The following is a 56,621-nucleotide window of genomic DNA, read 5'->3' as shown; positions in this document are numbered from 1 at the left end:
AATACCGCGGCACGATGCCGTGCCGATCCTCGCCAAGGGGTAAACGCTCGCGTCCTAAAGCCAAGTCTGAAACCGGCCCCTCGGGCCGGTTCCGACCGGCCGTGACTCGATGGCAACACTGTGGCAGCGTGGCCGTAAAGGCGGAACCGGCAGTCGATGGTCCCGGTCGATAGCGCCGACACACCGTCTTTGCGAGCGGAGCGAAGCAACCCAGCAGCGCCACGTACTCCGCATCCGCGCTCCCCTGGGTCGCTTCGCTCCGCTCGCCATGACGGCAAGGGCCGGCTCGATCCAGAGCCCTCGGCCGGGGACTGTGTCAGGCCTCGTCGGCGGCGAGCCAGATGGCGGGCTCCCGTGACGCCGGGCGGATCGGGGCATGATGCGCCCCATGGGGGGCCGGCAGGCCGCGGATCTGGGCCAACTCGGCGAGTTCCGGCGCCTGCGCGGTGTCGTCGGCGTTCAGGAACAGGCCGCGGGCCCGGGCCGAGCGTCCGAGATCGGCCCGGCTGGTCCAGACGCTCTGGGCCGGGCTGGTCAGCAGGGCGAGCGCCAGCGGCGCCAGCCACAGGGCGAGCCACGCGTCGCCGACGAGGACCAGCGCGAAGGCGATCAGCGCGCCGACCACCACGGCGTCGGCCTGAAGCCGGAACGCCTCGCCCCAGGAGACCTGCCGGTCGTCGCGATCCTGCGTCTCCCAGCGCACCACCCGCCCGAAGAAGGTCGCCACCACGGCGCCGGCGGTGAACAGGGTCAGGACCGGCCAGAGCACGACCCAGACGGCCTGTTCCAGGGCGGCGCTGGCGAGCAGCGACCGGGTCCCGCCGAAGGACGCGCGCCGCTCCGGGGAGGCGAGGACGTAGCCGAGGCTGAGAAGCTTCGGCAGGGCCAGCACGGCGACGCTGAGGGCGGCGAGCGCGTGGGCGGCCCGGCCCGGCCCGGTCAGCCCGTAGGCCAGGAGGCCGAGATCCCCGGTCCGGGCCGCCTGCCAGGCGGCGAGCCCGAGAAAGGCGACCCACAGGGGCAGCACCCCGTAGGAGAGGATGCCGACCAGGAAGTGCCAGCGGCTGGCGCCGTGGAGCCCCGCCCAGGGCAGCACCCGCAGGTGCTGGAGGTTGCCCTGGCACCAGCGGCGCTCGCGGCCGAGGAGGTCAACGAGGTTGGTGGGCATCTCCTCCCAGGTGCCGCCCAGCTCGGGCAGCAGCCGCACCGCCCAGCCGGAGCGCACCATCAGGGCGCCCTCGACGATGTCGTGGCACAGGATCTCGCCGCCCAGCGGCTCCCGGCCCGGCAGCCGGGGGAGCTGCGCGTGCTCCGCGAAGGCCTCGACCCGCAGGATCGCGTTGTGGCCCCAGTAGCTGCCCTCCGGCCCCTGCCAGGTTTCCAGGCAGCGCAGCGCGAGGGGCGCGTAGAGCCGAACGGCGAATTGCTGGATGCGGGCGAACAGCGTGTCCCGGCCCGCCGCGAACGAGACGGTCTGGATCAGGCCGGTGCGGGGGCTCTCGTGCATCAGCCGCACGAGGCGGCCCATGGTGGCGCCGGTCATGAGGCTGTCGGCGTCCAGCACGATCATGAAGGCGTACTCGGCGCCATAGGTGCGGCAGAACTCGCCGATGTTGCCGGCCTTGCGGCCGGTATTCTCGGTCCGGCGGCGGTAGCGGATCCGCGGCAGGGCCGGGTCGCCCGAGGCCCAAGCTTGAATGCGGGCGTGTTCATGCTCCTCCACGGCGGCGATGGCGCCGTCGCGGGTGTCGGAGAGGACGAAGATGTCGATATCCCCGGTCGCGGCCTGCGCGAGCGAGCGGGCCATCACCCGCAGGCGGGCGAAGACCGCCACGGCGTCCTCGGCGTGGATCGCCACCACGGCGGCGGTGCGTCCGGCTTGCGCCGAGGCGCCGTCGGCCATCTCGGACCGGCGTTCCAGCACCGACTTCACCCGGTCCCCGAGCAGGGCGGCGGCGAGCCCGTAGGCGTACTGGCAGGCCGTGAAGGCCTGCCAGCCCATCACGAGGCTGAACAGCCCGAGCACCGCCCAGGCGAGCGGGCTGACGCCCGCGGGGTAGGCGAGGGCGGCGAGCCACGCGAGACCGCCCGCCGTGACGAGGCTCGGGACCGCCAGGGCGAGGCGCCGGGCGCGCAGGACCCGGGCCGGCCGCCCGCTCTCCCAGACCTCGCGGTCGATGGCCCGTTCCGACGGATCGGGCTTGGCCGGACACGCGTTCCGATGCGCCGGCTCGGCTGAGGCGGCGACCCCCGGGGATGTGGCGCGAGGAGGGATGGCGCGTGACGACATGGCGCGAGAAACTCGACCGTGGAAGGCTGCCGGCCGCCCCGCCGCCTGAGGCCGGAAGCCGATGACCGTGGACACCGATATGCGGGGCAAGGACACGGAGCCGGCCCGGCCCGATGGGCGGCCGGAAGCCGAACGGATCGATCCCCCCTCCCGGCGCCGCGTTCTTCGAACCGTCCTGACCGCGGCTGCCGGCACGGTTCTACCTAGCGTAGCCGAGCTGAATGGGTCCAGAACGTGGGCCGGGTCGGCGCTTCCGTCGCAGGGTGGACATTCGGCGGGTGGGCCGGAGGGTCGGATGACCTTCGAAGCGCTCGCGGAGGAGGCCGCGCGCCGGGCCGCCGCGCCCTACGCGGCCCCGCCGCAGGACCTGCCGGCCGCCCTCGCCGGGCTCGACTACGACGGCTACCAAGCCATCATGTTCCGGGCCGCCGAGAGCCTGCGTCTGGGTCCGCTGTTCAGCGCGCAATTCTTCCACCGGGGCTTCCTGCAGCGCAAGCGCGTGGCCCTCCACCTCCAGCCGCTCGACGGGCCGGACCGCCCGATCCCCTACGAGAGCCGGCTGTTCGATCTCGGCCCACGGCTCGCCGGCCAGAGCTTCGCGCCGGACCTCGGCTTCGCGGGCTTCCGCCTGCACTACGCCTTCCCCGACACGCCCGCCTGGCGCCCGAAGGGTTTTCAAGCGGAGTTTCTGGTGTTCCTCGGCGCCTCGTATTTCCGGCTGCGCGCGGCCAACCAGGAATATGGGCTCTCGGCGCGGGGCCTCGCCATCGGCACGGGCGCGCCGGAGGGGGAGGAATTTCCCGATTTCGTCGCGCACTGGATCTGCGAGCCCGAACCGGGGGCGCAGACCCTGACGGTGTTCTCGCTCCTCGACAGCCCGAGCGTGGCCGGCGCCTACCGGTTCGCGATCAGTCCCGGGGATCCGGCCCGGATCACGGTCACGGCCGCGCTCCATCCGCGGGTGCCGCTGGCTGAGCTGGGGCTCGCGCCGCTCACCAGCATGTTCCTGTACGGCGAGAACGGGCCCGGCGCCCGCGGCGCCAAGCCGTTCGACGACTTCCGCCCGCAGGTGCACGACTCGGACGGGCTCTGCGTCGCCTCAGGGAGCGATCCGGCGCGGTTCGACCGGCTCTGGTGGCCACTGGTCAACGGCCGCAGGCAGCCGCAGATCTCGGCCTTCGCGGCGACGCCGCTGGCAGGCTTCGGGCTGTTGCAGCGGGAGCGAACGTTCGCCGCCTATCGCGACGTCGAGGCCCGCCAGGAGGCGCGGCCCGGCCTGTGGGTCAGCCCGGATCCCGCCGGGGGCGCCTTCGCGGAGGGTGCGGTCCGGCTCTACGAGATCCCCTCGGGCGAGGAGTACATGGACAACATCGTGGCGGCCTTCGTGCCGGCCGCGGCGGCACAGCCGGGGACGGCCCTGCGCCTCGCCTACGATCTCACCACCGTCGGGGCCGAGCCCGTTCCGGCGATCCCCGAGACGGTTTTGGCCCGGGTGACCGCGACCCGATTCGGCTCGGCGGAGCGCCTGCGCCCCATGACGCCGCCGCGTCCGGAGCGGCGGCTCTGCGTGATCGATTTCGCGGGGCCGGGCCTGCCCGCGGGGCCGGACGATTCGGTGAGCGCGGAGGTCTCGGCCAGCGCCGGCACGATGCACGCGCCGGTCTCCGCCTTCGTGCCGCAGACCGGCGGCTGGCGAATCTACGTGGAGTGGCGTCCGCCGGAGCCGATGCCGGCCGGCGACGTGGTGCTCCGGGCCCGCCTCGTCCGCGGGGGGGTGCCGCTCAGCGAGACCTGGGATGCGGCCGTCTAAGCAGGCTTCGCGAAAGTGGCCTCCGGTTTTGCGACGAAGACCTGCGGCACACCAAGGGCCGAAGCGACCGAAGCGTTGGCCTGCCGACGCAGATCTGCTTGGAGCCGCGCCCGATCGCGCTGCTCCACGGGACACGACACATGACAGGGATGTCGCGCAGCGACCGTCCCCCCCTCCGCCTGAGGCGCCGGAGCGCAGCGGAGGCCTCGAACGAGCCCTCCAGGGACCGCACGGCCCGCGGACGCGGGCACCTCAGGACCAGGGGGAGGGGAGGATCACTCCGCCGCCTCGAGCCGCGGTGCCACGCCGGCGAGCGCCGCGGGCTTCGGGCCGCCGGTCGCCCAGTCCAGAAGCTCCACCGTGTGGACGATCGGGATGCCGGTCCCCTTCCCGATCTGCGTGGCGCAGCCGATGTTGCCGGTGGCGATCACGTCGGGGCGCACGCGCTCGATGTTGGCGACCTTCCGGGCGCGCAGCTTCGCGGCCAGTTCCGGCTGCAGGATGTTGTAGGTCCCCGCCGAGCCGCAGCAGATATGGCCCTCCGGCACGTCCTTCACGGTGAAGCCCGCGCGCTTGAGCAGCGTCTTGGGCTCCAGGCGGATGCCCTGGCCGTGCTGCATCGAGCAGGCCGAGTGATAGGCCACCACGAGGTCGGTCTCGGCGACGGGGGCCAGATCGAGCAGCGCGAGATACTCGGTGACGTCCTTGGCGAGGCCCGAGACCCGCCGCGCCTTCTCGGCATAGGCCGGGTCGTCGCGGAACAGGAAGCCGTAATCCTTGATGGTCGTGCCGCAGCCCGAGGCCGTGACCAGGATCGCGTCGAGCCCCTTGGCGATCTCGGCGTCCCAGGCGTCGATCGCCTGCTTGGCCAGCACATGGGCCGACTCCGCCTTGCCCATGTGGTGGGTGAGCGCGCCGCAGCAGCCCTCCGCGGCGTGGATCACCTCGATCCCGTGCCGGTTGAGCAGGCGGATCGCCGCCGCGTTGAAGTCCGGCCGCAGCACGCTCTGGGCGCAGCCGCGCAGCAGGGCGACGCGCTTGGAGGCTGTCCCGGTCGTCGCCGGGAACCGGCCGGGTCGGTTGGTCGGCTCCCGGGGCGGCATCCCCACGGGTGCGAGGTCGAGCATCGCGGCGAGCCGGTTCCCGATCCCGGGCAGACGGGCGACCAATCCCCGGAACGGGGCGCCGAGCTTGGCGCCGATCAGCGCGAGGCGGAAGCGGTTCGGATAGGGCAGGACCTGCGCCAGCAGCGCCCGCAGGAACCGGTCGCCGGCGGGGCGCGCGTAGGTCTCCTCGATATGCGTCCGGGCGTGGTCGACCAGGTGCATGTAGTGCACGCCCGACGGGCAGGTGGTCATGCAGGACAGGCAGGAGAGGCAGCGGTCGACATGCTTGACCACCTCCGCCGAGGCCGGCTTGCCGCCCTCCAGCATGTCCTTGATCAGGTAGATGCGGCCGCGCGGGGAATCGAGCTCGTCGCCGAGCAGGAGGTAGGTCGGACAGGTCGCCGTGCAGAAGCCGCAATGCACGCAGGTCCGCAGGATTTTTTCGGACGCCGCCATGGCGGGATCGGCGAGCTGGGCGGGGGCGAAGTTGGTCTGCACGGTCTCTTCCTGCCTGCTCTCCTCCCCCTTGCGGAGAGGAGTGAGAGGTGGGGGCGGTGCAGACGGCACCGTAGCGCTCGATCCTGAGCCACCCCCACCCCTGGCCCCGCCCCACAAGGGGGAGGGGATGAAACTCAAACCTGCGCGTACATCCGGCCCGGGTTGAGCACGCCGTTCGGATCATGCGCGGTCTTGATGCCCGCGGTGAGCTTCATCAGCGGCTCGGCGAGCGGTTCGAACACCGGCACGGCGGCGCGCACGGCGTCGGGGGCGCGCACCAGTGTGGCGTGACCGCCCTGGGCCCGCACCGCCTTCCGCACCGTCTCGGCGCCGGCATCGCCCTCTCCGCCGGTGGCGAGCCAGATCAGGCCGCCGCCCCAGTCTAAGAACCAGCGCGCGTCGCGCTCCGCCGCCACCGCGGCCGCCAGGGCCGGCCCGTGGCCCGGCGCCGTGGAGATCCGCCACAGCGCCGCATCCCGGGGTTCGGCGAGCGGCGTCGCGTCGCGCACAGTCCGCCACAGGGCGGCCCCGGCCGCGCCGTCGACGATCCCGGGCTGGCCGTAGCGCTTCAGCAGGCGCGTGAGCTCGCCCGTGCGGTAGTCGATCGACTCCGAAAACCCTTCCAGGCGCATCAGCGTCCGCGCCTCCGGGGCACCGATCCCGGCCGGCAGGTGCGCCGCCCCGGTCAGCTCGAACGGCGAGCCCAGGGCCTCCGACAGGGCCGTGACTGCCCGGGCATCGTCGAGGCCCGGAAACACCAGGGTGGCGACGCGCTCGCTCGCCGGCAGGACCTTGAAGGTCACCTCGGTGAGGAGCCCCAGCGTCCCGTGCGCCCCGGCCATCAGCTTCACGAGGTCGAGCCCGGTGACGTTCTTCATCACCCGCCCGCCCGACTTGATCGCCTCGCCCCGTCCGTTGACGAAGCGCACGCCGATCAGGCTGTCCCGGGCCGCGCCCGCATTGATCCGCCGGGGGCCGGCATTGTTGATCGCCGCGACCGCCCCGAAGGTCGGCTCGCCGCCGGTGCCGTAGAGGCCGCGGAAGTCCATCGGCTCGAAGGGCAGCATCTGGCCCCGGGAGGCGAGCAGCGCCTCGACATCGGCGAGCGGCGTCCCGGCCCGGGCCGCCACCACCATCTCAGCGGGCTCGTAGAGCGTGATGCCGGTGAGCGCTCTTGCCGAGAGCGTCGCGGTGTCCTGCGCGGGGCGCCCGAGCCCCGCCGCGGTGCCGCCGCCTTCGAGCCGCAGGCGCTCGCCGCGCCCGGACGCCGCCCGCACGATCTCGGCGGCCTCAGCCTCGGTGCCGGGCTCGTAGACGCCCATGTTTCCGCCCTGGTGTAACCTGGATCTATTCCAGAACGGGTGTCGCCTTAACCGCCACCGGATTCAAGCGGAGGTGGAGTCGCGGGGTTTCAGCGGGCGAATTTCCTTGCGGAGCCGCCGCCGCGCGCTACTCCGCGGCAACCGCGCGCCCCGGACGCAGCCGCGCGCCGACCTGCCGGCGCAGCCCGGCGATGTCGAAGGTCCAGACCAGCGCCCCGTAGAGGACCATCCCGGCGGGGACCAGCACCGCCAGGGCGGTGGCCGGCGGCAGGTGGCGGAACGGCGCCAGCGCGAGGCCCATCGCGGCGCAGGCCAGCGACGCCGCCCCGATCGAGCCCCAGGGCAGGCGGATGCGATCCGGACCCGTGAGGGCGCGCCAGCCGAGCCACAGCCCGGCCGCGGCGAGGCCGGCGGTCTGCGCCAGCGCGACCCCGATCCCCCCCAGCCGGTCCGGCAGGACCAGCAGGCCCGCCCCGTTGACCGCGAGCCCGACCAGCGCGGCGGCGATCACCGGCAGGGTCCGGCGGCGGATCTGGAACACCGGGTTGAGCGCGTAGAACATCAGGGTCAGGCAGAACAGGCCCGGCATCAGCGCGACGCTGTAGCGTGCGAACGGCCCGCGATAGGCATCGGGCACCACCAGGTCCTGGAGGGCCGGCAGCACGGCCCAGAAGCCGACCGCGCAGGGCGCCAGCAGCGCGAACACCATGCCGGCATTCCCGGCGACCTGCGCCTCGGCGGCGGCGCGGCCATGCTGCTCCTCGGCCTGGACGGCGAGCTGGAACAGCAGCAGGTCGAGGGCGGTGCCGAGCGTCATCAGCGCCCGTGACGTGACGTCGGCGGCGAGCGCGAAATAGCCGGCCTCCGCGAAGCCGGCATGGCCCGCGATCGCGCCCCGGTTGACGAAGGCGAGGCACTGGTAGGCGGTGTTGGCGGCGATCAGCGGCAGGCCGTAGCGGGCGAAGACCCGCCAGGTCGCCGAGAGGCGCGGCTGCTCGAACGGCGCGTGCGGGTCGCGCAGGGGGCGGCGCAGCAGGACGACCGCCAGGAACTGGCTCACGCCCGCCGCCGCCAGCACCCAGGCCGGCTGCGGCAGCCACCACGCGGCCGCGGCCATCAGCGCGAAGGCCAGCACGTTCTTCACCGCCACGAGGCCGAGATAGAGTTTTCCGTCGAACCGGGCGCGCGCCAGCGCCGCGTGGTAGTCGAACACCCCGATCCCGAGGGCCGCGAGCCCCGTGCCGCACAGGACCGCCGCGCGTCCGTCCGGGCCGCCCCCGAACCCGAATGCCCCGCACAGGGCGGCGGCGGCGAGCAGCAGCAGGCCGATGCGCCGATAGGCCCGGTCGAGCCCGTGGCGGATCCAGGGCTCGTCCACGCGCACCCGCCCCGAGTAGAAGCGCGTCGCCGAGAGGCGCAGCCACTCGAACAGCACCGTGTTGAGAACGGTCGCCCCGGTGGTGGCCAGGGCGAACCGCCCGAAATCGGCGGGCCCGAGCAGCTTGGCGATCAGCAGGCCCAGGACGAAGTTGAGCCCCGCATTGATGATGAAGGCGGCGATTACGGCCATGAGAGGCAATTCATGAGCGTCGCGGGGCTCTCGAAGGATGCAATAGCGTAAGGCTCGATTTGTAAAACTCCCCTAACGCGGCGGGATCGGGGCGGACCGCCGGTCCGACACCGCTGGCGGCTCAGGCGGCGCGGACGGGGTCGAGGAAGCGTTCGACCTCGGCCGCGAGAGGCTCCGATTGGCGCTGCAGTGCCCCGGCGGCATCGAGCACCTGGCCCGCCGCCCGGCCGGTTTCCTCCGCGGCCCCGGCCACGCCCACGATGGTGCCGGTCACCGCGCCGGTGCCCTGCGCCGCCTGCCCGACGTTGCGCACGATCTCCTGCGTCGCCGCACCCTGCTGCTCCACTACCGCCGCGATCGTGGTCGCGACCCCGTTGATCAGCCGGATGCGGGCCGCGATCGCACGGATCGTCGAGACGGCGTGGCCGGTGGAGGCCGGATCCCCGCGGCTAATGGTGCGTGGTTGTCGAGATCTACGACGGATCAAGATCCGTACCGGCGGAATGCGTCGAGCCGGCCTCCTCGATCGATGTCCGGTGCGGCCGCGACACCGCGGGCCGATCCCGCCCGGAGGGTCCGTCGATCGCTCCCTCGCAACCGCGGGCGACACGAGTTTCAGGCGCGCGGCCCGTGACGATGCGCGACAGGCTCCCCCCACCCCACGGAAGAAGGGACCCGCGCCCCTTCGAGTCGACGACTGAGCCCGCCGAGGCTGCCAAGGCGTGTCGCCCGCAGCCCGGGCCTGACGGCGTTCCCGGATCGGCGGGGACGGCCGGACCGTTCCGGGGACCTACGGAACCGGTGTCATCCTGTGCGATGTGTAGAGGCAGAGGCGATGTCCGATCCGGCCGCATCGCGCACTGGAGTGAACTATTTTTCCGCCTCGATCGGGCTCGAACGCGTATTGCATTCGATCAGACGGATATCAAACGCCGCACGAACGACGGCTAAATCAGCACACGACCTCGGCCATGGCGGTTTGTCGATTCCCTGTCCTGGGGTTAAGCGTCGGCCGCGCCGTCAGAGGACAGTGGCATGAGGTTGAAACACTGGATGCGATTGACGGAATCCCTGTCGTTCCGGATCGGCATGTTGGTGACCGTTCTGCTGGTCATCGCGATGGGAATCGTCACCGGACTGCTCTACGTCGAGATTCGCGAGGAACTCATGCATCGTGCCGGGCTGGCGCTCGATGCCAACCTGCGCCTGCTTGAGCAGAAGCTCGGCGATGAGGGCGGCCCCGGCGCGTTCTTCTCGGTCCAGGATGGCAAGCTCTTTCTCGGCGCACACGCGATCAAAGCCGACGATCCGGCGGTGGACCGTGTGAAGGATGTGCTGGGCGGCACCGCGACCGTGTTCCTCGGCGACACGCGGGTCGCCACCAACGTGATGACGGCGACGGGCAGCCGGGCCATCGGAACCAAGCTGGGCCAGGGCCCGGCCTACGACGCGGTCATCGGGAACGGGAAGGGCTATCGCGGGGAGGCCGACATCCTCGGGACGACCTACATGACGCGCTACGAGCCGATCCGGGATATCGACGGCCGGGCGATCGGGATCCTGTATGTCGGCGTGAAGAAGGCGGATTTTCTCGCCTCGCTCGACACGCTGTTCCGGCGCGTCCTGCTCAAAGGCGCGCTCGCTACAGTCGTGGGGGTGGTCTTCTGCTGGGTCGTCCTGCGCCGCGCGATGGGACCGGCCGCGACCCTGACCAGCGTGCTGATCGACATTGGTCAGCATCGGCTCGATCGCGCGGTTCCCGCCCTGGAGCGGCGGGACGAGATCGGCGCGATGGCGCGCGCGGTCCAGTCCCTGCGGGACGATGCCTGGGCGCGCAGGCGCCTGGAGGAGGAGGCCGGGATCGCGGCCGCCGAGAAGGCGCGGAACACGGCCCACATCGAGGCTGCGCTGACCGATTTCCAGGATGCGATCCGGGACGTGGTGGCGCTGGTATCGCGCGACACCGCCGAGATGGACCGGATGGCCGAAGCGCTGGCCACCGTCTCCGCCCGGACGGCCGAAGAGTCCAGCGTCGCCTCCGCGGTATCCGCCGAGACGTCGGAGCACGTCACGGCCGTCGCCTCGGCCACCGAGGAGTTGTCGGGCTCGATCCAGGAGATCTCGCGCCAGATCGACGGGATGTCCCGGACGGTCCGCCAGGGCAGCACGACAGCCCTGGAGACCGCCGCGCAGGTGCGCGACCTCGCGGTCACGGGCGAGCGGATCGGGACCGTGGTGGCCGTCGTGCAGGCGATCGCCGAGCAGACCAACCTGCTCGCCCTCAACGCGACGATCGAGGCGGCCCGGGCGGGCGCGGCGGGCAAAGGCTTCGCCGTGGTGGCGGGCGAGGTGAAGGTGCTGGCCGAGCAGACCGCGAAGGCGACGCACGACATCGCGGCGCGCGTCGCGGAGATCCAGGAGGGCACGCGGCGCGCGGTGACCGCCAACGACGCCGTGTCCGGGCTGATGGAGGCGATCCTGGCTGCGGCCACGAACGTGGCGGCGGCGGTGGAACAGCAGGAAGCCGCCACCCGCGAGATCGCCCGCAGCGTCCAGATGGCCGCGGACGGAACCGGCCGGCTCGCCGACAACGTGACCGGCGTCCGCACGGTGGCTGGCCAGACGGAGAGCACGGCCAACAACGTGCTCACGGTGGCGCGCACGCTGCGCTCCCTGTCGGCGGAGATCGAGGTTCAGGTCCGCGGCTTCGTGCTCACGCTGCGGCAAGGCCCGATGGATCGCCGCCAGCGGCAGGACCCGAACCACCACGGGCCGGAGCGGCGGGGCTCCCGGGCTGCTGCGGCCTGACGGAGGCGGCTCGACGGCCGCCGCCCCTACAGCGCGCGCTCGTAGCGCCACGCCTCCATGCCGTCCTCGTAATAGTCGGGCCGCACCGCGAAGCGGGTGTAGCCCCGGCGCTCGTAGAGCCGGATGCCGGCGCCGTTGTCGGCCCGCACCTCGAGCCGCAGGCGGTCGCAGCCATGGGCGCGCGCCCGGTCCTCCGCGGCGTCGAGGAGCTTGCCGCCGAGCCCGAGACCGCCGCGGTTCGGCGCCACCGCGATCGAGGCCAGCCGCGCGATCCGGCTGCCGCGCCGCCGCTCCAGCACCGCCGCGCCGACCAGCACGGGGGTCGGATCCCCGTCCGGCGGATCGATCAGCGCCGCCAGCACGTCCATGGTGGGCGACAGGATCGCGTAGCGGATCGCCCGGCGTTCGGCACGGTCCGAGGCGAAGGCGGCGTGCTCCAGGGCGACGAGGGCGTCGAGGTCGGCGCGCGTGGCGGTGCGGATCGCCGGCTCGGGGAGCCCGGCGCCGACCGGGTTGCGGAGCGGGGCGCTCACGCCCGCGCCGTCGCGATGGATCTGCCCGGCCCACCCATCGATCACTCGCCCGAATACGCCGCCCCGCCGTCAGATGCCCGCTTCCGCCGCGCTTGGGAAGTCCGGAACGGCCGCCGGGGCATCCGGAATGCGCCGTTTTTGCAACGGCCGGCCCCGGGTGTGGATGACAGGTGAAAAACCCAGTCCTCCAGGTTGTATCGGCCTTGCCGAAGCGGGGCATTCCCCATATATGCCGCTTGCCCAATTTCGCACGTGCCTGTGGCCGCGTGTCGGTTGGTGGGCATCCGGTCAACTGCCGGACAGCCGCCAGGGGTCTTAAAGGATCGATGGTCGCAAGGGTGGATCCCTACGGCCGGCATCCAGGTGGCAACACCGGACCCCGACAACAACCGGCAGCCGGAGGCGAAACCGGCGAACCCCGCTCTCCACGGGGGACGCAGCTTAAAGCAACGACGAACGGGCTTTTTTGGTCTCGTCGGCCCTCCACAGGCCGGCACCGAAGAGGCTTGTTTCTCTTTGCCCGGCGTGCGGTGGGGGTCCCCCCTTCCAATCCACGGCAGCTTCCGGGTGCACTGCGCCCGCTCTGACGCACGTGTCTCCAACACGCGTGGGTCCGTGCGACGCATCGCCCCCTGACGCCGGCGGCCTGTCCTGGCCGCCACCTTCGACAGCGCGCCCCGCGAAGGGCGCCCGCGAACCCGTGCCGGGAGACGACCATGACCGATCGCATCCGTGACTACCTGCGCGTGCGCCGCGACCGCGGTCAGGACGAGGGCCCCGTGATGGTCCTCGATCTCGACGTCGTGCGCGACAACTACACCGCCTTCGCGCGCGCCCTGCCGGACACCCGCGTGTTCTACGCCGTGAAGGCGAACCCGGCCCCGGAGATCCTGCGCCTGCTCGCCGAGATGGGCTCGTGCTTCGATACGGCGTCGGTTGCCGAGATGGAGATGGTGCTCGCCGCCGGCGCCACCGCCGACCGGATCTCCTTCGGCAACACCATCAAGAAGGAGCGCTGCATCGGCCGCGCCCTCGCGCTCGGCATCCGCCTGTTCGCGGTGGATTGCCAGGCCGAGGTGGACAAAATCGCCCGGGCCGCCGAGGCGCAGACCATGTCGACCGGCGAGATCCGGGTGTTCTGTCGCATCCTGTGCGACGGGGCCGGGGCCGACTGGCCGCTCTCGCGCAAGTTCGGCTGCGTGCCCGAGATGGCCGCGGACGTGCTGGAGCACGCCCACCGCCACGGGCTGGAGGCCTACGGCATCTCGTTCCACGTCGGCTCGCAGCAGGGCAACACCGAGGCCTGGGACGGGGCGCTCGGCTCCGCGGCTGCGATCTTCCGCGAGTGCGCGGAGCGCGGCATCGGCCTGTCGATGGTCAATCTCGGCGGCGGCTTCCCGACCCAGTACCTCAAGGCGGTGCCGGGCGTGGAGAGCTACGGCGAGGCGATCTTCCGGGGGCTGACCAAGCATTTCGGCAACCGGATCCCCGAGACGATCATCGAGCCGGGCCGCGGCATGGTCGGCAATGCCGGCCTGATCGAGGCGGAGGTGGTGCTGGTCTCGAAGAAGTCCGCGGCCGCGGACGAGGTCCGATGGGTCTACCTCGACATCGGCAAGTTCGGCGGGCTGGCCGAGACCATGGACGAGGCGATCCGCTACCCGATCCGCACCGCGCGGGACGGTGAGCAGACCGAGCCCTGCGTCATCGCCGGCCCGACTTGCGACTCGGTGGACGTGCTCTACGAGCGGCAGCTCTATCCGCTGCCGGTCTCGCTCTCGATCGGCGACAAGGTGCTGATCGAGGGCGCGGGCGCCTACACGACCACCTACGCGGCGGTGGCCTTCAACGGTTTCCCGCCCCTTCAGCAGATCGTCATCTGATTCTTCTTAGGATCGCGGCGGGATCCGATCGCGGTCGTCGGGACGTGCCGTCTTGCGAGCGGCGCGAAGCCATCCAGTGGCGCCACGCCGACCGCGGTCGCGCTGCCCCTGGGTCACTTCGCTTCGCTCGTGATGACGGCGCGGGCGACCCGGCCGGATCCGACACCGAACGCCGCACCGATGGAGGCCTCCGCTCTCCGTCGGACAACTCGCTTCTCCCGCTCGCCGGCCCGGGGAGGGTCGTGTCATGATCGAGATCCGCGCGGAGTATGGCCACGACGTCCCGGCGCGCGAGCGGCTGCTCGACGCGTGCTTTCCCGGTAATCGCCGGGCCAAGACCTCGGAGCGCCTGCGCGAGGGCCGTCTGCCGGCGCGCGGCCTCGCCTTCGCGGCGACCCGCGGCGGGCGGCTCGTCGGCACGCTGCGGCTGTGGCACGTCGAGACCGGCGACGCGCGCAAGGCGCTGCTGCTCGGCCCGCTGGCGGTCGATCCGGCGATCCAGGGCCAGGGGCTCGGCTCGGTGATGATGCAGGCGGCCCTGGGCCGGGCCGAATCGCTCGGCCACGGCGCCGTGCTGCTGGTCGGCGACGCGCCCTACTACACGCGCTTCGGCTTCGACCGGGCGCTGGCGGAGGGCCTGACCCTGCCGGGGCCGTTCGATCGCCCGCGCTTCCTCGGGCTGGAGCTGCGCGCGGGCGCGCTGGCGGGGGCCGAGGGGCTGGTCCGGGCGACCGGGGTTCTGGCGCCGGTGGACGCCGTGGCCAACGCGGCCCAGGTCGCGCGACGACGCGCCGCTTGAGCGGGGGGCGTCACGCGCCGCGGGCGGTGAGAGCCATTCTCCCGGGCCCAGCCGCGTCCGGGCAGCCTGTCTGACCGAGGATCCTGGGTTTCCAGAGGGCTGAAGCCGTTTGGCGGGTGCTCAGGGCGGAGCCCAGAGAGGGCCTTCAGGGCTCCGCCCTGGACCGGCGAAAGGTCTCAACCTGTCGAAACCAGGACCGGGGCTCCCGGCGCGGACGCGTCCCCGGCATGCGCGCAACGACGGCGGCGTCCACCGTCCTGGCCGGCCTCATGCATTGCGCCCAACGGTCGCGATCCCGCATAGACGGTCCGCCGGCCTCCGGAGAAGGTTGCTCGACCGATGCAGATCGCCACGCCCTATCTGATGTTCCTGGGTGACGTGCCCGACACGCTGGCGGCCAAGACCGCCTACGGGATCAAGGACTGGCGCCCCGAATGGTGCGTCGGCCAGATGCGCCTGCCGGGCTGCGCCGCCGATCTCGGCATCCCCGACATGACCCTGCCCGAAGCCCTGGCGAAGGGCTGCCGCACCCTGGTGATCGGTGTCGTCAACGCGGGCGGCGTGCTGCCCGATCACTGGGTGAAGGAGATCGTGGCGGCGATCGAGGCCGGCCTCGACGTGGCGAGCGGCCTGCACGTCAAGCTCGGCGCGGTGCCGGCCATCGCGGAGGCCGCCGCCCGGCGCGGCCGCCAGCTCCACGACGTGCGCCACACCGACGAGCGCTTCCCCACCGGCAAGGGCACCAAGCGGACGGGGCGGCGCCTGCTCACCGTCGGCACCGACTGCTCGGTCGGCAAGAAGTACACCGTGCTGGCCCTGGAGCGCGGCATGCGGGAGCGCGGCCTCGACGCCGATTTCTGCGCCACCGGCCAGACCGGGGTGTTCATCTCCGGCAAGGGCGTCGCCATCGACGCGGTGGTGGCCGACTTCATCTCCGGCGCCGTCGAGACGATCTCCCCGGACGCCGCCCCGAATCACTGGGACCTGATCGAGGGCCAGGGCTCGCTCTTCCACCCGTCCTTCGCAGGGGTGAGCCTCGGCCTGCTGCACGGCGCCCAGGCCGACGCCTTCGTGGTCTGCCACGAGCCGACCCGCACCACGATGCGCGGCGTGCAGCACCCGCTCCCGACCATCCGGCAGGTGATCGACTTGACCGTGCGGCTCGGCCGTCTGACCAACCCGGGCATCAGGCCGGTCGGCATCGCGGTCAACACGCAGGCGCTGCGCGAGTCCGAGGCCCGGAGCTTCCTTGAGGCGATCGGAGACGAGCACAGCCTGCCCGCCACCGACCCGGTGCGCTTCGGCGTCGACGGGCTGGTGGATCGGATCGTCGCCGACTTCCCGGGAGCCTGATATGGCCCGCCGCCTGACCCTCGCCGTCGAACGCTTCCCGATCGCGGGCGCCTTCACGATCTCCCGCGGCAGCCGCACGGAGATCGCCGTGGTGGTGGCCACCATCGCGGACGCGAACGGGGTCGGGCGCGGCGAGTGCGTGCCCTATCCGCGCTACGGCGAGAGCGTCGAGAGCGTCAGCGCCCTGATCGCGGGGCAAACGGAGGCGATCGCGGCCGGGATCGGGCGCGAGGAACTGATGGCGCGCATGGCCGCGGGGGCGGCGCGCAACGCCCTGGATTGCGCGCTGTTCGACCTGGAGGCCAAGCTCCAGGGCCGCCCCGCCTGGGCGATCGCCGGTCTCGCCGAGCCGCGTCCGGCGATCACCGCCTACACGCTGAGCCTCGGCACCCCGGAGAGCATGGCGGAGGCCGCCCGCACGGCGGCGCATCGTCCGCTGCTCAAGGTGAAGCTCGGCGGGGCAGGGGACCCGGAGCGCATCGCCGCCGTGCGGGCGGGGGCGCCCGAGGCCCGGCTGATCGTCGATGCCAACGAGGCGTGGCGGCCGGAGACCGTGGAGGCCAATCTGGAGGCCTGCCTGAGGGCCGGCGTCGCGCTGATCGAGCAGCCGCTCCCGGCCGATGCCGACGCGCTGCTCGCCGAGATCCCGCACCCGGTCCCGGTCTGCGCCGACGAGAGCCTGCACGACCGTGCCGGCCTCGACGCGCTGGCCGGGCGCTACGACGCGATCAACATCAAGCTCGACAAGACCGGCGGCCTGACCGAGGCGGTGCTGCTCGCCCGGGAGGCGCGGGCGCGGAGGCTCTCGATCATGGTCGGCTGCATGCTGGGCACGTCGCTCGGCATGGCGCCGGCGGCCCTGCTGGCGAACGACGCCGACTTCGTCGACCTCGACGGACCGCTGCTGCTCGCCCGCGACCGCGACCAGCCGCTGCGCTACGAAGGGAGCCTGATGTATCCGCCCGCGCCGGAGCTGTGGGGGTAGGGATCGCGCCGCCTGACGCCGCGCGCAATACACGACACGAAGCTGCAAGAGCCTCGATCGGCACTCCAACCCACCGCCTCATCCTGCGGGGCCGGAGCGCAGCGTAGGCCTCGAAGGGGCCCGCCAGGGATCGCGCGGCTGGCTGGAGCTCTCCTTCGAGGCCCGCTGCGCGGTCACCGCAGGATGAGGGGGGTGGAAGGGAGAGCCAGCCTGCGCCGTCGCGTGAACCGTGGTGACCCCATCCCGGCCGCTTTGGGATCAGGTATACCAGAACGCTTGCCTTCCGCCCGGCCGACTGCCATCCATTCTGGAAGCGATTGGGGCCATGGCATCGAAGCACTGGACCTGGCAGCCGAAGACAACAGCAAATCCAATATGCTGGGGAGGACTGATTTGGCTAAGAACATTCTGATCCTGGGGGCCTCCTACGGCTCGCTCCTGGGGACCAAGCTCCTGATGGCCGGTCACAACGTGACCCTGGTCTGCCGCCGGAAGACCGCCGACCTGATCAACCGCGAGGGCACCGAGGTCCGCATCAAGCTCCGCGACGAGAAGGAGCACCGGTCCATCCATTCGCGCGACCTGCCCGGCAAGGTCGACGCGATGCCCCCGGAAGATGTCGACGTGTCGCGCTACGACCTCGTCGGCCTCGCCATGCAGGAGCCGCAGTACAACAACCACACGATCCGCGTGCTGATGATCAAGATCGCGGCGGCGAAGCTGCCGTGCCTGTCGATCATGAACATGCCGCCGCTGCCCTACCTCAAGCGGATCCCGGCGCTCGCCGCCATGGATCTCGAGGACGCCTACACCAATGCCGGCGTGTGGGACCGGTTCGAGCCGGGCCTCGTCTCGCTCTGCTCCCCCGATCCGCAGGCCTTCCGGCCGCCCGAGGAGGAGGCCAACGTCCTCCATGTCGGTCTGCCGACGAACTTCAAGGCCGCGACCTTCACGGACGAGGCGCACAATCGCCTCCTCCGCGAGCTGGAGGCCGATATCGACGCCGTGCGCCTCGATGGGCAGGACGTGCCGGTGAAGCTCAAGGTGTTCGATTCGCTGTTCGTGCCGCTGGCCAAGTGGTCGATGCTGCTCACCGGGAATTACCGCTGCATCACGCCCGGCGAGCCGCAATCGATCCACGACGCGGTCCACGGCGATCTCGCGCGCTCCCGGGCAATCTACGAGCACGTCGACGGCATCGCCCGGAAGCTCGGCGCCGACCCGGCCGATCAGGTGCCGTTCGAGAAATACGCCCGCGCGGCCGAGAGCCTGCTGAAGCCGTCCTCGGCCGCGCGGGCGGTGGCGAACGGGGCGCCCTACATCGAGCGGGTCGATCTGCTGGTGAAGCTGATCTCCCACCAGCTCGGCGAGCCGAACGCCGAGATCGACCGCACGGTCGAGACCGTCGACCGGAAGCTCGACGAGCGCATCATCGAGGGCTGATCGGTCCCGCCGCGTTCGCGCCTCCGCGATCACGCGCGGAGCGAAGTGACCCAGGGCAGCGCGACGTCGGTCGGCGTGGCGCTCCTGGATTGCTTCGCTCCGCTCGCGAGGACAGTGGCGGGCGTCGCTGTCACTCCGCCAGATCCAGAAAATGCCGGCCCTGCCGGTCGTCGATCTCGATGATCCAGAGGTCGGAATCGAACCGGATCTCCTTGGTCAGGCGCGCCTCCACGTCGAGGGGGCTGGCGCCGGCCACGATCGCGGCGAAGCGGCGGTCGCCGCTCTCCTCGGCCTCGAACAGGGCCTGCGGCGCCGGTCCGTAGAGATCGGCGCTGCCGTCGAGCCGGTCGACCTTCACGAAGATCGCGCCCGCCTCCGCGGCCCCGCGCCGACGCAGCACCGCCGGGATGCCCGCGACGTCGAGGCGGCGCAGATGGGCCGAGACCCAGAAATCGGAACGCAGGCGCATGCGGTTCAGCCCCTCGGGAACGCGCCCGGTATAGCCCCCGAGACCCGGGAGGAGGCGCCCGCGTCAGCGGGCCTCGCAGGAGCGCCCCTTCGAGGCTCGCGCTCCGCTCCGGCGCCTCAGGATGCGGTGGAGGGTTGGATAGGCCGAGTCCGGCACGCTCTCAGACCGTGCGTTGGTCCTGCTCCCGGCGCCGGGCGAGTCGGGTGGCGCCGTAGATCGCGCTCAAGCGGCGTCGGGCCTCGGAGACCGGCGGCGCCTGCCGCTCGTCATGGGCGGCCGCGATGACGCGCAGCGCCGCGGCGACCGAACGCTCCATGCGGCGCTCGGCCAGGGCGGCCGCGTCCCGATAGGTGTCGAGCATGCGAAGATCCCTCGTGCGGGGCCGTGTCCGCCCTCTGGCGGGGCGGTGACCGGCTGCACCGGGAGAGTTCATCCCCGGCTTGACGGTATGATGGCAGCTTGGCCGTAAGCTGGGGATAGCGCTCTAGCGCAGCTCCTCGTGCCAGGTCCGGCCGTCGCGCTCGATCAGCGCGATGGCGGCGGTCGGTCCCCAACTGCCGGCCGGGTAGGGGCGGGGCGCCTCGGGCCGGTCGGCCCAGGCCTTGAGCACGCCGTCCGCCCAGGCCCAGGCGGCCTCGACCTCGTCGCGGCGCATGAACAGGGTGGCGTTGCCGCGGACCACATCCATCAGCAGGCGCTCGTACGCATCCGGATAGCGCTGCTTGAAGGTCTCCTCGAAGGAGATGTCGAGGTCGGTCGGGCGCAGGCGCAGGCCGCCGGGACCCGGGTCCTTGGTCATCACCTCGAGCTTCATGCCCTCCTGCGGCTGGAGGCGGATCACGAGGCGGTTCGGCTCGCGCCCGAAGGCCTCCTCGGGGAAGATCGAGAACGGCGAGGCGCGGAACTGCACCACGATCTCCGAGAGCTTCTGGGGCAGGCGCTTGCCGGTGCGCAGGTAGAACGGCACCCCGGCCCAGCGCCCGGACTGGATCTCGACCTTCATGGCCACGAAGGTCTCGGTCCGGCTCTCGTGGCCGAGTTCGGTGAGGTAGCCCTCCACCGGCTTGCCGTCGACGGCGCCCGCCACGTACTGGCCGCGCACGGTCATGCTCTGGATGTCGTGGGCGGTGATCGGCTTCAGGGCCCGCAGCACCTTCAGCTTCTCGTCGCGGACCGAGTTCGCCTCCAGATTGAGCGGGCTCTCCATGGCGGTGAGGCAGAGGAGCTGCAGGATGTGGTTCTGCAGCATGTCGCGCATCGCGCCCGACGTGTCGTAGTAGCCGGCCCGGCCCTCGACCCCGACGGTCTCGGCGACGGTGATCTGGACGTGGTCGATCACGTCCGAGGTCCAGAGCCGCTCGAAGATCGTGTTGGCGAAGCGGAGCGACAGCAGGTTCTGGACCGTCTCCTTGCCGAGGTAGTGGTCGATCCGGAAGATCTGCGATTCGGGGAAGACCTCGCCGACCGCGTCGTTGATGGCGCGGGCCGATTTGAGATCCTTGCCGATCGGCTTCTCCAGCACGACCCGGGACTTCGCGCCGACGAGGCCGTGGGTGGCGAGGTTGCGGCAGATCGAGCCGTAGAGGTCGGGGGAGGTGGCGAGATAGTAGGGCCGCACCTGATCGGGCCGCTCGTCGAGCAGGGCCACAAGGTCGTCCCAGCCGCTCTCCCCCGCGCCGTCGACCGCCACGTAATCGACGTGGTCGAGGAAGCGCTGGAGCATGTCCTCGGGCAGGTCGGAGGCCGGCACGAAGCGCTTGAGGGCGTCGCGGGCGTGCTCGTGAAAGGCGTCGCGGGACAGGTCCGAGCGCGAGGCGCCGATGATCCGGCTGGTCTCCGGGATCTGGCCGTCCCGGAAGCGGTAGAACAGCGCCGGCAGAAGCTTTCGTGCGGTCAGATCGCCGGTCGCGCCGAACACGACGCAGTCGAAGGAAGCGACGGGGATGATCGTGGCCAAGTGCGGCTCCCGGTTGTCGTGCGCTGGTCCCGCGCGGCGTGTGCACCGCACACACCTAACCTGGGAGCAAGGGCTTCGCCAGACGAGGGCCGCCTCGCATTGTTCGGGCCGCGGGCAGGAACCGGAAGCGGCTACCCCCCCGTGACGCTCATGTGCCGCGGTACGGCGGCGGGGCGCTGGCGCTCGATGACGAAGTCGTGCCCCTTGGGCTTGCGGGTGATCGCCTCGACCACGGCCGCCGCCAGCACGGCATCGTCCTGGGAGGCGCGCAGCACCGCCCGGAGATCGGCCGAATCCTCCTGGCCCAGGCACAGGTAGAGCTGGCCGGTGCAGGTCAGGCGGACCCGGTTGCAGCTCTCGCAGAAATTATGGGTCAGCGGCGTGATGAAGCCGAGGCGGCCGCCGGTCTCCTCGACGCGGACGTAGCGGGCCGGGCCGCCGGTCCGGTCGGGCAGGGGGGTCAGCGTGTAGCGGGTCTCCAGGCGCTGCCGAGCCACCGACAGGGGCAGGAACTGGTCGGTCCGGTCCGCCTCGATCTCGCCGAGCGGCATCACCTCGATCAGCGTCATGTCCATGCCGAGGCCGTGGGCCCAGGCGATCATGTCGGGGATCTCGTCGGCGTTGAGGTCGCGGAGCGCCACCGCGTTGATCTTCACCTTCATCCCGGCGGCGCGCGCCGCCGCGATGCCGTCGAGCACCACCTTGAGGTCGCCCCGGCGGGTGATCGCCCGGAATTTTTCAGGGTCGAGCGTGTCCAGCGAGACGTTGATCCGGCGCACGCCGAGGCTCGCCAACTCGGCGGCGTAGCGGGTGAGCTGCGTGCCGTTGGTGGTCAGCGTCAGCTCCTCCAGCGCCCCCGAATCGAGGTGGCGGGCGAGGCGGCGGAACAGGTGCATGATGTCCCGGCGCACCAACGGCTCGCCGCCGGTGATCCGGAGCTTGCGCACGCCGCGGGCGATGAACACGCCGCAGAGCCGGTCCAGCTCCTCGAGGGTGAGCAGGTCGCGCTTGGGTAGGAACTCCATGTGCTCGGACATGCAGTAGGCGCAGCGCAGGTCGCAGCGATCCGTCACCGAGATGCGGAGGTACGAGATCGCCCGCTGGAACGGGTCGATCAGGGGCGCGGGCCCGGCGGGGACGCCATCCGCGACGGTCTGCGGCGTCAGGGAGCTGTCATCGAGCATCGTCCGGCATATGATGCCCCAAACGGTTGCGGGCAAGCGTGCCGCTGGCCGCAGCCCCGGATTGCGTGAGGAGTGTGACCCGTGAGCGAGGATCTGTGGCCGACCGAGATCCGCCTGTCGGCCGACCGGCGGAGTCTCAACGTCGCCTTCGAGGACGGGGCGCGCTACGCGCTGCCGGCCGAGTACCTGCGGGTGTCGAGCCCGTCCGCCGAGGTGCAGGGGCATTCGCCGCTTGAGCGCAAGGTGATCGGCGGCAAGCGATCCGTGGCGATCCTGGCGGTGGAGCCGGTGGGCAACTACGCAGTCAAGCTCGGCTTCGACGACATGCACGACACCGGCATCTTCGGCTGGGGCTACCTGCACACGCTGGGCCGCGAATACGAGACGCGCTGGAACACCTACCTCGCCGAACTCGCCGAGCGTGGCCTCGACCGCGACACGGCGCGCCACGCCGCGGCCAAAAGCGGCGGGGGCTGCGGCTCGGGCTCGTGCGGGTGCCATTGAGCGGGATGTTTTCGCAGGGGCGCCGGACCCGGGTGCCGCAGTCTTCACGAGGGTGGGCGGGGATCCGACGATAGCGCGTCGGACGGATCGTGCGCCGTCCTTCTCCTGGGCGCATGCAGCGCCAGCGGAATGCGGCCCGGGATCCAGCACGAAACTTCGCGAAGCGTCCGCGTCGACTAACCTGTGCCGCTTGCGCGGCGCTTTTTGTACTGGATCCCGGATCGGGCTCCTCTGCCGCTCCACCCGTCCGGGAAAGGGGTGCGCGTGATGGGGCCGGGGGCGGACATTCAGGGCCGGGCCTTCGGCCCGACGCGCCTACACCTCCTCGTCGGCGTAGCGCGACGGCGCCCGTCCGCGGCCGCCGGATCCCCTGCGCGGCGCCCCCGCGCTGATCCCCGCCACCAGATCGGCGATATGGCGCAGCGTCTCGACCGAGAGCGCCTTCTCGCCCTCGCCGCGGCCCTGCGGGATCAGCGCCTTGGCGAAGCCGAGTTTTTGGGCTTCTTTCAGCCGCGATCCCGCCTGCGCAACGGGCCGGATCGCACCGGAAAGCCCGATCTCGCCGAAATACACCGTCTCCGGCGGCAGCACGGCCCCTGAGAGCGACGAGACCAGGGCGGCGGCCACCGCCAGATCCGCCGCCGGCTCGGTGATGCGCAGGCCGCCGGCGACATTCAGATACACGTCGTGCGTGCCGAGCCGGATGCCGCCATGGGCCTCCAGCACCGCCAGCACCATCGACAGCCGGTTCGGGTCCCAGCCGACCACGGCGCGGCGCGGCATGCCGAGCGAGGAGGGCGCCACCAGGGCCTGGATCTCCACCAGAAGCGGCCGCGTGCCCTCCATACCGGCGAAGACGGCGGTGCCCGCGGCCTGATGGTCGCGCCCCGCCAGGAACAGCGCCGAGGGGTTGGGCACCTCGGCGAGGCCCGCATCGGTCATCTCGAACACGCCGATCTCGTCGGTCGGCCCGAACCGGTTCTTCACGGCGCGCAGGATGCGGAAATGGTGGCCCTGGTCGCCCTCGAAGGAGGCGACCGCGTCGACCATGTGCTCCACCACCCGGGGGCCGGCGATCTGCCCGTCCTTGGTGACGTGGCCGACCAGGATCACCGCCGTGCCGGTGGTCTTGGCGAAGCGGATCAGCGCCTGGGCCGAGGAGCGCACCTGCGTGACCGTGCCGGGGGCCGATTCCACCGTCTCGGTCCACATGGTCTGGATCGAGTCGATGATGGCGAGCGCGGGCGGGCGGCCCTGGCTCAGGGTCTCGACGATATCCTCGACGTTGGTCTCGGCGGCGAGCTGCACCGGGCGGTCGCTCAGGCCCAGCCGCTCGGCCCGCAGCCGCACCTGCCCGACCGCCTCCTCGCCCGAGATGTAGGCGACCCGCTCGCCCGTCCCGGCCATGGCCGCGGTGGCCTGCATCAGCAGGGTCGACTTGCCGATGCCGGGATCGCCGCCGAGCAGGATCACCGAGCCGCGCACGAAGCCGCCGCCGGTCACCCGGTCGAGCTCGCCGATCCCCGAGGGCATGCGCGGCGCCTCCTTGGCCTCGCCGGTCAGCCCCTCCAGCGGGAAGACCCGGCCACGGTTGCGCGACGGCCGCGTCGCGGCGGGACCCGACTGGCCGGGGGCGGCGGGCGCCTCCTCGACGATCGTGTTCCAGCCGTTGCAGGCCTCGCAGCGCCCGCGCCAGCGGTTGTAGACCGCCCCGCAGGACTGGCACACGAAGGTCTGGTGGATCTTGGCCATGCGGGTCCGAGCGCCGGCCGGCCGGCGGTCCTGGGAGGAATCGGGTCAGTCTACATAAGTTCGAACATAACGAGAACCCAAGCCCGTGAGGATCTCGTAACCGATCGTGCCGGCGGACCGGCCGACGGTGTCGATGTCGAGGCCGTCGCCGATCAGCACCGCCGTGGCGCCGCGGTGCGCCGCGGGGGCGGCGGTGACGTCGAGGATGATCAGGTCCATCGAGACGAGGCCGAGGATCGGGCAGGGCACGCCGCCGACCAGCGCCTGCCCGCGCCCGCTGATCGCCCGGGGAAGCCCGTCGGCGTAGCCGAGCGAGAGCGTGGCGAGACGGCTCGCCCGGGGGGCGGTCCAGCGGCCATTATAGCCCGCGCTGGCGCTGGCCTCGACGTCGCGCACCTGCGCGATCAGCGCCTCCAGGCGTACCACCGGCCGCATCGGGTTCGCGGCCCCCGGCGTCGGATTGCCGCCGAACAGGGCATAGCCCGGCCGCAGCAGGTCGTGCCGGGCGCCGTCGCGGAAGACACCCGAGGAGTTCGCCAGCGAGGCCCGGATCCCCGGATAGGCCGCCCGGACACGGGCGAAATCGGCGATCTGCCGGTCGTTGACCGGATCCTCCGGCTTCTCGGCGCTGACGAAGTGGCTGAGGAGCAGGTCGATCCCGGCCGCGGCGATCCGTGCATCACCCGCAAGCTCCAACGCCTCCGGCACCGGCAGCCCCAAGCGGTTCATGCCGGTATCGACGTGGAGCGCGGCCGGCAGGTGCCCGGCCGAGAGACTTGCCCATTCCGACAGTTCCTCGACGCTGCCGAGCACGGGGCGCAGCCCGTGCGCCGCGAAGGCTCCGGCGGCGCCCGGCGGCAGACCGTTCAGGATGTAGATCTCCGCCTCCGGCAGGGCGGCGCGGGCCGCGATCCCCTCGGAGAGGTGCGCGACGAAGAAGGTCCGGCAACCCGCTGCCCAGAGGGCCGGCCCGACCCGGCCGATGCCGCAGCCATAGGCATCGGCCTTCACCACCGCGGCGCAGGCGGATCCCGGGCCGCGGGCGGCCAGCAAACGCCAGTTCGCCGCGATCGCCCCGAGGTCGATCGTCAGGCGGGCGCCGTGGGCGCCGATCTCCGTCCCCGGTCCGGCCTCGACCACGCAGACCGCCTCCTTCCGCTCGCCGCCGGAGTTCCGGAAGCACGAGCCGGACCCATAGCACCGGGGCGGCTTCTTCGTGGAGCCGGGCCGCTCGAGGGCAGCCTTGCGCTGACGATTGGGCACGGCCAAGGAAGGCCGCTGATGCACGGCCGAGGAAGGCCGCTGATGCACGGACGGCACAGGCCCGGGATGAGAGGGGTACGCCAGGGTGACGGCCGAGGCCGGGCTTGGTATAAATCCACCGCGGTCCGGGGGAGCCGCACGGCCGACGCGCCATCCCCGCGGGTACCAAAAGCATCACGATGCCGTTTACCGTCCTCGATCTCGTCGTGCTTGGCATCGTCGCGGTGTCCGCGCTGCTGGCGGCCGTGCGCGGCGTCACGCGCGAGGTGCTGGCGATCATCGCCTGGGTGGCGGCGGCCGCGGTCGCCTGGACGCTCTATCCGATGCTGCTCCCCACCGTGAAGCAGCACGTGAACAGCGACACCGTGGCGCTGGTCGCCTCGATCGCGGCCATCTTCCTCGGCACGCTGATCATCGTCTCGATCATCACGGTGAAGATCTCGGACGTCGTGCTCGATTCGCGCATCGGCGCGGTCGATCGCTCGCTGGGCTTCCTGTTCGGGGCGGCCCGCGGCTTCCTGATCTGCGTGATCGGCTGGGTGTTCCTGTCCTGGCTGGTCCAGGGCAAGGTGCCGGACTGGGCCGCGCAGGCCCGCTCGCGCCCGATGCTGGAGAAGTCCGGCGACGCCCTGGTGGCGCAGCTCCCCGAGAACCCGGAGGGCTTCCTGAAGCAGTTCAAGAAGCCGAAGGCCGTCACGCCGCCCAACGAGGCGGCCGATGCCCCGGCCGAGACCGATCCGGCGCCCCAGCGCCGCACCGAGACCGCACCGGCCCCGACGCGACGCTGATCTGCGGTATTCGCCGTAGGTCGCGTCATGCGGAACGCCTAGATAGCGGTTCCGGTGACGAACGGATTGCATCCGCGACGACCGGCGCGCCGGCCCGTCGCCGCCGGGACCCGTGAGGGATCGACCGCAGCATGTCACACGCCGCCAACCCGCAGGCTGATCCCAGCTTCGATTTCGATCTCGACGGCGACACGCTCCGTGAGGAATGCGGCGTCTTCGGCATCTTCGGGCACCCGGAGGCCTCGACCATCGTGGCGCTCGGGCTGCACGCCCTGCAGCACCGGGGCCAGGAGGCGGCCGGCATCGTCTCGTTCGACGGCAACGTGTTCCATTCCGAGCGGCGCCCCGGCCTCGTGGGCGATTCCTTCTCGGACGGCGAGACCATCGCCCGTCTGAAGGGTCGGGCCGCCATCGGCCACGTGCGCTACTCGACCACCGGCGGCACGATCCTGCGCAACGTGCAGCCGCTCTTCGCGGAGCTCGCCAGCGGCGGCCTGGCGGTCGCCCATAACGGCAACCTGACCAACGCCCTCTCGATCCGCCGCGACCTCGTGCGCGACGGCGCGATCACCCAGTCGACCTCCGACACCGAGGTGATCCTGCACCTCGCGGCCCGCTCGCGGAAGCCGCGGATCATCGAGCGGTTCATCGATGCTCTGCAGGCGATCCAGGGCGCCTACGCGATCGTGGCGCTCACCAACAAGAAGCTGATCGGCGCCCGCGACCCGCTGGGCATCCGCCCGCTGGTGCTGGGCGAACTCGACGGCCGCTACATGCTGGCCTCCGAGACCTGCGCGCTCGACATCATCGGCGCCCGGTTCGTGCGCGACATCGAGAATGGCGAGATCGTGGTGATCTCCGAGGAGGGGATCGAGTCGATCCGCTTCGCCGAAGCCGCGCCGATGCGGCCCTGCATCTTCGAGTACATCTACTTCGCCCGGCCGGATTCGGTGGTGAACGGCAAGAGCGTCTACGGGGTGCGCAAGGCGATCGGCCGGGAACTCGCCCGGGAGGCCGCGGTCACCGCCGACGTCGTCGTGCCGGTGCCGGATTCCGGCGTTCCCGCCGCACTGGGCTTCGCGCAGGAGACCGGGCTGCCCTTCGAGATGGGGATCATCCGCAACCACTATGTCGGCCGGACCTTCATCCAGCCGACCCAGTCGGTGCGTGAACTCGGCGTGCGGATGAAGCACTCGGCCAACCGCACGGCGATCGAGGGCAAGAGCATCGTGCTGGTGGACGACAGCCTCGTGCGTGGCACCACCTCGGTGAAGATCGTCCGGATGATGCGCGAGGCTGGCGCCGCCGAGGTCCATTTCCGGATCGCCTCGCCGCCGATCACCTACCCGGACTTCTACGGCATCGACACGCCGGAGCGCGAGAAGCTGCTCGCCGCGACCCATGACCTCGAGGGCATGCGCAAGTATATCGGCGCCGATTCGCTGGCCTTCCTGTCGATCCCCGGCCTCTACCGGGCGATGGGCGAGGAAGTGCGGAATGCGGCATGCCCGCAATACACCGACCACTGCTTCACGGGCGATTACCCGACCGGCCTGACCGATCTCTCCATCGCCGGCCCGAAGCGCTTCGCCATGCTGGCCGAGGCGGACTGACAGGTCCCGGGTTCCCAAAGGGCCGCGCCCTGTGGCGGGGACTTGGGGCGGAGCCCCGATGTCGGGCTTCGCCCGAACCCAGCGGGCTCCGCCCTGCACCCGCAAAAGGTCGAAGACCTTTTGAAACCGGGATTTCTCGACCCTTCGCGCCGAAATGCGCTAGGTCCCCGTCCATGGCTGAGTCTCAGAGACCTCTGGAAGGCCGCGTCGCGGTCGTCACCGGCGCATCCCGCGGCATCGGGCGGGCCGCCGCCCTGGCGCTGGCAGGGGCGGGGGCGCACGTGATCGCGGTCGCCCGCACGGTCGGCGCCCTGGAGGAACTCGACGACGCGATCCGCGCGGCGGGCTCCAGCGCGACCCTGGTGCCCTTCGACCTCGCCGATTACGAGGCGATCGACCGCCTCGGCGCGGCGATTAACGAGCGCTGGAAACGGCTCGACATCCTGATCGCCAATGCCGGCATCCTCGGCGCGCTCATGCCGATCGGCCACATCACCCCCAAGATCTGGGGGCAGGTGATGGATGTGAACGTCACTGCCAACTGGCGCCTGATCCGCTCGCTCGACCCGTTGCTGCGCATGTCGGATGCCGGGCGGGCGATCTTCGTCTCATCCGGGGCGGCCTCGAAGTGCCGGCCCTATTGGGGACCCTACTCGGTCTCGAAGGCGGCGCTGGAAGCCCTGGTGCGCACCTACGCGGCCGAGAACGCGAGCACGGCCATCCGGGCGATGCTCGTCAACCCGGGCCCCCTGCGCACCGGCATGCGCCGCTCGGCCATGCCGGGCGAGGATCCGGAGACGCTGCGGACCCCGGAGGACCTCGCGCCCCACTTCGTGCGGCTCGCGTCCCCGGACTGGACCGAAACCGGCAAGCTCTACGATTTTCCCACCGACCGGGTGCTGCAGTTCCGCGCACCCGAATGACCTGACCTGTTGTTGCGCAACACCTGATCCCACCCAACACCCTCATCCTGAGGTGCCCGCGCCAGCGGGCCTCGAAGGAGTCCTCCAGGTGTCGCGCGATCTCTGGAGTCCTCCTTCGAGGCTGCTGCGCAGCACCTCAGGATGAGGGGATGGGTGGGATCCGCGTGGTGCGCTGGCTTGGCGAACCGGACCAAACATATGATCGACGTCCGCTGCATCTGTGCGATCGGCCTGCGGGGCCAGCTCGGCCTGAACGGGCATCTGCCCTGGGAGGGCAACACCGATCCGCTCTTCGTCGAGGACGTGACGCGCTTCTTCGCGCTGACCATGGGCCACGTGCTGATCGCCGGCCCGAAGACCGTGGCCTCGGTTCCCGAATTCGCCTTCAAGGACCGCACGATCGACGTGATCCGCAGCCACGAGGATCCGGAAGCGGTGCTCAAGCGCTATCCGGGCCGGCGGATCTTCGTGGGCGGCGGCATCGCGGTGTGGAACGTCTACGCGCGGTACATCCAGAACTGGGACATCACGCGCCTGCCCTATGACGGCGAGGCGGACCGGTGGTTCGATCCGGCCTGGCTGGTGGGCGGGACGCTGCGGGCGGGGTGAGGGCACCTTCGTCCGGGCCGGCGCGTTGGCGCACGCGTCGCGTTTGCGGAGACCACGATGAGCGCCCACAGCTACCGCTTCGGCATTGAGGAGGAATACTTCCTCGCCGATGCCGAAACACGCGGGACGCCGCGCGGCGACCTCGCCGCCTTCCACGCGCGGGTGACGGCGGAGCTGCCCGAGACGGGGCGCGAGCTGGTGGCCGCACAGGTCGAGGTCTGCACGCCGCCGCTCACCGACGCGGCCGCCGCCCGAGACAATCTCGGCGGCCAGCGGGGGCAGCTCGCCGGCATCGCGGCGGAGCACGGATTGCGCCTGCTGGCCTGCGGCACCCACCCCCTCGCGCGCTGGGCCCGCCAGACCGCCACCGACGGGGAGCGCTACCTGGGCATCCTGTCGGATGTCGGCATCGCGGCCCGGCGGGCGCTGATCTGCGGCATGCATGTCCATGTCGAAGTGCCGGACCCCGACGCGCGCATCGACCTGATGAATCGGCTGCTGCCGTTCCAGCCGCTGCTGCTCGCCCTTTCGGCCTCCTCGCCGTTCTGGCAGGGCGAGGCGACGGGCCTGCGGGCCTACCGCCTGAGCGTGTTCGGCGAGTTGCCCCGCACCGGCCTCCCGGAGATCTTCTCCGACGCCGCCGCCCATGCGCGGTTCGTCGACATCATGACCCGCTCGGGCGCCATTGCGGATGCGAGCTTCCTGTGGTGGTCGCTGCGCCCGTCGATCAAATTCCCGACGCTGGAACTGCGCATCGCCGATGCCTGCACGCGGCTCGACGATTCCCTCTGCGTCGCCGCCCTGTTCCGCTGCCTCGTACGCCTGTGCGTGCGCCGGCCGGATCTCCATGCCGGGCTCGACGGCGTCTCGCGGGCCCTGGCCTCCGAGAACCTCTGGCGCGCCCAGCACAGCGGCGTGCAGGCCACGCTGATCGACGAGGAACGTGGCGAGGCGGTGCCGTTCGCAGAGGCGCTGGAGACCGTCCTCGCCCTGGTGGACGAGGATGCGGACGCCCTCGGCTGCGCGGCCGATCTGGCCCGCGCCCGGGCCATCGTCGCCGACGGCACCAGCGCCGATGGGCAACTCACGGCCTACGAAGCGGCGCTCGCCGATGGACGGGACGAGCGCGCCGCGCTGGCGGCGGCTGTGGATTGGATCGCCGAAGCGGCGCGATGACGGGCGAGGTTGCCGCGAGGCATGCGCTCGCCGCCCGCCTCAGCCCTTGTCGAACGGGTTCTGCGAGGTCCGCAAGCTCAGGCGGATCGGCGTCCCCGGCAGGTCGAAGGCCTCCCGCAGGGCGTTCACGAGGTAGCGGGTGTAGGATTTCGGCAGGGCGTTGAGCTGGTTGCCGAACAGCGCGAAATGCGGTGGCCGGCTCTTCACCTGCGTGGCGTAGCGGATCTTGATCCGCCGGCCCGACACCGCGGGGGGCGGATTGCGCGAGGTCGCCTCGTTCAGCCAGTCGTTGATGCGGGACGTCGAGATCCGCTTGTCCCAGACCTCCGCCGCCTGGACCACCGCCTGCATCAGCTTGTCGATGCCGTCGCCGGCGAGGCCGGAGAGCGGCACCACCGAGACCCCGCGCACCTGCGGCAGCAGCCGGGTACAGTCCTCGCGCAGCTGCTTGAGCAGGCCCGGCTGGTCGGCCACGAGGTCCCACTTGTTGAGGCCGATCACCAGGGCGCGGCCCTCGCTCTCCACGAGGTCGACGATGGTGAGATCCTGCTTCTCGAAGGGGATCGTGGCGTCGAGGAGCACCACCACCACCTCGGCGAAGCGCACGGCGCGCAGGCCGTCCGAGACCGCGAGCTTTTCGAGCTTGTCGTCGATCCGGGCGCGGCGGCGCATCCCGGCGGTGTCGTGCAGCTTGATGCGGCGCCCGCGCCACTCCCAGTCCAGGGAGATCGAGTCGCGGGTGATGCCGGCCTCGGGGCCGACGAGCAGCCGATCCTCCCCGAGCATGTGGTTGATCAGGGTCGACTTGCCGGCATTCGGCCGGCCCACGATCGCGACCTTGAGGGCGCGGCCGCCGGGGGCATCGTCCGCCGCGTCGTCATCCTCATCGTCGTCGGGACGGGGCAGGGCGGCCGCCAGGGCCTCGTGCAGCTCGCCCAGGCCCTCGCCGTGCTCGGCCGAGAACGGGATCGGGTCGCCGAGCCCGAGGGTGAAGGCCTCGTAGGCCCCGGCGAGCCCGACGCCGCCCTCGGCTTTGTTGGCGATCAGGATCACCGGGCTGCCGGCGCGACGCACCAGCTCGGCGAAGGGCTGGTCGGCCGGCAGCACGCCGGCACGGGCGTCGATCACGAACAGCACCACGTCGGCGGCCAGGATCGCCGCCTCGGTCTGCATCCGCATCCGGCCCGTGAGGGTCTTCTCGTCCGCTTCTTCCAGGCCAGCGGTGTCGATCACCCGGAACTGGAGGCCGCCGAAGGTGACGTCGCCCTCGCGCCGGTCGCGGGTCACGCCCGGGCGGTCGTCGACCAGCGCGAGCTTCTTGCCCACGAGGCGGTTGAACAGGGTCGACTTGCCGACGTTCGGCCTCCCGACGATCGCGACGGTCGGCATATCCATGATGGGTCTCGAAGAAAGTCCGGAGAAATCAACGCGTGATCGGCGGGGGCGGTGCGGCGGGCTCGGGCTTGGCCTCGGTCACCGTGACGGGGCCGCCCGCCACGATCGCCGCGTAGACCTCGATCCGGTCGCGCAGGTTCCGCGGGGTGTCGGGATCGGCCACGATCTGGTCGAACCAGCGCCCGGCCTCCTCGTAATCGCCCTTCTTCAGGGCGGCCAGACCCAGCATCTCGCGGGCGGTGTGGCGGAACGGCGTGCCGGCGGCGAGCCCCTGGAGGTTGGCGAGCGCCGGATCCGGGTTCGGCCCGTCGAGGCGCAGCAAGGCCGCGCGCAGGCGGGCGAGGTCGCGCAGGCCGTCGCCCAGGCCGGTGTCGTCGGCGAGCGTGTCGAACGCCGCGGCGCCCGCCGCCGCATCGTGCTTGCCGGTCTCGGCCGCCGCACGGAAGCGGGCGAGCAGCCGGTAGCCCGCGGGCGCCTGCGCCTCCAGGGCGTCGAACGCCTTGTCGGCCTCCGCGATCTTGCCGTCCCGGGCGAGGCGGTTGGCGTCATCGAACTGGACGGACGCCGTCTCGGCGGCGGCGCGCTGCTGGGCCTGCCAGTAGCGCCAGCCCGCGACCCCCGCCACGAGGAGCACGGCGAGCGCGATGATCACGCCGCTGTAGCGCTTCCAGATCTGGAGGATCCGGTCGCGGCGGTAATCCTCGTCGACTTCGCGAAGGAACTCGTTGTTCTCGGCCATTCTATCCCGGGCCGCCTGAGCCGGCGGCCACCTCGTACCTCGATCGGGCCCCGCGCCTAACACACGGGCGCCGGGTTGGCGACAGCCCCGTCCCGGGCCGGTTCCCGCAGCCCTGGATCGGCGCTTCAGGGCTGCGCCCTGAAAACCTACCCACGGGCTCGCCTTCGGGGAACCCCGGACTCCGGGTCAGGCCGTCGTGCCCGGCCAGACCGGCACGCCGATCACCGGGTAGTGCAGGTAGCGGGCGAAGATGAACCACGCCGCCGTGCCGATCACCACCGCGAGGATGTCGTTGCGCCAGCCAAGGGGCGCCGCCGCGGGGCCGCCATGCTGGGCCACCACCGCGCCCGGCGCGAGGGCCCGGCGCTTGGCGCTGATCCGGGCCGCCACCGCCCAGGCCAGGAAGCCGCCGAACAGCAGCATCGAGCCGAGGTCGCCGTTGGCCAGGAGATGGGCCGTCGCCCAGATCTTCACGGCGAGCAGCATCGGGTGCTTGGCCTTGGCGCGGATATGGCCCGGCAGGTAGGCGGCGGCGAGGCAGATGAAGGCCAGCAGCACCAGCGTCAGCGCGAGGTGGCGCGTCCAGACCGGCGGGTCCCAGACCGGAATGTAGCCGTTCAGGCGATAATCGTGGAAGCCGACCCCGATGAGGATCAGGCCCAGCAGCGACAGCGCGGTGTAGCCGAGCTTGTAGCGGTTCTCGCCGATGCGGACGACGATTTCGGCGCGCCGGGCGCGGGCCATCGAGAAGGCGTGCGTGCCGAGGAACAGCGCGAGCCCGAGAATCAGGAGCAGCATGGAAGACTCTTGGACGGGCCAGTGGAGTGCAAGCACTCTGTAATGGTTCTCAAGCGAATCTCAGCCTGTTTGTCCAGGCGCGGCCGGGACGCAGCCGGATGGCGGCCATGGGCTGGACGATCAGGATTGCTGGGCGGAGCGGCGGATGCGCTGTCGCATCCTCCGTCGGATTTGGAAGAACGGCTCCGCGGGATCTCCCTCCCCCCTCTGCGGGGGAGGGTGGCCCGCGAAGCGGGTCGGGAGAGGGGAGCCCGGCTTCCGAAAAGGCCGGGACCTTCATGGAGGCCACTGCCTTTTTCTGCACCGTCGCGCCCCTCTCCCGACCCCTGCTCACGCAGGGGCCACCCTCCCCCACAGAGGGGGGAGGGAGGGCGTCGCGCGTCGCATGTGCGGCATTGCTGATCCTGACCCTCATCCCCCACCCGGCTCTCGCCGCGTCCGATCCCCCCCTCTCGGCCCTGACCCTGGTCGGCCCGCCGTCGATCGTCTTCAAGGCCGGCCGCGACGCCTGCGACGGGGCCGACGTGCCCGATGCCCCGGCCCGGGCCTTCCGCGACGCGTCGGGCGCCGTGGCCCTCTACGGGATGCATTACCGCAACCGGGCGCTGCGCGGCCCGGATCTCGGCCACCTCAAGCTCGACTGCACGGTCGTGCTCGACTCGGGCGAAAAGTCCGATCCGGCGGCCTACGACGACCGCTCCTGGATCACCGCCACCTGGACCGAGGACGGCACCCGCGTGGCCGCGCTCCTGCACCACGAGTATCAGGCCAACGAGCATCCCGGCCGCTGCCCAGCGGGCGAATACATGGCCTGCTGGTACAACACGATCACGGCCGCCGCTTCGGCAGACGGCGGTCGCAGCTTCACCCGGAAAAGCCCGCCCGTGGTGGTGGCCGGCGCCCCGTTCCGGCAGGAGGTCGACCAGGGCCACCACCGGGGCTTCTTCAATCCGTCGAACATCGTGGCCGATGGGCGCTGGCGGTACTTCCTCGCCTCGACCACCGGCTGGACACGCCCCGGCAGCGATCAGGAGGCCGGCGTCTGCCTGTTCCGCAGCGACGATCCCGCCGACCCGACCCGCTGGCGGGGCTGGACCGGCACCGGATTCACCGCCGCCTTCCCGGACCCCTATCGGGCGCCCGCCCCGAAGCCCGCGACCTGTCAGACGGTCGGGCCGTTCCCGGGGCCGGTCGGCGCCGTGGTCCGCCACCGCGGCTCCAGCGGCTGGATCGCGGTGTTCATGGCCAAGGCCGGCGACGGCTTCCCGCATTCCGGCTTCTACTGGACCAGCTCCCGCGACCTGATCACCTGGGACCAGCCGCGCCTCCTCGTCGCGGGCGCGACCCTCTACGACGATCCCTGCACGGCGAACGGACCGCTGATCGCCTACCCGTCGCTGCTCGATCCGGACGCGAAGGGGCGCAATTTCGACGATGTCGGCGACACGGCGCTCCTGACCTACGCCCGCCTGCAGACCGAGGGCTGCACCATCACCTCCGACCGGGATCTGCTGCGCCGTCCAGTGGCGATCCGGGTCTGGCCCTGATCGCCTTGACGCGCCCGCGCCAGCCGGGTGATTCAGACGTGTGACGAGGTGCCCATGGATGCCGGAACGCCCACGCCCCCCGCGGTCCACGACGAAGCGGCGCTGCGCACGCAGTTCGGGCCGGTCGGGCCGCTCGCCGCCCACAAGGTGCTGGATCACCTGGATGATTACGCCCGGCGGTTCATCGCCCTGTCGCCGTTCGTGGTGGTGGCGAGCGCGGATGCGGCCGGCCAGGTCGATGCCAGCCCCCGCGGCGACGCCCCCGGCTTCGTGGCGGTGCCCGACGCGCGCACCCTGGTGATCCCGGACCGGCGCGGCAACAACCGGATCGACACGTTCGTCAACCTGCTGGAGGCGCCCGGGCTCGGGCTGATCTTCCTGGTGCCGGGGATCAACGAGACCCTGCGGGTGAACGGCACGGCCGCGATGACGCGGGATCCCGCCCTGCTCGAACCCCTGGCGGCCGAAGGCAGGATCCCGGCCGCAGGGCTCGTGGTGCGGGTGCGGGAGGCGTTCTTCCACTGCGGCAAGGCGATGATCCGCTCGCACCTGTGGGATCCGGCACGCCACGTTCCGCGCGACACCTTCCCGAGCCTCGGGCGCATCCTCGCGGAGCAGACCGCGACCGCGACCGTCGCGGAGGCCGAGGCCTCGATCGCCGAGGCCTACCGGACGCGGCTCTACTGACCGATCCGCTGGCAGAGCACGGTACCCAGCGTCACGCCCAGCATCAGGGTGGTGGCCGAGAGCAGCACCGTGGTGGCACGGGCATAGGCGCGGCCCGCGTGGATCAGCAGGCAGCCGCAGGCGAAGATCGCGACGGGCTCGAGCAGGTGCGACACGGGCGGCGTCCTCTGGGGTCAAGCGGATGCGCGGTCGAAGGGCCTCAGCTTCGGCCGGGTCGCGTGAAAACCCGGTTAACGTCGGCTATACGGGTGTCCCGACCGGCCGCGAGAGGGTCCCGCATGAGCAGCTTGAGGATGCCGCAGGCGCGGCGCGGGCACGCGGTCGCGCCGCCCGCCGCGGATACCGCTGTGCTCGGAACGGGCGCCGTCGGAGCCGGGGCGATGGGCGCCTCGGCGCTGGGCGCGCTCGCGCTCGGAGTCGCTGCCTTCGGGGCGGTGGCGATCGGGGCCTTCGCGATCGGCCGCCTCTCGGTCGGCCGCGCCCGCGTGGGGGCGCTGGAGGTCGGGTCGCTGGAGATCGACACGTTGACGGTCCGGGCGCTGCGCCTTCCGGAACGAGATCAGCGGGGAGAACCCTGATGACCGATGCGAAGCCTCCATTCCGTCCCTCGGATTCCATGGACGTGCTCGGCGAGGCGGAGGGCGATTTCGTCCTGCCGCTCTGCCTGCCGCAGCCCAGCCTGCTGATCGGCGAGGATCTCGCCATGGTGGTGCTCGACACGATCCACGGCCAGCGAGTCGGCCTGCCGCTCAGCGCACAGGGCGCGACGGATCTGCACGCGGTTCTGGCCGAGGTCATCCGCCTGCTGCAGGGGCGCGACGGCGGCCCGGTTCAGTAGAAGCGCCGGGCGACCCCTCGTCAGGTCGTCTCCGGGTCGGGCCCGTCCGAGCGCGGGCCGCGGGCCACCTCCCGCATCTCCGAATCCGGCAGCGGGCGCTGCAGGCGCAGAGCCTCCGCGGTCGGGGCTTCGAGCCAGGTGGCCCATTCCTCCGGATCCGTGAGCAGGACCGGCATCGCCTTGGGGTGGACCGGCCCGACGATTCCGTTGGCCTCCGTGGTCAGGAAGGCGAACAGCGTGTGCTCGGCCTCGGCGCGGTCGGGGTTCTCGCGCTTCGTCCCTCGCACGCCGGTCCAGGGCCGCCAGATCCCCGCGAAGGCGAAGAGCGGCCGGTCCTCCGCCAGGGCGAACCAGACCGGTGTCTTGCGCGGCTTCGTGTCGGCGTATTCGCTGAAGGCCGTGGCCGGCACGAGGCAGCGATGGGCCGGCCCGAGCCAGGGCCGCCAATGCGGGCTCGCGACGTTGCGCACGTTGGTGACGGGCTGCTCGCCGAACGCCTTCGGGCCGGGCAGGCCCCAGCGCAGCATCGCGAGTTCCCGGCCGTCCGGGCCGTTGCGCGCCACCGGGGCCATCCGATCGGGGAAGATCGCCGGGAGCGGCGGCAGATTACCGGTGCGGTCGTCCGCGATCCCGAAGGCACGGCGCAGGTCCGCCGGGCCGCCGCGCAGGCTGTAGAGGTTGCACATGGCCCGTCCCGCCGGTCCCGGTCCCGCATCCGGGACCCCGCGCCTTCTCGGTGCGGGATGCGGGGCCGTCAACACCGACGGTTGTGTGACCGGTTACGCGAGGCCCTGGGCGGCGGCGCGCAGCTTCTGGGTGGCCCGATCGGCTTCGCCTGCGGATTGGGCGATCTCGCCGAGGCCGCTGGTGATCAGGCCGACGCCCTTCGCGGCCCCCTGCATGTTCGCCGACATCTCGCGCGTCACCGCGGATTGCTCCTCGACCGCCGTGGAGATCGCGCTCGCAACCTCGTTCAGCCGCACGATCGTGGCCTGGATCGCGCCGATCGCCCCGACGGCCTCGCGGGTGGCCTCCTGGGTCCCGGAGATCTGGGTCCCGATCTGCTCGGTCGCCCGGGCCGTCTGGTTGGCGAGTTCCTTCACCTCGGCGGCGACCACCGCGAAGCCCCGGCCCGCATCGCCGGCCCGGGCCGCCTCGATCGTTGCGTTAAGCGCCAGCAGGTTCGTCTGCGCCGCGATGCTCTGGATCAGCGCTACGACCTCGCCGATCTGCGCGGCCGCCTCGCTGAGCCCGCCGATGATGGTCTGCGTCGTCTTCGCCTGATCGACCGCCCGCCCGGAGATGTCCGAGGCCTGCACCACCTGCGCGCTGATCTCGGCGACCGAGGCGGCAAGCTGCTCGGCCCCGGAGGCCACCGCCTGGATGTCGCCCGAGACCTGCGTCGAGGATCCCGCCGCCTCTGCGGCCTGCTGCGAGACGTGCGACGAGGCGTCGGCAATCGCGTTCAGGTCGCGGGCCATGACGCGCTGAAGCTCGGCCCGGCTCTCGCGGTCCCGCGCCTGGGCGGTGACATCGGTGGCGAACTTGACGATCTTCATGAGGTGCCCGTCGCGGTCGAAGACCGGGTTGTACGACCCCAGGATGTGGACCGTGTGGCCGTCCTTGGCGACGCGCCGGAACTCGGCCATCTCGTACTGGCCGGATGCCAGCCGGCTCCAGAAAGTCCGGTACTCGGCCCCGTCGCGGGCCGCCGCATCGATGAACAGGCTGTGGTGCCGGCCCACGACCTCGTCCAGGCAGTAGCCCATCAGGGTGAGGAAGTTCTCGTTCGCGGTCAGGATCTCGCCGTCGCCCCCGAACTCGATCACGGCCTGCGACCGGTTGATCGCCTTGATCTGTCCTTCGTACTCGATCGTGCGCAGCACCTGCGCGGTGACGTCGCTGGCGAATTTGACGACCCTGACCGGCTTGCCGCCGCGGCCGAGGATCGGGTTGTAGGTCGCCTGGAGCCAGATCTCGCGGCCCCCTTTGCCGATGCGCTTGAATTCGCCTGCCTGGAACGTGCCGCTTCGGAGCGCGGACCAGAATGCCCGGTAGGCCGCGGTGTCGCGATAGGCGGGGTCGACCAAGTCGGCATGCGGCTTGCCGCGAATCTCGTCGAGCCGGTATCCGAGGGCATCACAGAAATTTCTGTTCGCCGTTAAAATCGTTCCGTCGAGATCGAACTCGATGACAGCTTGAGAACGATTCAAAGCATTGAGCTTAGAAGTAATGTCGCGATTGAAGAACAGGTTCATTGGGATCTTCCTATTTCGCGGCGATGGCGCTCTCGTTGATGCTATCCGAGAGTTCGAACACGATGCGCCATACACTGCCTTAGCTGGATAGGAAGTCTTATTTGTTGACTGTACAGATTGGGTGTGCAAGAGAAAAATCGTCAATCTATGAGGCGAATAAAGCATACTTTAGTGAATCATTGGCACGGAAGGACCGCTGTCGGCACGTCTTGATTTTATCGATTCTAAAATTATTCTGGAAGGCACTGAAATCATGGGTCGTATGGAATAGGTATCGCCGCACGTAAGGCGCGAACGAACACCAGATATGCGCGGCGCGCCTAGCGTCGTCGCAGCCCAGCCGCGCACAAGGGGCTTCCGGTCGTCCAGATTTGGTCCGAGCCGATGCGACTCAGAGCCATGCCCGAGCGCGCTGCACAGGGTGCACGATACAAGACCGGGATGCCGCGGAAGGGCTGTCCCACCCACTCATCCTGAGGCGCCGGATCGGAGTGCCGGCCCCGAAGAAGCCCTCCAGCGGCTACCGCAATCCCTGTAGTTCTCCTTCGAGGCCGCTGACGCGGGCACCTCAAATGAGAGGTCGGGCAGGATCGCCCGATGACGCTGACCGCAGGTCCCTGTCGTGTTCCGTGGTGTCGCGATCGCGCGCGGCCCAGCCTTCGTTTCAACGCGCACGCCTGCGCCGAGCCGGTGTCCATTTCGACGGCGAGCGCTCCAGGCCGAGGCGCGTCCATCCGTATGATTCGCGGCGCCGTGCGACTCACGCGCGTGGATCGGGTTGTCGAGGCGGGATTGCCGAAGGCAGTACGACCGTGGACGTCCGGGCCGTCGATGACCGCCCGGAGACCACGTCGACTCACGATCTGAAACAGTCCCGCATCGCCTCAGAGATGGAACACCACCTTCACGCAGCCATCCGTCTTGTCTCGGAAGGCCTTGTAGAGGTCCGGCCCGTCCGTGAGGTCGTGCGAGCGGTGGGTGATCAGGCTGGTGGTGTCGATCTTGCCCTCCTGGATCAGCTTGGTCAGCGGCTCGAGGTAGCGCTTCACGTGGGTCTGGCCGCTCTTCAGGGTCAGGCCCTTCTGGACGATCGAGCCCATGTTGACCGGGATCGGGCCGCCGTAGACGCCGGGCACCGAGACGATCCCGCAGGGGCGCACCGCCTTGATCGCCTCGGCGAGCGCGTAGGGCCGCTCCGTGGCGGTGAGCTTCTCCTGCACCGTGGAGAGGATGCCGGTGAGGCCGCCATGGCCGGCGCTCGCCTCCATGCCGACGCAGTCGATCACGCCGTCGGCGCCCTGGCCCCTGGTGATCTCATTGATCCGCTCGAAGACGTCCTCGTTCATGAAGTCGATGACGTCGGTCGCCCCCGCCTTCCTGGCGAGCGCGATGCGCTCGGGCACCGTCTCGATGGCGATGATGCGCTCGGCCCCCATGATCTTGGCCGACTGGATGGCGAACAGGCCGACCGGCCCCGCACCCCAGATCGCGATCGTCTCGCCGCCCTGGATCTCGCAATGCTCGGCGCCCTGCCAGCCGGTGGGCAGGATGTCGGTGAGGAACAGGACCGACTCGTCGTCCATGCCGTCCGGCACCTTCATGGGCGCGACGTCGGCCATGGGCACGCGCACGTACTCGGCCTGTCCGCCCGCGTAGCCGCCGGTGAGGTGCGAGTAGCCGAACAGCCCGGCGGTCGTGTAGCCGAACTGTGCCGCCGCCATCTCGGCATTGCGGTTCGAGCGCTCGCAGACCGAGTAGTTGCCGAGCTTGCACTGCCGGCACGAGCCGCAGTTGATGTTGAACGGCACGACGATCCGGTCGCCCTTCTTGAACTTGGTGAAGCCCTGACCGACCTCGACGACCTCGCCCATGAACTCGTGGCCGAGCACGTCGCCGCTCTCCATGGTGGGCATCAGCCCATCCATCAGGTGGAGGTCCGAGCCGCAGATCGCGCAGCTCGTGACCTTGATGATCACGTCGCGGGAATCCTCGATCTTCGGATCGGGGACCGTATCGCAGCGGATGTCGTTGCGGCCGTGCCAGCACAGTGCCTTCATGGCGAGGGTCTCCAGATGTTCGCGGGGTGAGGGCCGAGCGCAGCCGTCTTCCCGGGTAAGTCCGGTCCGGTACGGCCAAGTTCCGATCCGCCGGCGTCGCCCTGGGGCCTATCGGAGATGCGATCCTCGGCGGAACCCGAAACCGGCCGTCACGGGTTATCGGCTCGGCGGGGCGCTCCGGCACTTCGCCGGGATGCAGCGTCGCGAGCCTTGAGCGCGCGGCCCGCATGCCGCCCATGTCCCGACGACGCCTGCGAGCCCCGATGTCGAACAACCCGATCCTTCAGCCCGTCACGATCGGTGGACTGAGCCTCAAGAACCGCATCGTGATGGCGCCGCTCACCCGCAGCCGTTCCGACAATGACGGCGTGCCGCCGGACTTCGCCGCCGATTATTACGGCCAGCGGGCGAGTGCCGGCCTGATCATCAGCGAGGCGACCAACATCTCGCCCCAGGCGGTCGGCTACGCCTACACGCCGGGGATCTGGTCCGACGCGCAGGTGGCGAGCTGGTCCCGGATCATCAGGATTGTCCACGCCAATGACGGGTTGATCTTCCTCCAACTCTGGCACACGGGCCGGATCTCGCATCCCGACCTCCAGCCGGGCGGCGGGCTCCCCGTCTCGGCCTCGGCGGTCAAGCCGGAGGGAACCGCCTTCACCCGCGAGGGCATGAAACCCCACGTGACGCCCCGCGCCCTGGAGACCGACGAGATCCCCGGCATCGTAGCCGATTACCGGCGCGCCGCGGAGAACGCCAAGCGCGCCGGGTTCGACGGTGTCGAGATCCACTCGGCCAACAACTACCTGCTGGAGCAGTTCGTCCGCGATTCGACCAACCGGCGGACCGACCGCTACGGCGGCTCGATCGAGAACCGGTTGCGCTTCCCGCTGGAGGTGGTCCAGGCCGTGACCGAAATCTGGGGCGGCGGCGGCCGGGTCGGCATCCGGATCTCGCCTGCCACGACGCAGCCCGGCGAGACGCCGCTCGATTCCGATCCGAACGCCACTTATGGCGCCTATCTCGACGCGCTCAACCGGTTCGGACTTCTCTACGTCCACGCGATCGAGGGCGTGACGCAGCAGGGCCGCGACGCGCCGGAAGGCGTCGACCTCGCGGCCCTGCGCCGCCGGTTCAAGGGCGCCTATATCGGCAACAACGGGCTGACCCTCGACCTCGCCGCGAAGGAGCTGGCCGAGGGACGGGCCGATCTGTTCAGCTTCGGCCGGCCGTACCTCGCCAATCCCGATCTCGTGGAGCGGTTCGCCACGGGCGCGCCCATTGCCGAAGCGCCCAAGGCCTATTGGTACGGCGGCGGAGCCAACGGCTATTCCGACTGGCCGGGCGTGAACGGGCCGGTTCCCGTGCGGCGGTGAGACGGCGCGCGGGGTCTGTCCATACGCGTGGGTTTATAAATGTTTCACGTGAAACAACTCTCTTAAGCCTTCTTTCACGGTCGAACGAATGGGCATCCACCCCATTCCCTTATCTGGAGGTGACTGCGCAGCGGGCCTCGAAGGAGAACTCCAGAGATCGCGATCGTATCGGGAGGGCTCCATCGAGACCTGCGCGTCGCTCCGGCACCTCAGGCTGAGGATATGGGTTGGACGGCCGTTCCGCGCGGAGCACCTTGGAGGCGCGGCCGCGTCACTCCGCGTCCGGCAGCGGATCACCGGTCCAGGTCGTCGCGAAGGCAGCGAGTTCCCGCGCCTCCGCGAAGGCCATGACGGGCACGTCCCGCTCGGCCGGCTCCGCACCCGGATAGGGTGCGAGGAGGATCTTCACCCGCGCGAGTCGGCCGCCGGGCGCATGAGCCGACAGCCACGCCTGCGCCTCAGGGGTCAGGTGCTCCGGCCCGTCCAGGGCCCGCGAGTCGCCCCGCAGGATGATGACGTAGGTGCCGAGGCTGGGATCGGCCCCCTGCACCGCCTTGACGATGTCGATCACGGGCTCTCCGCGAAATCGTTGATCTGGACCTGAGCCTGGGCCGGGGTGAAGTTCGGGATGTCGGCGAAGATTTCGTTGCCGTGGGCGGCCACGGCCTTCTGGAACGCGTCCGCCGACTCGAAGGTCAGCAGCGCCATGACCTGAAACGGCGCGCTGCCGCCATCCGGCGTCCCGGCACCCTTGACCACCTTGGCGTCGTGCAGGCCCAGCGCCGACCAGCGCTCCCGCACCAGCGGCATATGGTGGCCGAGGTAGTAGCCCATGTCGAATCTCGGGCCGGCCGGATACATCACGCTCACCAGAATCATGTCGTTCCTTCTCCCTGTCCGGGGTCCGGGCTGCCCATCAGAGGGCAAGCCGAGGGTCTTCTGTACGGCGTCCCGACAGCGGCGCGCCGCCGGGAGGAATCGGAGCACGCCGGTCGCCGTCCGGACGTCTCGGCTGCGTCGACCGACCAGAGGGCCGATCTAGGGCAACGGCGTGCGGAAGCGAGGGTTTCCGCGGTGTCCCGACGGGGCCACCAGAGCCTGTCGTCGGGAACGGGGCGCCTCCGGTCAGGCTCACCTACCCGTCGTGTGCCGGGGTTGTCGGCGGCCGGCCTCGACGGTCAATGGAACGTCCGGCGCTCAGCCTCTCCGGCCCCCAGCCGTCCTACGGCGCGCGTTTGGGCAAGCCGACATCCCCCACCGGCACGAATTTCTGCGCCCGCTTGCCGGTATCGACCTCGGTGGTGAAGACATCCCCGTGCGAATCGACCGCGAGGTTGTGGATCCAGTGGAACTGGCCCGCCATGCGCCCGTTCCGGCCGAAGGCGCCCACCACAGCGCCGGTCGCGCGCTCCAGGGTGCGGACCTCGTTGTTGGCCCCATCCGCGTTCAGCAGGTAGGTCTGGTCCGCGTCCGGCCACAGGGCCAGCTCCCAGACCGAGCCGTTGGCCCGGGTGTTCTTCGCGACGAAGAATTCCGTGACGAAGCTCCCGTCCTTCCTGAACACCTGGACCCGGTCGTTGGTCCGGTCGCAGACATAGACCAGCCCGTCCTTGGCGATCCGCACGCAGTGGACCGGGTTGGCGAATTGCCGGGCCGGGGCGGCCGCCGGATCGTAGGGGCCGAGCTTGTCGTCGGTCGGCGGCTTGCCGTAGGCGCCCCACATCCGCTTGAACGCGCCGGTGTCGCGATCGAACACGATGATGCGGTGGTTGTAGTAGCCGTCCGCCACGTAGACCTCGTTGGCCGCCATGTCGAAATCGACGTTGGCGGGCTTGCCGAGCCGGCTGGTGTCGCGGCTGTCGGTCTGCGGGCCGGACTTGCCGATCTGCAGCACGAACTTGCCCTCGGGCGTGAATTTCAGGAGCTGCCCGTCCGTGTCGCCGTTGCCGGCGATCCAGACGAAGCCCTGGCCATCGATCTGGATGCCGTGCTCGTTGGTCGGCCAGTCGTAGCCGGGGCCGGGGCCGCCCCAGCTCCGCAGCAGGGTCCCGGCCTGGTCGAACTCCAGCACCGGCGGGGCCGGCTTGCAGCATTTGGTCCGGGGTGGATCGAGGCTCGCGGCCTTCTCGTCGTCGGTGAGGGTGCGGGGCCGCTGGATGACCCAGACATGATCCTGCGCGTCCACCGCGACCCCCGCGGCCTGTCCCAGGATCCAGTCGTTCGGCAGCGGCTTCGGCCAAGCGGGATCGACCTGGAAGCGCGGCGGCTCCGCGGCCGGTGCGGGGGTGACGAGGGCGAGCAGGCCGACGAGGGCCGGCAGTGCGGCAGAAATCCGGTTCGCGATTCTCACGGCGTGTCCTCCCGCGCCTGTTCCGGCGCTCCGCGCCAGCATGGCGGCAGGACCCGTCGTGATCCAGGGGGCCGAAGGTGGTCCGGTGACAGCAGCCCCGGGACCATCCGGACAGAAAAAAGGCCACTCCACGAGGGAGCGGCCCGAAGTCTAGGGAGGAAACGCCCAAGAAGGGCTGCGAGACCGCGACGCCATCGCCGTCCCGCGCTGCACAATCTGCGCGCTCGGTTGAAATTTTCAAGGTCATCAGGACAGCAGGGCTGTCCTTTTGTGCGTCTGCACACGCATCCGCGCGACTCTGTGTTGAAAATGCCGCAGGCTCGCGAAGTCCCGTCGACTTCAGAATTCCCGGCTCTAGCCCGGATCGATCGGTCGTTAAGTCGCTGACAAAGCGCGGGTTTGGGCTGTCGATCCCGGCACCGGCCATGCCGCTCGATTGCACGCGGGCATGTCTGCGCCACGCAGAGACGAAGCTGAACGCTGCGCTAGCTCTCCGGCCAAGTCTCTACCGCGCGGTGCGAAGCAGGGATCAGGGTGAGCATGGCGATCCAGGGCGAGCGTATTCGGGTTCTCAACGATGTCGAGCCGCGCGAGGACGGGGCTTACGTGCTCTATCTCCTGCAGCAGGCCAACCGGGCGAAGTTCAACCCCGCGCTGGAACTCGCCATCGAGGAGGCGAACCGCCTGGATCTGCCGGTGGTCGCCTGTTTCGGCCTGCTCGACGGCGCCAGCGGCTTCCCCGAGGCCAATGCCCGGCACTACGCCTTCCTTCTGCAGGGTCTCGCGGATGCGAAGGCCGGCCTGGAGAAGCGGGGGATCGGCTTCGTGATGCGCAAGGCCTCGCCCTCCAAGGTCGCCATCGATCTCGCCAAGGACGCCGCGCTCCTCGTCCTCGATCGGGGCTACCTCGCGATCCAGAAGGGCTGGTACGCGGAGATCACACAGGCGGTGAAGACACGGATCGTCCAGGTCGAGGGCGACGTGGTGGTGCCGGTCGAGACGGCCTCGAAGAAGCACGAATACGCCGCCCGAACCCTGCGTCCGAAACTGAACAAGCTCTGGGATCCGTTCATCGCCGATCTGAGGCCGCGCAAGCCGAAGCATGCGGCCGGCAAGCTCAAGCTGAAAAGCGCCATCGACGTCTCGGATCCCGGGGCGGTGCTCGCCGGGATGACCCTCGACCGGGTGGTGGGGCCGGTGAAGCGCTTTACCGGCGGCGAGACCGAAGCCCGCAAGCGCCTGCAGGCCTTCCTGAAGGACGGATTCGCGGGCTACGGCGCGGACCGCAACATGCCGGAGGCGGCGGCGGCCTCGCACATGAGCCCCTACCTGCATTTCGGCCAGATCTCGCCCGTGGAGATCGCCCTGGCGGTGCGCGCGGCCAAGGCGGGCGACGACGACGACCGCGGCGCCTACCTGGAGGAACTGGTCGTCCGGCGCGAACTCGCGATGAACCACGTGTTCTACACGGAGGGCTACGATTCCTACGAGTCGGCCGTTCCGGACTGGGCGCGCAAGACGCTCGCGGAGCACGCGGAGGATAAACGCCCGCACGCCTACTCGGAGAAGCAACTGGCGGCCGGCGAGACCCACGACCGCTACTGGAACGCTGCGATGCAGGAGATGCGCGAGACCGGCTACATGCACAACCAGCTGCGGATGTACTGGGGCAAGAAGATTCTGGAATGGTCCCCTTCGCCCGAGGAGGGGTTCGCCCGCACGCTCCGGCTCAACAACCGCTACTTCCTCGATGGGCGCGACGCGAATTCCTTCACCAACGTCGCCTGGGTCTACGGCCTGCACGATCGCCCCTGGCAGAAGCGGAAGGTTTTCGGGACCGTCCGCTACCAGAGCGAGAACTCGCTGAAGAAGTTCGACGCCAAGGCGTATGTGAAGGCGGTGGAGCGGCTGTGTGAGGCCGAGGGGTGAGGGCTGTCGCCGGGCGGTACGTGGAGCCCGCAACCTGTACATCGTGGACTTCGGGCCATGACCTGGGCCATTTCCCCGCGGTTGCGGTATAGCCTCCTTACCGACAGCGCGGGTACATGCTCGATCATGGTGGACACACGGGACGACGTGCGGGCAACGACCGGCTCCCCCCGCCCGCGGCGCTCCCGCTACCGCCGCTCGATCATGCGCCTGCGCTCGGCCTCGCTGGAGGCCTACCCGCTCTGGCGCGGGCGGATGCTGTTCCTCGCCGGGGGCATCTGCGTCGGCCTCGCCGCCGTGCTGATGGCCAAGGGGGCGGACCTCGCCCAGGACGGGTTCCGGCGGATCATCGCGCCCTCGCCGCTGATCGCCCTGGTGCTGACGCCCGCGGGTTTCGCGCTGGCCGCGCTTCTGGCCCGGACGGTGTTCCCGAACTCGCAAGGGTCCGGCATCCCGCAGGTGATCGCCGCCCGGCACGCCCGGGATGCGCGCTTCCGGTTCTCGCTGATCTCCCCGCGGGTGGCCTTCGGCAAGGTGATGGTGCTGTTCTTGGGCCTGCTCTGCGGCGCCTCCGCGGGCCGCGAGGGACCGACCGTGCAGGTCGGCGCCGCCATCATGGCGGCCTTCGGCCGGCTGACGCCGGACCGCCTGCCGGGCCTGCTGCTGGCGGGCGGCGCCGCCGGCGTCGCGGCGGCCTTCAACACCCCGCTCGCCGGCATCGTGTTCGGCATCGAGGAACTGGGCCGGGCCTACGAGGCGCGCTCCTCCGGGCTGATCGTCGCCGGGATCGTGGCGGCCGGCCTGACCTCCCTGTGGCTCCTGGGCAATTACACCTATTTCGGCACCACCCAGGCCGAGCTGCCCTTCGCGGCGAGTTGGGTCGTGCTTCTGATCGCCGCCGCCGGGGGGCTGGCGGGCGGCCTGTTCAGCCGGATCGTGATCCTGTTCGCCTGGGGGCTGCCGGGACGGACCGGCCGCCTGATCCGGGCCCGGCCGATCCTGTTCGCGGCCGCCTGCGGCTTGTGCGTCGCCCTGTGCGGCCTCGCCTCCGGCGGAACGGCCTACGGCACCGGCTACGAGGAGGCCCGGAATATCCTCCACGGCGATGCGGCGGCCGGCTGGTCCTACGCGCCGCTGAAGTTCGCCGCCACGGTGCTCAGCTCGATCAGCGGCATCCCCGGCGGCCTGTTCGCGCCGTCGCTCGCGGTCGGGGCCGGCCTCGGCGGCACGGTCCACGGCTTCCTGCCCGACATGCCGGTGGGCGCCCTCGTGCTGATCGGCATGGTCGCCTACCTCACCGGCGTGCTCCAGGCGCCGATCACCAGCTTCGTCATCGTCACCGAGATGACCCAGAACCACGCGATGATGATCCCGCTGATGGTGGCCGCCCTCGTCTCCGACGCTGCCTCGAAGGCGGTCTGCCGGGGCGGGCTCTACCACACGCTGGCCGAGATCATGCTGGAGCGCGCCGACGTGCCGGCGCAGCCGGTGAGCAAGACCGCCTGACCGGTCTTGAGAAAATAAGCGGCTCGGGGCGGATTCGGCGGAACGGTCTCGCTTGGCGTCGGTTGAGGCAACGAAACTCGGCCCCGTCGTCGGGCCCCGCGGAGTGACGCCATGACCCTCCTGAAATGGGCCCTCATCTGCTTCGTGATCTCGCTGATCGCCGGCGGCCTCGGCTTCACCGGCATCGCCTCGGGGGCGGGTTCGCTCGCCCGGATCCTGTTCGGCCTGTTCCTGCTGGTCGCCATCGTGATCGTGGTCATCGCCTTCGCGGTCGGCCAGGCGGTGTTCTGAGGGCGGCGCGATGCGCGGGAAGGTCTGTCTCGTCACTGGGGCGACCAACGGCATCGGCTACGAGACGGCGCTCGGACTGGCGCGCCTGGGCGCGCGGGTCGGCCTCGTGGGGCGCGATCCCGGAAAGACCCGGGCCAGCGCCGCGCGCATCCGCGCCGCGGTGCCGGGCGCAACGATCGATCCGCACGTCGCCGATCTCTCGGCCCAGGCCGAGATCCGGCGGCTCGCCGGAACGCTGAGCGCGGCCTATCCACGACTCGACGTACTGGTGAACAATGCCGGTGCGATCTTCGACCACCGGACGCTCACTGTCGACGGGATCGAGCGCACCTGGGCGCTGGACCACCTGGGCTACGTGCTACTGACGCTGGACCTCCTCGACACGCTCAAGGCCTCGGCGGCGGCCGGCGGCAAGCCGCGGATCGTGAACGTCGCCTCCGCGGCCCATTACCGGGGGCACATCGATTTCGACGACATCGAGGGCGCCCGGCGCTATGGGGCCATGCGGGCCTACGCGCAGGCCAAGCTCGGCAACGTGCTGTTCACCTACGCGCTCGCCCGGCGGCTGCGGGGCGACGGCATCACCGTGAACGCCTTGCATCCCGGGGTGATCAACACGGGCTTTGCCCGGAACACCGCCGGCCTGTTCGGCACCGCGTGGGCGCTGATGCGGCCGTTCCTCACCACGCCCGAGAAGGGCGCGCAAACCTCCCTCCACGTGGCGAGCGCCCCGGAGCTCGACGGCGTCACCGGCCGCTACTTCTCCCATTCAACGCCCAAGACCTCCTCGGCGGAGAGCCGTGACGAGGCCGTGCAGGAGCGGGTCTGGGCGCTGAGCCTGAAGCAGGTCGGACGGAGCGACTGAGCCGCCACCGCTCACGCCGCGCGCCGCACCCCGTGATCCCCCTGCTGCTGAATCTCGATGAACACCCGGGTCACGTCCGGATTGCGCTGCTTCAGCGCCCGGTCGAGGCGGGTCACGAGGCCCTCGACATCGCCCGCGCTCACATCGTCGGCCATGTCGATGCTGAGATTGACCAGGATGTCGGAGGGGCCGAGGTGCTGGGTCAGCACCTCGTTGACATGAAGCACCCCCGCCTCGGCCCGGGCCAGCTCAAGGATCGCCGCGACGACCTCGGGATCCGCGGCCTCGCCGATCAGCAGGCCGTGGGTCTCGACCATCAGGAAGCCGGCCATCCCGATCAGCACGAGGCCGATCCCCACCGAGGCCCAGCCGTCGAGGCTCGGCATCTCCAGGAAGTGGCCGAGCCCGATGCCCGCCAGCGCGATCAGGAGGCCGATCAGCGCGGCCGCGTCCTCGGCCAGCACCGTGAACAGGGTCGGGTCCTTGCTGCGCCGGATCGCCCGCACGGCCGAGTGCTTGCCCTTCTCGGCCCAGAACTGGCGCATCGCCACGAAGAACGAGGTGCCCTCGGCCGCGATGGCGAATCCTAAGATCGCGACGTTCACCCAGATCCCGGGCAGCCGGTAGCCGAACAACGTGGCGTCCACGTCCGGCTCGGGGTGGCGGACCCGCTCGATCCCCTCGTAGACCGCGAAGACGCCGCCGCCGAGGAAGATCATCAGCGCGACCACGAAGGCGTAGAAGTAGATCTCGCGGCCGTAGCCGAACGGGTGGCGCTCGTCGGCCGGCCGCTCGGACCGCTTCATGCCGACGAGCAGCAGAACTTGGTTGGCCGTGTCGACCAGCGAATGCACGCCCTCGGCGAGCATCGCGGTCGAGCCGGTCAGCGCCCCGCCGACGAACTTCGCCGCCGCGATGGCGAGATTGGCGCCCGCCGCCGCGTAGATCGCCCCCGTGCTCTCATGCGCCATCCGGTCAATCCCTCGAACCCGGTCCCCACGGGTGCGCGATGCCTGCCCGATCGCGGGCGCCGCGCCACTTCCACCGCGGCGGTGCAAGCGTTCCGGCGCGCGGCCGGTTCCCGTGTGGACGCGGCTGTCCGGCCCGTGCAACCTGCGCCGATACCCCGTGTCCCGGAGCCATCATGGCCGACGCTCAGTACGACCCCGACAACATCTTCGCCAAGATCCTGCGCGGCGAGATCCCCTGCCACCGCGTCTACGAGGACGCGCAGACGCTGGCCTTCATGGACGTGATGCCCCAGGGCGAGGGCCACACCCTGGTGATCCCGAAGGCGCCGGCCCGCGGCCTGCTCGACGCCGAGCCCGAATCGCTTGGCGCCCTGATGGCGAGCGTCCAACGGGTCGCCCGGGCCGTGAAGGCGGCGTTCCAGGCCGACGGGCTGACCCTGTTCCAGTTCAACGAGCCGGCCGGCGGCCAGACCGTGTTCCACCTGCACGTCCACGTCATCCCGCGGCGCGAGGGCGTGCCGCTGAAGCGTCACGAGGGCGGCATGGCCGACAACGCGGTCCTGGCCGAGCACGCGGCGCGGATCCGCGCGGCACTCGAGGCGCAGGGCTAGATCAGGCCGCGCTCGCCGAATCGCCCTGGGCCATGCTGGCGAGCAGCCGGCGCAGGGCGGCGTTCTCGGTCTCCAGCTCGCTCACGCGCCGCAGCAGCATGGTCACGGAGGCCTCGCTGGCGGCCGGATCGGGCGCCGCCGGAGGCGGGGCCCGGGCGGGGTCCTCGAAGGTCACGCCGATCCCGTCCTCCCGCCGCCAGCGCAGGGTGGCCCGGTAGGTGCGGTCCTTCTGCGGGATGTACAGGTCGAACGCCTCGGGCAGCGTCGCGGTGTCGCTCATGACCAGGCGCGCGCCGGACGAGGACATGTCGCGCACGAGGCAGTCGAAGCTGGACGATCCGTTGTTGAAGACGATGCGGCCCTTGAGGAAGACCCTCTGGCGCGTCTCTCGGCGGTGCTCCGACATGCGGGCGGCTCCGGAAGGCTGACGATTCGACGCATCCTGCACGGCAGCTCTTAAGGAATCTTCGTCGGGATATCGGACTCCGGGCCTAATTCGCGGGCGGATACCGGTAGAGATCGGCGTTGAGACAGTTTCTCGCCAGCGGCCGGGATGGATGGCAGCCACCGGTCCCGCTCCTCTCCCTCGCCCCGCCTGCGGGGAGAGGGGGATCCGCGGCACGGCGCGTCCTCTTTCTTGCAACGGCAATCCGCGAACCAGCAGCCTCCTCACGCCATGAAGCGCCGGTCCATGGTCTGGAACAGGTAGAAGCCGTTGAAGCGAACGGCCGTATCGGCGGCCCGGTCGTCGAAGTCGCGGGGCTGTCGGCTGCCGTCGCAGAGCTTGCCGCCGAAGGTCCACCGGCCGGCGCCGATGAAGGCCGGGACGGTACTCGCCTCCGGCACCGCGCAGCAGAGGCCTTCCTCGCCCTTGAGCTGGAACAGGTTGTAGCTTCGCATCCGAAGTCCTCCGCCTGGCCGCCCTCGAAGCCGATCGTTCCCAGTCCAGAATCCTGCACTGCGAAGAATCAGCTTGACCGTGCTCTTAATGGCACAATCCGTCGAGTTTGTGACGGTCACGTTTCAGGGACGTTTCGGTTCAGCTCATCGAGCCAGATCCGCGCCGACCCGTCCGAGGGCGCCCGCCAGTCGCCCCGCGGCGACAAAGAGCCGCCGGCCGAGACCTTCGGACCGTTCGGGAGCGCCGAGCGCTTGAACTGGCTGAAGCCGAAATAGCGGGTCAGGAACACCCCGAGCCAGCGGCGGATCTCGGGGAGGTCGTAGGCGACCCGCTTGGCCTCGGGGAAGTCCGGCGCCCAGAAGCCGCGCTCCTTGTCGCCCCAGGCGTGCAGCGCCAGAAAGGCGATCTTCGAGGGCCGGAACCCGTAGCGCAGCGTGAAGAACAGGTTGAAATCCTGCAGCGCGTAGGGGCCGATCGTGGCTTCCGTGCTCTGCGGGGTGTCGTCCTGGTCCATCGGCACCAGCTCGGGGGAGATCTCGGTGTCGAGGATCGCCTGCAGGGTGCGCGCCTCCTCGGGACCGACCTCGCCGTTGCCGATCGCCCAGCGGATCAGGTGCTGGATCAGGGTCTTGGGTACGCCGGCATTGACCGCGTAATGGCTCATCTGGTCGCCGACGCCGTAGGTGCACCAACCGAGCGCCAGTTCCGAGAGGTCGCCGGTGCCCACCACGATACCGCCCGCGTGGTTGGCGAGGCGAAACAGGTAATCGGTGCGCAGGCCCGCCTGCACGTTCTCGAAGGTCACGTCGTAGACCGCTGCGCCCTTCGCGAAGGGATGGTTCATGTCGGTGAGCATCTGCCGAGCGGCCGGGCGGATATCGATCTCGGCGGCCGTGCAGCCGAGCGCCTTCATGAGCGCGTGGGCGTTGGCCTTGGTGGCGTTCGAAGTGGCGAAGCCCGGCAGCGTGTAGGCCAGGATGTCCGAGCGCGGATAGCCGAGGCGGTCGAAGGCCTTGGCGATCACGATCAGCGCGTGGGTCGAATCGAGGCCGCCCGAGACGCCGATGATGGCCTTGCGGGTGCCGGTGGCCTCCAGCCGCTGCGCGAGGCCGGCCACCTGGATGTTGTAGGCCTCGTAGCAATCCTGCGCGAGGCGCGTCGGATCGGCCGGCACGAAGGGGAAGCGCTCGATCCGGCGGATCAGGCCGAGATCCGCCTCCGGCGGGTCGAGCCGGAACGGGATCCGGCGATAGGCGAGGGCGTGGCGCCTTGCGTCGTCGTCGAAGCTGCCGGCCTGGAGGCGCTCCTGGGCGATCAGGTCGAGGTCGATATCGGCCATCGTGGCCACCGGGTGTTCGGGGAAGCGCCGGCCCTCGGCGAGGCGCACGCCGAGTTCGTCGATGCTGGTCTGGCCGTCCCAGGACAGGTCGGTGGTCGATTCTCCCTGGCCGGCGGCGGCGTAGACATACGCGCAGGCGCCGCGCATCGCTGCCGCCCGGGACAGGAGCGCCCGCGACTCGGCCCGGCCGACCGTGATCGGGCTGCCGGAGAGGTTCGCCAGCACCGTGGCGCCCGCGAGCGCCGCGCGCATGCCGGGGGAGTCCGGCACCCACAGGTCCTCGCAGATCTCCACGCCGACCACGAGGCCCGGCAGGTCCTCGGCGGGAAACAGCAGGTCGGTGCCGAAGGGCACCTCGAAGCCCGCGACCCGGATCGTCTCCCCGGCGATTCCGGCGCCGGACGCGAAATGGCGCTTCTCGTAGAACTCCCGGTAGTTCGGCAGGAAGGTTTTTGGGACCACGCCCAGCAGGCGACCGCCCTGGATGGCGAGCGCGCAGTTATAGACCCGGTGGCGCCAGCGCAGCGGCGCGCCGACCAGCAGCAACGGCCGCAGGGAGGCCGATTCGGCGATCACCCGGGCGGCGGCGGCCTCGACCGCATCGAGCAGGGTCTGCTGGAGCAGCAGGTCCTCGATCGCGTAGGCCGAGAGGCCGAGTTCGGTGAAAACCGCGAGCGCTGCACCTGATTCATGGCAGGTCTGCGCGAGGGCGAGCACCGCGTCGGCGTTGCGCTCGGGCTCCGCCGGATGGCTGCGGCCCGTGCAGGCCGCGACCCGGGCGAAGCCGTGGCGGTAGAGGGAGCGGAATCGCGTCGGCGAGGCGGAGGTGGGTTGAGACACGGGCACCTGTCCGGATCCGGGGCGGCTGCCGGCATCATAGGGCATCCGACCCCATTCCGGCGACGCATTGCCGGTGCCCGGGATGCAGGCTCGCCGTTCGATGGGTGACGCCGGAGGGGGCGGACGGCTCCAGACGGTATCGCGTACCAACGGACGAGGCGTTTGAAGGCCTTTCCAGGGAGGCCGTCCGCGACGAGAATGCGCCACATTTTCTCGGATCCGCCAAGCTCCTGATCGAGCCCTTCGGCGATGCGGTTCGTCCGCTGCCTAGCGCGAGCGGCGCGTGACGCGGGCGGCCCACGAGGTTGCCGCCAGATGGCCCCGCGGCAAGCCTCCATTAACGACGAATGGCCTAATTCAGGGACAGCCGCCGCCCACCGGCGGATCCCTGTTTCGAGTATCGTTCGAGAACCCATGCGCGCATCGGGACGGCCTCCGTACTCCCACCGTGACCCCGCCCGCCCGGTGCGCGGCGGCGACCGCTCGGGCCTCTCCCTGGGAGCCCTGGCGCACCGGCTGATGGCGCTCCGCGCCAGCCTCACCCGACGCCTGTCCGGCACCCCGGCCGGGCTGCCCGCGCGGCCGGCCTACGGCGCCCCCGGGCGCCGGGCGGAGCCGAGCTGGCTGACCGCGCCGGCCGCCATGGTCGGGCGCGACGCGCAGGAGCGCCCCGCCCGCCCGCGCGTCGCGCCGCCCGAGCACGTCTGGCCGGACGAGGTCTTCGACGACCGGGCGCGCCTCGATGCGCCGGAGGCCCCGGTGTTCGAGAGCCGGATCGACCGCGGCGCCTCCACGCCGGGCGTGCTGGTGCGCCAGCCGCGCCGGCCCGCCGCCATCGCCCCCGATCATGCTGCGGACATTGTGCCGACGCGCACCCCTGTCGCCGCGCCGCTTCCGGCCATGACGCCCTCGGCCGTGCGCTACACCCGCACCCCCGACACGGTCCTGCAGGAGCGCCGCCAGCGCGCCCTGGAGGCCGAGCGCGTCGCCCTGGAGCGCGCCCGCGCCGAGGCGCAGGCCGCAGCCCTCGCGCAGGAGACCGAGCGGGCCGCCCGCGAGCAGGCGGAGCAGGATCAGGCTGAGCGGGCGCGGACCGTCGAAGCGCAGGTCGGGCAGGCCGTGGCCGTCCCGTCCGGCCCAGAAGCCGAGGTCGTGCCGCTGTGGCGCCAGCCCTTCGTCGCCCCGCCGGGCGTCCGCTTCTTCCGCACGCCGGACCGTCGCCCGGTCCGTCCCGCCGTCGAGCTGTCCGCCTCGACGGCCATGATCGCTCCGGTGGCCGCCGCTCCCATCGCTCTTGAGCCGGCTATCCAGGAGGTCGTCGCCCGGGGGGCTGGCGCCGGAGCGGCCGATGCCGAAGCGGCTCAGCCCGAGACGATCGCGGCCTCCGCCCAGGATTGGTCCGACCTGCCGGACTGGTCGGAGGTCCAGCCCTGGTTCGGCGGCGGCGACTGGTCGTCCGTGGAGGCCTGGGCGGCGCTGGAGCCGCAGGTGCCCGAGGCTGCTCCCGCACCGGTCACCACCTCCGAGGCCGTCGCCATGCCGCCGCGCCCGGTCTACGTCCTCGACCGGCTCGTGCGGTTCGATCAGCCGCCGCGCCCCGCCGATGGGCAGGACAATGGCCGGATGCCCGCGCCCGAACCCGCGCGGAGCGATGCCGCGGAGGCGACGATCCGCAGCGCGTTCCTGCCGCCCGCCGCGGCGGCGGCCGGCCTGTCGCTGGTCTTCGGCCCGGGCAGCGCCGCAACGGAACTTCCGGCTGCCGCCGAGACGCCGCGACGCGCGCCGATGCTCAACGCCATGGCGGCCCGCGCAGCGATCCGGGCGGCCGGCCAGCCGAGCGCGCCGGCGGCTGCCCTGGTCCAACCCGAGGCTGCGCCCGCACCGATGGCATCCGATCTGGAGGGGATTGAAGCCGAGCGGGTGGTTATCCCGATGACCCCACGCCCGGTCCTGCTTCGGGGCAAGCTGGCGCCCCAGCCCGAGCCGGCTCCGGCCCAGATCCAGGTTGAGAGCGAGGCTGAGATCGAAGTCGAAGCCGCGCCGATCCCCGAGGCGATCGAGCCGGTCGCCGCCGCGCCGGCCGCGCTGCCCATGGTCGCGCCCCGGGCGCACCTGATCCCGGCCGGCCGGCATCTCGAGATCGCGCCGATCGAGAACGCCGATTACGCGCTCCCCGCCCTCGAACTGCTCGCCCTGCCGGCGCCCGGCGGCGCCGCAGAGGTCGATGCCGACGTGCTGGAGCAGAACGCCCTCAACCTGCAGCAGACGGTCCAGGATTTCGGCGTGCGCGGCGACATCCTGGCGGTGCGGCCTGGCCCGGTCGTCACCCTGTACGAGCTCGAGCCCGCGCCGGGCACCAAGTCCAGCCGCGTGATCGGCCTGTCGGACGACATCGCCCGCTCCATGTCGGCGGTCTCGGCCCGCGTGGCGGTCGTGCCCGGCCGCAACGTCATCGGCATCGAATTGCCGAACGAGACCCGCGAGACCGTCTACCTGCGCGAGCTTCTGGCCTCGGCCGACTTCGCCGAGAGCAAGCACAAGCTGGCCCTGTGCCTCGGCAAGAATATCGGCGGCGAGCCAATCATCGCCGACCTCGCGCGCATGCCGCACCTCTTGGTCGCCGGCACCACCGGCTCGGGCAAGTCGGTGGCGATCAACACCATGATCCTCAGCCTGCTCTACCGG

General features: G+C 70.8%; 49 protein-coding genes and 1 pseudogene. 24 read left to right on the top strand and 26 right to left on the bottom strand.

The features are described from left to right. Window positions 1-316 precede the first annotated feature (316 nt). Window positions 317-2,290: a glucans biosynthesis glucosyltransferase MdoH gene (mdoH, locus tag MKK75_RS15140; RefSeq protein WP_244043376.1), complete on the bottom strand. Its 1,974-nt coding sequence runs from the start codon at window positions 2,288-2,290 to the stop codon at window positions 317-319. A gap of 295 nt (window positions 2,291-2,585) precedes the next feature. Here mdoH and MKK75_RS15135 point away from each other — a divergent pair, with 295 nt between their 5' ends. Next, complete coding sequence (locus MKK75_RS15135; RefSeq protein WP_244043375.1) at window positions 2,586-4,100, top strand: glucan biosynthesis protein; 1,515 nt, start codon at window positions 2,586-2,588, stop codon at window positions 4,098-4,100. 275 nt (window positions 4,101-4,375) lie between these two features. Here the strand turns inward: MKK75_RS15135 and glcF are convergent, their stop codons facing one another. From glcF to MKK75_RS15115, 4 genes and pseudogenes are all read right to left on the bottom strand, one after another. Continuing rightward, entirely contained in the window at window positions 4,376-5,704 is a 1,329-nt protein-coding gene (gene glcF, locus MKK75_RS15130) for a glycolate oxidase subunit GlcF (RefSeq protein ID WP_244043374.1), read from the bottom strand. Window positions 5,705-5,838: 134 nt separating this feature from the next. Beyond that, the gene (gene glcE, locus MKK75_RS15125; RefSeq protein WP_244043373.1) at window positions 5,839-7,026 is read right to left on the bottom strand and encodes a glycolate oxidase subunit GlcE; all 1,188 of its coding nucleotides are present in this window, start codon (window positions 7,024-7,026) and stop codon (window positions 5,839-5,841) included. 127 nt (window positions 7,027-7,153) lie between these two features. After that, on the bottom strand, window positions 7,154-8,596 hold the full coding sequence (locus MKK75_RS15120) for a lipopolysaccharide biosynthesis protein (RefSeq protein WP_244043372.1): 1,443 nt from the start codon (window positions 8,594-8,596) through the stop codon (window positions 7,154-7,156). 121 nt (window positions 8,597-8,717) lie between these two features. Then, window positions 8,718-9,029, bottom strand: a pseudogene (locus MKK75_RS15115) (hypothetical protein); the annotation flags it as partial. A 602-nt stretch (window positions 9,030-9,631) separates the two neighbouring features. Between MKK75_RS15115 and MKK75_RS15110 the strand changes: the two are divergent. Beyond that, window positions 9,632-11,404, top strand: coding sequence for a cache domain-containing protein (locus MKK75_RS15110; protein ID WP_244043371.1), 1,773 nt, complete (start codon window positions 9,632-9,634; stop codon window positions 11,402-11,404). A 26-nt stretch (window positions 11,405-11,430) separates the two neighbouring features. On the opposite strand, the gene MKK75_RS15105 is transcribed toward MKK75_RS15110, so the two are convergent. After that, on the bottom strand, window positions 11,431-11,937 hold the full coding sequence (locus MKK75_RS15105) for a GNAT family N-acetyltransferase (protein ID WP_244043370.1): 507 nt from the start codon (window positions 11,935-11,937) through the stop codon (window positions 11,431-11,433). A gap of 716 nt (window positions 11,938-12,653) precedes the next feature. On the opposite strand from MKK75_RS15105, the gene MKK75_RS15100 reads away from it, so the two are divergent. The 5 genes from MKK75_RS15100 (at window position 12,654) to MKK75_RS15080 (ending at window position 18,400) form a co-directional block, all read left to right on the top strand. Further along, complete coding sequence (locus MKK75_RS15100) at window positions 12,654-13,820, top strand: type III PLP-dependent enzyme (RefSeq protein WP_244043369.1); 1,167 nt, start codon at window positions 12,654-12,656, stop codon at window positions 13,818-13,820. A gap of 247 nt (window positions 13,821-14,067) precedes the next feature. After that, the gene (locus tag MKK75_RS15095; protein WP_244043368.1) at window positions 14,068-14,619 is read left to right on the top strand and encodes a GNAT family N-acetyltransferase; all 552 of its coding nucleotides are present in this window, start codon (window positions 14,068-14,070) and stop codon (window positions 14,617-14,619) included. 339 nt (window positions 14,620-14,958) lie between these two features. Beyond that, window positions 14,959-15,972 carry an N-acetyltransferase DgcN gene (gene dgcN, locus MKK75_RS15090; protein ID WP_244043367.1) on the top strand — a complete coding sequence of 338 codons (1,014 nt, stop codon included), beginning with the start codon at window positions 14,959-14,961 and terminating at the stop codon, window positions 15,970-15,972. A gap of 1 nt (window position 15,973) precedes the next feature. Beyond that, window positions 15,974-16,957, top strand: a complete 984-nt coding sequence (dgcA, locus tag MKK75_RS15085; protein ID WP_244043366.1) for an N-acetyl-D-Glu racemase DgcA — start codon at window positions 15,974-15,976, stop codon at window positions 16,955-16,957. 393 nt (window positions 16,958-17,350) lie between these two features. Then, a complete protein-coding gene (locus MKK75_RS15080; RefSeq protein ID WP_244043365.1) occupies window positions 17,351-18,400 on the top strand; it encodes a ketopantoate reductase family protein in 1,050 nt (349 codons plus the stop codon). A gap of 130 nt (window positions 18,401-18,530) precedes the next feature. Here MKK75_RS15080 and MKK75_RS15075 read toward each other — a convergent pair whose 3' ends face one another. The 4 genes from MKK75_RS15075 to moaA all read right to left on the bottom strand — a co-directional run bounded on the left by MKK75_RS15075 (window position 18,531) and on the right by moaA (window position 22,010). Further along, window positions 18,531-18,869, bottom strand: a complete 339-nt coding sequence (locus MKK75_RS15075) for a DUF1491 family protein (RefSeq protein ID WP_244043364.1) — start codon at window positions 18,867-18,869, stop codon at window positions 18,531-18,533. A 160-nt stretch (window positions 18,870-19,029) separates the two neighbouring features. Next, complete coding sequence (locus MKK75_RS15070) at window positions 19,030-19,230, bottom strand: hypothetical protein (RefSeq protein WP_244043363.1); 201 nt, start codon at window positions 19,228-19,230, stop codon at window positions 19,030-19,032. A gap of 123 nt (window positions 19,231-19,353) precedes the next feature. Then, the gene (gene zwf, locus MKK75_RS15065) at window positions 19,354-20,826 is read right to left on the bottom strand and encodes a glucose-6-phosphate dehydrogenase (RefSeq protein ID WP_244043362.1); all 1,473 of its coding nucleotides are present in this window, start codon (window positions 20,824-20,826) and stop codon (window positions 19,354-19,356) included. 131 nt (window positions 20,827-20,957) lie between these two features. Continuing rightward, window positions 20,958-22,010, bottom strand: a complete 1,053-nt coding sequence (moaA, locus tag MKK75_RS15060; protein WP_244043361.1) for a GTP 3',8-cyclase MoaA — start codon at window positions 22,008-22,010, stop codon at window positions 20,958-20,960. Window positions 22,011-22,091: 81 nt separating this feature from the next. Between moaA and MKK75_RS15055 the strand changes: the two genes are divergently transcribed. Beyond that, a complete protein-coding gene (locus tag MKK75_RS15055) occupies window positions 22,092-22,514 on the top strand; it encodes a gamma-butyrobetaine hydroxylase-like domain-containing protein (RefSeq protein WP_244043360.1) in 423 nt (140 codons plus the stop codon). A gap of 315 nt (window positions 22,515-22,829) precedes the next feature. On the opposite strand, the gene radA is transcribed toward MKK75_RS15055, so the two are convergent. Both radA and alr read right to left on the bottom strand, forming a co-directional pair. Next, entirely contained in the window at window positions 22,830-24,266 is a 1,437-nt protein-coding gene (radA, locus tag MKK75_RS15050) for a DNA repair protein RadA (protein WP_244043359.1), read from the bottom strand. Window positions 24,267-24,311: 45 nt separating this feature from the next. After that, complete coding sequence (gene alr, locus MKK75_RS15045) at window positions 24,312-25,406, bottom strand: alanine racemase (RefSeq protein ID WP_244043468.1); 1,095 nt, start codon at window positions 25,404-25,406, stop codon at window positions 24,312-24,314. A gap of 302 nt (window positions 25,407-25,708) precedes the next feature. Here alr and MKK75_RS15040 point away from each other — a divergent pair, with 302 nt between their 5' ends. The 5 genes from MKK75_RS15040 (at window position 25,709) to MKK75_RS15020 (ending at window position 30,638) form a co-directional block, all read left to right on the top strand. Next, window positions 25,709-26,317 (top strand): CvpA family protein, encoded by a 609-nt coding sequence (locus MKK75_RS15040; RefSeq protein ID WP_244043358.1) that lies wholly within the window; start codon window positions 25,709-25,711, stop codon window positions 26,315-26,317. Window positions 26,318-26,448: 131 nt separating this feature from the next. Next, window positions 26,449-27,930, top strand: coding sequence for an amidophosphoribosyltransferase (purF, locus tag MKK75_RS15035; RefSeq protein WP_244043357.1), 1,482 nt, complete (start codon window positions 26,449-26,451; stop codon window positions 27,928-27,930). A 173-nt stretch (window positions 27,931-28,103) separates the two neighbouring features. Continuing rightward, entirely contained in the window at window positions 28,104-28,853 is a 750-nt protein-coding gene (locus MKK75_RS15030) for an SDR family NAD(P)-dependent oxidoreductase (RefSeq protein WP_244043356.1), read from the top strand. Window positions 28,854-29,051: 198 nt separating this feature from the next. Beyond that, complete coding sequence (locus MKK75_RS15025; protein ID WP_244043355.1) at window positions 29,052-29,462, top strand: dihydrofolate reductase; 411 nt, start codon at window positions 29,052-29,054, stop codon at window positions 29,460-29,462. Window positions 29,463-29,519: 57 nt separating this feature from the next. Then, window positions 29,520-30,638, top strand: a complete 1,119-nt coding sequence (locus MKK75_RS15020) for a carboxylate-amine ligase (RefSeq protein ID WP_244043354.1) — start codon at window positions 29,520-29,522, stop codon at window positions 30,636-30,638. Between the two features lie 39 nt (window positions 30,639-30,677). Here MKK75_RS15020 and der read toward each other — a convergent pair whose 3' ends face one another. From der to MKK75_RS15005, 3 genes are all read right to left on the bottom strand, one after another. Then, window positions 30,678-32,033, bottom strand: coding sequence for a ribosome biogenesis GTPase Der (der, locus tag MKK75_RS15015; protein WP_244043353.1), 1,356 nt, complete (start codon window positions 32,031-32,033; stop codon window positions 30,678-30,680). A 28-nt stretch (window positions 32,034-32,061) separates the two neighbouring features. After that, window positions 32,062-32,772 (bottom strand): tetratricopeptide repeat protein, encoded by a 711-nt coding sequence (locus MKK75_RS15010; protein WP_244043352.1) that lies wholly within the window; start codon window positions 32,770-32,772, stop codon window positions 32,062-32,064. Between the two features lie 186 nt (window positions 32,773-32,958). Next, on the bottom strand, window positions 32,959-33,570 hold the full coding sequence (locus tag MKK75_RS15005) for an NnrU family protein (protein WP_244043351.1): 612 nt from the start codon (window positions 33,568-33,570) through the stop codon (window positions 32,959-32,961). A gap of 395 nt (window positions 33,571-33,965) precedes the next feature. On the opposite strand from MKK75_RS15005, the gene MKK75_RS15000 reads away from it, so the two are divergent. Together MKK75_RS15000 and MKK75_RS14995 are read left to right on the top strand one after the other, a co-directional pair. Beyond that, complete coding sequence (locus MKK75_RS15000) at window positions 33,966-35,117, top strand: hypothetical protein (RefSeq protein ID WP_244043350.1); 1,152 nt, start codon at window positions 33,966-33,968, stop codon at window positions 35,115-35,117. Window positions 35,118-35,171: 54 nt separating this feature from the next. Continuing rightward, complete coding sequence (locus MKK75_RS14995) at window positions 35,172-35,804, top strand: MSMEG_1061 family FMN-dependent PPOX-type flavoprotein (protein ID WP_244043349.1); 633 nt, start codon at window positions 35,172-35,174, stop codon at window positions 35,802-35,804. Here MKK75_RS14995 and MKK75_RS14990 read toward each other — a convergent pair. Beyond that, complete coding sequence (locus tag MKK75_RS14990; protein ID WP_244043348.1) at window positions 35,798-35,959, bottom strand: hypothetical protein; 162 nt, start codon at window positions 35,957-35,959, stop codon at window positions 35,798-35,800. The genes MKK75_RS14995 and MKK75_RS14990 overlap by 7 nt on opposite strands. Window positions 35,960-36,082: 123 nt before the next feature. Between MKK75_RS14990 and MKK75_RS14985 the strand changes: the two genes are divergently transcribed. Both MKK75_RS14985 and MKK75_RS14980 read left to right on the top strand, forming a co-directional pair. Further along, the gene (locus MKK75_RS14985; protein WP_244043347.1) at window positions 36,083-36,382 is read left to right on the top strand and encodes a hypothetical protein; all 300 of its coding nucleotides are present in this window, start codon (window positions 36,083-36,085) and stop codon (window positions 36,380-36,382) included. Beyond that, the gene (locus MKK75_RS14980; RefSeq protein ID WP_244043346.1) at window positions 36,382-36,642 is read left to right on the top strand and encodes a hypothetical protein; all 261 of its coding nucleotides are present in this window, start codon (window positions 36,382-36,384) and stop codon (window positions 36,640-36,642) included. The genes MKK75_RS14985 and MKK75_RS14980 overlap by 1 nt, the downstream gene beginning before the upstream one ends. 20 nt (window positions 36,643-36,662) lie before the next feature. Here MKK75_RS14980 and MKK75_RS14975 read toward each other — a convergent pair whose 3' ends face one another. From MKK75_RS14975 to MKK75_RS14965, 3 genes are all read right to left on the bottom strand, one after another. Next, window positions 36,663-37,328, bottom strand: a complete 666-nt coding sequence (locus MKK75_RS14975; protein WP_244043345.1) for an SOS response-associated peptidase — start codon at window positions 37,326-37,328, stop codon at window positions 36,663-36,665. 93 nt (window positions 37,329-37,421) lie between these two features. Then, window positions 37,422-38,900 carry a PAS domain S-box protein gene (locus tag MKK75_RS14970; protein WP_244043344.1) on the bottom strand — a complete coding sequence of 493 codons (1,479 nt, stop codon included), beginning with the start codon at window positions 38,898-38,900 and terminating at the stop codon, window positions 37,422-37,424. An 884-nt stretch (window positions 38,901-39,784) separates the two neighbouring features. Then, window positions 39,785-40,957 carry a zinc-dependent alcohol dehydrogenase gene (locus MKK75_RS14965; RefSeq protein ID WP_244043343.1) on the bottom strand — a complete coding sequence of 391 codons (1,173 nt, stop codon included), beginning with the start codon at window positions 40,955-40,957 and terminating at the stop codon, window positions 39,785-39,787. 263 nt (window positions 40,958-41,220) lie between these two features. Here MKK75_RS14965 and MKK75_RS14960 point away from each other — a divergent pair, with 263 nt between their 5' ends. Continuing rightward, window positions 41,221-42,333, top strand: coding sequence for an alkene reductase (locus MKK75_RS14960; RefSeq protein WP_244043342.1), 1,113 nt, complete (start codon window positions 41,221-41,223; stop codon window positions 42,331-42,333). A gap of 271 nt (window positions 42,334-42,604) precedes the next feature. Here MKK75_RS14960 and MKK75_RS14955 read toward each other — a convergent pair whose 3' ends face one another. From MKK75_RS14955 to MKK75_RS14945, 3 genes are all read right to left on the bottom strand, one after another. After that, entirely contained in the window at window positions 42,605-42,904 is a 300-nt protein-coding gene (locus tag MKK75_RS14955; RefSeq protein ID WP_244043341.1) for a hypothetical protein, read from the bottom strand. After that, window positions 42,901-43,212, bottom strand: a complete 312-nt coding sequence (locus MKK75_RS14950) for an EthD family reductase (RefSeq protein WP_244043340.1) — start codon at window positions 43,210-43,212, stop codon at window positions 42,901-42,903. The genes MKK75_RS14955 and MKK75_RS14950 overlap by 4 nt, the downstream gene beginning before the upstream one ends. A 343-nt stretch (window positions 43,213-43,555) precedes the next feature. Next, window positions 43,556-44,725 carry a hypothetical protein gene (locus tag MKK75_RS14945; protein ID WP_409567571.1) on the bottom strand — a complete coding sequence of 390 codons (1,170 nt, stop codon included), beginning with the start codon at window positions 44,723-44,725 and terminating at the stop codon, window positions 43,556-43,558. A gap of 498 nt (window positions 44,726-45,223) precedes the next feature. On the opposite strand from MKK75_RS14945, the gene MKK75_RS14940 reads away from it, so the two are divergent. The 4 genes from MKK75_RS14940 to MKK75_RS14925 all read left to right on the top strand — a co-directional run bounded on the left by MKK75_RS14940 (window position 45,224) and on the right by MKK75_RS14925 (window position 49,274). Continuing rightward, window positions 45,224-46,612, top strand: a complete 1,389-nt coding sequence (locus tag MKK75_RS14940; protein WP_244043339.1) for a deoxyribodipyrimidine photo-lyase — start codon at window positions 45,224-45,226, stop codon at window positions 46,610-46,612. 126 nt (window positions 46,613-46,738) lie between these two features. Beyond that, entirely contained in the window at window positions 46,739-48,118 is a 1,380-nt protein-coding gene (locus MKK75_RS14935; protein WP_244043338.1) for a chloride channel protein, read from the top strand. A gap of 111 nt (window positions 48,119-48,229) precedes the next feature. Beyond that, a complete protein-coding gene (locus tag MKK75_RS14930) occupies window positions 48,230-48,409 on the top strand; it encodes a DUF1328 domain-containing protein (protein ID WP_007566531.1) in 180 nt (59 codons plus the stop codon). A 10-nt stretch (window positions 48,410-48,419) separates the two neighbouring features. Then, window positions 48,420-49,274 carry an SDR family oxidoreductase gene (locus MKK75_RS14925; RefSeq protein WP_244043337.1) on the top strand — a complete coding sequence of 285 codons (855 nt, stop codon included), beginning with the start codon at window positions 48,420-48,422 and terminating at the stop codon, window positions 49,272-49,274. Between the two features lie 11 nt (window positions 49,275-49,285). On the opposite strand, the gene MKK75_RS14920 is transcribed toward MKK75_RS14925, so the two are convergent. Beyond that, window positions 49,286-50,245, bottom strand: coding sequence for a cation diffusion facilitator family transporter (locus MKK75_RS14920; protein ID WP_244043336.1), 960 nt, complete (start codon window positions 50,243-50,245; stop codon window positions 49,286-49,288). A 173-nt stretch (window positions 50,246-50,418) separates the two neighbouring features. Between MKK75_RS14920 and MKK75_RS14915 the strand changes: the two genes are divergently transcribed. Then, entirely contained in the window at window positions 50,419-50,856 is a 438-nt protein-coding gene (locus tag MKK75_RS14915) for an HIT family protein (RefSeq protein WP_244043335.1), read from the top strand. A 1-nt stretch (window position 50,857) separates the two neighbouring features. Here MKK75_RS14915 and MKK75_RS14910 read toward each other — a convergent pair whose 3' ends face one another. From MKK75_RS14910 to MKK75_RS14900, 3 genes are all read right to left on the bottom strand, one after another. Continuing rightward, a complete protein-coding gene (locus MKK75_RS14910; RefSeq protein WP_244043334.1) occupies window positions 50,858-51,262 on the bottom strand; it encodes a PilZ domain-containing protein in 405 nt (134 codons plus the stop codon). Window positions 51,263-51,525: 263 nt separating this feature from the next. Beyond that, on the bottom strand, window positions 51,526-51,756 hold the full coding sequence (locus MKK75_RS14905; RefSeq protein WP_244043333.1) for a hypothetical protein: 231 nt from the start codon (window positions 51,754-51,756) through the stop codon (window positions 51,526-51,528). 116 nt (window positions 51,757-51,872) lie between these two features. Further along, window positions 51,873-53,936, bottom strand: coding sequence for an NAD(+) synthase (locus MKK75_RS14900; RefSeq protein ID WP_244043332.1), 2,064 nt, complete (start codon window positions 53,934-53,936; stop codon window positions 51,873-51,875). 414 nt (window positions 53,937-54,350) lie between these two features. Here MKK75_RS14900 and MKK75_RS14895 point away from each other — a divergent pair. Beyond that, the coding region (locus MKK75_RS14895) for a DNA translocase FtsK (RefSeq protein WP_279593892.1) at window positions 54,351-56,621 on the top strand (2,271 nt) is incomplete at its 3' end.

The organism is Methylobacterium sp. J-030 (assembly GCF_022829545.1).
GTDB lineage: Bacteria > Pseudomonadota > Alphaproteobacteria > Rhizobiales > Beijerinckiaceae > Methylobacterium.
The sequence above is the reverse complement of the archived record's forward strand: the minus strand, read 5'-3'. Positions and strand labels throughout refer to the sequence as shown.

What these genes read in the sequence shown, in the direction of transcription:
- mdoH (WP_244043376.1), bottom strand. Translation starts at nt 2,290, where the DNA reads ATGTCGTCACGCGCCATCCCTCCTCGCGCCACATCCCCGGGGGTCGCC.
- MKK75_RS15135 (WP_244043375.1), top strand. Translation starts at nt 2,586, where the DNA reads ATGACCTTCGAAGCGCTCGCGGAGGAGGCCGCGCGCCGGGCCGCCGCG.
- glcE (WP_244043373.1), bottom strand. Translation starts at nt 7,026, where the DNA reads ATGGGCGTCTACGAGCCCGGCACCGAGGCTGAGGCCGCCGAGATCGTG.
- MKK75_RS15120 (WP_244043372.1), bottom strand. Translation starts at nt 8,596, where the DNA reads ATGGCCGTAATCGCCGCCTTCATCATCAATGCGGGGCTCAACTTCGTC.
- MKK75_RS15110 (WP_244043371.1), top strand. Translation starts at nt 9,632, where the DNA reads ATGAGGTTGAAACACTGGATGCGATTGACGGAATCCCTGTCGTTCCGG.
- MKK75_RS15100 (WP_244043369.1), top strand. Translation starts at nt 12,654, where the DNA reads ATGACCGATCGCATCCGTGACTACCTGCGCGTGCGCCGCGACCGCGGT.
- MKK75_RS15095 (WP_244043368.1), top strand. Translation starts at nt 14,068, where the DNA reads ATGATCGAGATCCGCGCGGAGTATGGCCACGACGTCCCGGCGCGCGAG.
- dgcN (WP_244043367.1), top strand. Translation starts at nt 14,959, where the DNA reads ATGCAGATCGCCACGCCCTATCTGATGTTCCTGGGTGACGTGCCCGAC.
- dgcA (WP_244043366.1), top strand. Translation starts at nt 15,974, where the DNA reads ATGGCCCGCCGCCTGACCCTCGCCGTCGAACGCTTCCCGATCGCGGGC.
- MKK75_RS15075 (WP_244043364.1), bottom strand. Translation starts at nt 18,869, where the DNA reads ATGCGCCTGCGTTCCGATTTCTGGGTCTCGGCCCATCTGCGCCGCCTC.
- MKK75_RS15070 (WP_244043363.1), bottom strand. Translation starts at nt 19,230, where the DNA reads ATGCTCGACACCTATCGGGACGCGGCCGCCCTGGCCGAGCGCCGCATG.
- moaA (WP_244043361.1), bottom strand. Translation starts at nt 22,010, where the DNA reads ATGCTCGATGACAGCTCCCTGACGCCGCAGACCGTCGCGGATGGCGTC.
- radA (WP_244043359.1), bottom strand. Translation starts at nt 24,266, where the DNA reads ATGGCCAAGATCCACCAGACCTTCGTGTGCCAGTCCTGCGGGGCGGTC.
- MKK75_RS15040 (WP_244043358.1), top strand. Translation starts at nt 25,709, where the DNA reads ATGCCGTTTACCGTCCTCGATCTCGTCGTGCTTGGCATCGTCGCGGTG.
- purF (WP_244043357.1), top strand. Translation starts at nt 26,449, where the DNA reads ATGTCACACGCCGCCAACCCGCAGGCTGATCCCAGCTTCGATTTCGAT.
- MKK75_RS15030 (WP_244043356.1), top strand. Translation starts at nt 28,104, where the DNA reads ATGGCTGAGTCTCAGAGACCTCTGGAAGGCCGCGTCGCGGTCGTCACC.
- MKK75_RS15025 (WP_244043355.1), top strand. Translation starts at nt 29,052, where the DNA reads ATGATCGACGTCCGCTGCATCTGTGCGATCGGCCTGCGGGGCCAGCTC.
- MKK75_RS15020 (WP_244043354.1), top strand. Translation starts at nt 29,520, where the DNA reads ATGAGCGCCCACAGCTACCGCTTCGGCATTGAGGAGGAATACTTCCTC.
- der (WP_244043353.1), bottom strand. Translation starts at nt 32,033, where the DNA reads ATGGATATGCCGACCGTCGCGATCGTCGGGAGGCCGAACGTCGGCAAG.
- MKK75_RS15010 (WP_244043352.1), bottom strand. Translation starts at nt 32,772, where the DNA reads ATGGCCGAGAACAACGAGTTCCTTCGCGAAGTCGACGAGGATTACCGC.
- MKK75_RS15005 (WP_244043351.1), bottom strand. Translation starts at nt 33,570, where the DNA reads ATGCTGCTCCTGATTCTCGGGCTCGCGCTGTTCCTCGGCACGCACGCC.
- MKK75_RS14995 (WP_244043349.1), top strand. Translation starts at nt 35,172, where the DNA reads ATGGATGCCGGAACGCCCACGCCCCCCGCGGTCCACGACGAAGCGGCG.
- MKK75_RS14985 (WP_244043347.1), top strand. Translation starts at nt 36,083, where the DNA reads ATGAGCAGCTTGAGGATGCCGCAGGCGCGGCGCGGGCACGCGGTCGCG.
- MKK75_RS14980 (WP_244043346.1), top strand. Translation starts at nt 36,382, where the DNA reads ATGACCGATGCGAAGCCTCCATTCCGTCCCTCGGATTCCATGGACGTG.
- MKK75_RS14975 (WP_244043345.1), bottom strand. Translation starts at nt 37,328, where the DNA reads ATGTGCAACCTCTACAGCCTGCGCGGCGGCCCGGCGGACCTGCGCCGT.
- MKK75_RS14970 (WP_244043344.1), bottom strand. Translation starts at nt 38,900, where the DNA reads ATGAACCTGTTCTTCAATCGCGACATTACTTCTAAGCTCAATGCTTTG.
- MKK75_RS14965 (WP_244043343.1), bottom strand. Translation starts at nt 40,957, where the DNA reads ATGAAGGCACTGTGCTGGCACGGCCGCAACGACATCCGCTGCGATACG.
- MKK75_RS14960 (WP_244043342.1), top strand. Translation starts at nt 41,221, where the DNA reads ATGTCGAACAACCCGATCCTTCAGCCCGTCACGATCGGTGGACTGAGC.
- MKK75_RS14950 (WP_244043340.1), bottom strand. Translation starts at nt 43,212, where the DNA reads ATGATTCTGGTGAGCGTGATGTATCCGGCCGGCCCGAGATTCGACATG.
- MKK75_RS14945 (WP_409567571.1), bottom strand. Translation starts at nt 44,725, where the DNA reads ATGCTGGCGCGGAGCGCCGGAACAGGCGCGGGAGGACACGCCGTGAGA.
- MKK75_RS14940 (WP_244043339.1), top strand. Translation starts at nt 45,224, where the DNA reads ATGGCGATCCAGGGCGAGCGTATTCGGGTTCTCAACGATGTCGAGCCG.
- MKK75_RS14935 (WP_244043338.1), top strand. Translation starts at nt 46,739, where the DNA reads ATGGTGGACACACGGGACGACGTGCGGGCAACGACCGGCTCCCCCCGC.
- MKK75_RS14930 (WP_007566531.1), top strand. Translation starts at nt 48,230, where the DNA reads ATGACCCTCCTGAAATGGGCCCTCATCTGCTTCGTGATCTCGCTGATC.
- MKK75_RS14925 (WP_244043337.1), top strand. Translation starts at nt 48,420, where the DNA reads ATGCGCGGGAAGGTCTGTCTCGTCACTGGGGCGACCAACGGCATCGGC.
- MKK75_RS14920 (WP_244043336.1), bottom strand. Translation starts at nt 50,245, where the DNA reads ATGGCGCATGAGAGCACGGGGGCGATCTACGCGGCGGCGGGCGCCAAT.
- MKK75_RS14915 (WP_244043335.1), top strand. Translation starts at nt 50,419, where the DNA reads ATGGCCGACGCTCAGTACGACCCCGACAACATCTTCGCCAAGATCCTG.
- MKK75_RS14910 (WP_244043334.1), bottom strand. Translation starts at nt 51,262, where the DNA reads ATGTCGGAGCACCGCCGAGAGACGCGCCAGAGGGTCTTCCTCAAGGGC.
- MKK75_RS14905 (WP_244043333.1), bottom strand. Translation starts at nt 51,756, where the DNA reads ATGCGAAGCTACAACCTGTTCCAGCTCAAGGGCGAGGAAGGCCTCTGC.